Here is a 57,671-nt window from a genome sequence, read left to right on the forward strand (position 1 = left end):
GCTACGCCGTGCTGGCCGTCGTCCTGGACCGCCTCGGCTCACCGCAGTCACTGCCGGACTACCTCGCGTTCTGGCTGGTGCTGGCCGCGGTCCGGACGGTGGGGAGCACGGTGCGCGGGCGGCGGACGGAGGAGGCGGAGCGGCGGCGGCTGGCCGCCGAGGCGGCCACGGCCGCCGAGCGGGCGCGGATCGCCCGCGAGCTGCACGACGTGGTCACCCACCACGTGACGGCCATGGTGGTGCAGGCCGACGCGGCGCAGTTCCTGCTCACGTCCGCGCCGGACCGCGCCGGCGAGAGCCTGACGGCCGTCAGCGACACCGGCCGCCGTGCGCTGACGGAACTGCGGTACCTGCTCGGTGTGCTGGAGGCGACCGGCGAGTCGGCGTCCGCGGACCTGGCGCGTGCGGACCGGACGCCCGCCCCGGGGCGGGTGGGGGACCTGGTCGAGCAGGCGCGCAGATCGGGACAGCCGGTCGAGTTCGGCGAGGAGGGCGAGCGGCGGCCACGGGGCGTGGACGTGGAGCTGGCCGCGTACCGGGTGGTGCAGGAGGCGCTCACCAACGCCATGAAGTACGCGGCCGGAAGGCCGACGCGGGTGCTGCTCCGCCACGGCGACCGGCACATCGGGATACGGGTGACCACCGACGGGCCGGTCGCCGGGCCGGTCACGCGCACACCGGGCCCCGGGGGCGGACGGGGACTGGCGGGGCTGCGCGCACGGGTGCGGATGCTCGATGGTGAACTGGAGGCCGGTCCCCGGCCCGAGGGCGGGTTCGAGGTCCGCGCCACGATCCCGTCCGAGCCCGTTCAGGAGTGACCCCGTGACCGATGCGCCGCCACCGATCCGTGTGCTCGTCTGCGACGACCAGGCGCTGGTGCGGACCGGCTACGTCACCATCTTCTCCGCACAGCCCGACATGGAGGTCGTCGGGGAGGCGGAGAACGGCCACGAGGCGGTCCTGGCCGCACGGCGGCTGCGCCCCGACGTGGTCGTGATGGACGTGCGGATGCCCCTGCTCGACGGCATCGAGGCGACGCGGCGACTGGCCGGTCCCGACGCCGAGGACGCGCCGAAGGTCCTGGTCGTCACCACGTTCAACGTCGACGCCCACGTCTACGACGCGCTGCGCGCCGGGGCGAGCGGCTTCCTCCTCAAGGACGCGCCCCCCGCGGAGCTGGTCAACGGCATCCGGACCGTCGCCCGGGGCGAGACGCTGCTGGCGGCCGCCGTCACCCGCCGCCTCATCGGCCACTTCGCCCAGCACCTGCGGCCGGCCGACACCTCCGTGCCCGGCAGGCAGGACGTCGTGCGCGCGCTGACCCCCCGCGAGCTGGAGGTGTTCCGGCTGATCGCCGAGGGGCTCTCGAACGCGGAGATCGCCGCGGCGATGTTCATCACGCCGGAGACCGTCAAGACCTACGTGTCACGGATCCTGGCCAAGCTCGGCCTGCGCGACCGCGTCCAGGCCGTCGTCCTCGCCTACCGGGTCGGGCTGGCGTCCGGCACGCCGTGAACCGGCCGGCGCGCCGTGACACCGCACGGGCGTGGGTCCGGCCGCCGCCTGAGCGGTGCGGTGCGGGCCGTGCGGACACGCCGAAGGACGCCGGCGGGTGCCGGCGTCCTTCGGGAAAGCAGGTGCGGACCGCCCGGGCGGAGGCGAGCGGGCCCCGAGGTCAGGCCTTGGCGTCGGCCTTGGTCCGGATGTTGGAGCTCGTCGGGTCCTTCTTCTGGTGGGACTTGTCCAGGGCCATCACCAGACCGGCGATCACCACGAAGAGCGCGATCGGGGCCAGGACGTAGAGGCCCAGCGTCTCGATGACGCTCAGGCCCGGGCCGGGGTCGTCGCCGTCGTCGCGGGTGAGGGCGAGCGCGGGGGACGACATGAGCAGCATCATCAGCGTCGTACCGGCTGCCAGGGCGCCGGCGCGCAGGGCGTTCTTCTTGTCCACGGTCCCCAAAGTATCGAACCGGGTCGGGGGCCGCGCGCCCGGGGTGCCGTACGGGCGCGCGGGCCGGTCAGCCACCGGGCGCGGCGCCGGCGCGCAGCACGTCGGCCAGCGCCCGCAGCCGGGGGGACGCCGCCAGGTCCTCCAGCGTCACCGGGCGCCCCTCGGCGTCGGCGACGGGCAGCCGCCAGTTCGGGTACTCGTCCGAGGTGCCGGGCAGGTTCTGCGGGCGGCGGTCCCCGACGCCGTCCGGCAGCCACACCCCGACCATGCGGGCCGGGGTGCGCAGCAGGTAGCGGTGGACCGCCTGGACGCCGGCCTCCTCCCGGGAGGCGTCCGTGCCGCCGGCCGTCCTGCCATCCGGGCCACTGTCCGTCCTACCGGCCGTCCCACCGTCCGTGTCTCCGTCCGGGCCGGGCAGCAGGCCGAGCCGCTCCAGCAGCTCCAGCCACTCCTCCACGTCCGCCGCGGCCTCCGCCCGCTCCTCGGCGAGGGGCCGGGCGAGCAGGCCCAGGCGGTCGCGCAGTTCCACGTGCTCGCCGGTGAGACGGGCGGCGGTGGACGGGAGGTCGTGGGTGGTGGCCGTGGCCAGGCAGTCGGCGCGCCAGCTCTCCGGCGGCAGCGGCCGGCGGTCGCCCTCCCAGTCCCGCTCGAACCACAGCACCGACGTGCCGTACACCCCGCGGTCGCGCAGCGCCTCGCGCACCCCGGGCTCGACCGTCCCGAGGTCCTCGCCGATCACCGGCGCCCCGGCGCGGGACGCCTCCAGGACGAGCACGGCGAGCATGGCCTCGGCGTCGTAGCGGACGTACGTCCCCTCGGTGGGCGGGCGGCCCTCGGGCACCCACCAGAGCCGGAACAGGCCCATCACGTGGTCGATGCGCAGGGCGCCCGCGTACCGGAACAGGCCCCGCAGCAGGTCGCGGAAGGGGGCGTACCCGCTCTCGGCGAGGCGGTCGGGGCGCCAGGGCGGCAGCCCCCAGTCCTGGCCGCGCGCGTTGAACGCGTCCGGGGGCGCGCCGACCGACATGCCGGGCGCGAAGTGGTCCTGCTGCGCCCAGGCGTCCGCGCCGGTGGGATGCACGCCGACGGCCAGGTCGTGCACGATCCCCACCGGCATCCCGGCCTCCCGCGCGGTCCGCTGGGCGGCGGTGAGCTGGGCGTCGGTGAGCCAGACGAGCCAGGTGTGGAAGTCGACGCGGTCCCGCAGCTCCTCGCGGGCGCGGGCGGTCCCCGCCGAGCGGGGGTCGCGCAGCGGGGCGGGCCAGCGGCGCCAGTCGGGGCCGTGCGCCTCGGCGAGCGCGTACCAGGTGGCGTGGTCCTCCAGGGCCTGCCCCTGCTCGGCGCGGAAGGCGTGCAGGGCGGCGGCGCGGCCGGGGCCGAGCGGGACCTTCCGCACCAGTTCGAGGGCTTCCCGCTTGGCCTCCCAGACCGCGTCCCGGTCGATCAGCTCGCCCTTGGCGAGCACCGCCTCCCGCAGCCGGGCGCCCCGCTCCAGCAGGGCGTGCAGCCGCTCGCGGTCCTCGACGTGCGCGAACTCGGGCACGGCCTCGACCCGCAGGTGCACGGGGTCGGGGAAGCGGCGCGAGGAGGGGCGGTAGGGCGAGGGGTCGGTCGGGGGGCCGGGGACGGCCGCGTGCAGCGGGTTCACCTGCACGAATCCGGCGCCCAGCGCGCGTCCTGCCCACCCGGCGAGCTCCCCGAGGTCGGCGAGGTCGCCCATGCCCCAGGAGCGCCGGGAGAGCAGGGAGTAGAGCTGCACCAGCAGTCCGTACGAGCGTCCCCCGGGGGCGGGCAGCCGGGGCGGCGCGACGATCAGATGGGCGCGGGCGGTGCGGCCGTCGGGGGCGGTGGCGGTCAGCAGGTGCACGCCGGGCGGGAGACCCTCGGCGGACGGGTGCGTGCCGCCGTCCTCGGTGCGGATCTCCAGCCGGGTGCCCTCGGGCAGCGCGGCGAGCGCGCCGGGCGGGCGGTCGCCCCAGCCGACGACGGTGGGGGGCAGCAGCCGCCCGGCGGTCTCCCGCTCGCGCGCGGCCAGGGCGGCGCGGGCGGTCTCCTCGGTGGACGCGTCGACGCCGAGGGCGGCCAGCGCGAGCGTGACGGCGGTCGTCGAGGCCGGGACGGTGGTGTCGGGGGAGGGGCTGTAGGAGGTGGCGACGCCGTGCAGGGCGGCGAGCCGGGACAGCGCCTCGGTGGGGGTCCCGTCCGGCCGTGGCGCGGTCACCCTAGGGCTCCGGGCGGTACTGGGCCGGGAAGGAGTCGAGTCCCGCGGGGTCCGAGGGGTCGGAGAAGGCGTCGGACTCGCTGGTCAGCGGGGTGGCGTCGGCGAGCGGCGGCTCGCTGGTCAGGGGCTCCGCGTCGGGGAGCGGGGGTTCACTGGTCAGGGGGGCCTCGGCGCCGGTGCCCTCGGCGCCGACGACGCAGTCGTAAGGGTCGCGGGCGGAGTGCTCCGCCACGGGTTTGGACAGGACCGGGGGGAAGACGTATGCCGCTGTAGCCACCAAGGGCCTCCTCGTCGAGCCGGGCGTGCGGGTCATCTCGCAGCCCTACCCAGCGGACGCGAGCGCAGACGCACAAAGTCGTTCAACGTGAACCTGGTCACATTCTTCCCCTTCACCGCCACTCCACGGGGGGACAAACGCGTCACAACACCCCCTCTGATTGACACGTTCGCTCCGGGAGTGGTGGGGTCGGGGCGTCTCGGTAACGGAATGGACACGGCCGCCGGTCGTAGGCCGGCCGGTCCGGGGGATCAGGAGGGGCCTCGTGCAGCTGTGGCGTGGCAGAACGGCGACCGCGCGGAGGACCGCACTCGCACTCGCCGTACTCGCCGGATCCCTGGGCGCCGCCCCCGCCGCGACGGCCGTGCCCGCGCCCGGCCCGACCCGGTCGCCCGCCGCCGACCCGGCCGACGCCGGCGTCCCGCCGGTGTGGCCGCGCCCGCACTCCCTGCGCGCGAACGGCGCCCCGGTCCGGGTGACCGAGGAGGTCGCCCTGAGCGCGGAGCCGGGAGCGGACCCGTACGCCCTGGAGGCGCTGAAGGACGTCCTGCGGGAGGCCGGCGCACGCAGGTTCACCGACCCCGGCGCACCGGTGCCCGAGGGGGCGCTCGTGGTGCGCGCCGGCGGCGAACGCGCCTCCACCGACCCCCGTCACGCCCTCCCGGCGGGCGGCTACACCCTCACCGCGGGCGGCGGCTCCGTGACCCTGGCCGGGGCGGACGGCGACGGCCTCTTCCACGCCGTGCAGACCCTGCGCCGCCTGGTCCGCCCGGACGGCACGATCACCGCCGCCGCCGTGCGGGACTGGCCGGGCACCGCCGTGCGCGGGGTCACCGAGGGCTTCTACGGCACCCCGTGGACGCACCGGCAGCGCCTCGCCCAGCTCGACTTCATGGGCCGCGCCAAGCTGAACCGGTACCTGTACGCGCCCGGCGACGACCCGCACCGGCAGGCCCGCTGGCGCGAGCCGTACCCGGCCGAGCGGCGCGCGGAGTTCCGGGAGCTGGCCGAGCGGGCCGCCCGCAACCACGTCACCCTCGGCTGGGCCGTGGCGCCGGGGCAGGCGATGTGCTTGTCCTCGGACGACGACCTGCGGGCGCTGACCCGCAAGCTGGACGCGATGTGGGCGCTGGGCTTCCGCGCCTTCCAGGTGCAGTTCCAGGACGTCAGCTACAGCGAGTGGCACTGCGGGGCGGACGCCGAGCGGTTCGGCTCCGGCCCCGAGGCGGCCGCCCGCGCCCAGGCGCACGTGGCGAACGCGGTCGCCCGGCACCTGGACCGGCGGTACCCGGACGCACCGGCGCTGTCCCTGATGCCCACCGAGTACTACGAGGACGGCTCGACCGCGTACCGGCGGGAGCTGGCGCGGGAGCTGGACGACGGCGTCGAGGTGGCGTGGACCGGCGTCGGCGTGGTCCCCCGCACCATCACGGGCCGTCAACTGGCCGAGGCGCGCGAGGTGTTCGCGCACCCGCTGGTGACGATGGACAACTACCCGGTCAACGACTACGCCCCCGGGCGGCTCTTCCTCGGCCCCTACCAGGGCCGGGAGCCCGCCGTGGCCGCCGGTTCGGCCGCGCTGCTCGCCAACGCGATGGAACAGCCCGAGGCGTCGCGCATCCCCCTCTTCACGGCCGCCGACTTCGCCTGGAACCCGCGCGCGTACCGCCCCCGGGAATCCTGGCGGGCCGCGATCGCCGACCTGGCCGGCGGCGACGCCCGGCGCGAGAAGGCGCTGACCGCCCTCGCCCGCAACACCGCCTCCTCGGTGCTCGGCGGCACGGAGTCGGCGTATCTGCGGCCGCTGATCGAGGAGTTCTGGCGCACCCGGCCCACCGCGCGCGGCGCGGGTGACACGGCGGCGGCCGGGCGGCTGCGCGCCGCCTTCACCGACCTGCGCGAGCTGCCCGGCCGGCTGTCCGGCACCTCCCTCGGCGACGAGATCACCCCCTGGACCGGGCGCCTCGCCCGGTACGGCGAGGCAGGCACGGCGGCGCTGGACATGCTGCGCGCCCAGCAGGCCGGCGACGCGGGCGACGCCTGGGCCGCGTACCGGCGGCTGGAGAGCATCCGCGCGGAGCTGGAGCCGGCGCGGGTGACGGTCGCCGAGGGCGTGCTGGACCCGTTCCTGAACCGGGCGCGCACGGCGTACGAGAGCTGGGCGGGCATCGCGCACGCGCCGTCCGGGAGCGGCGGCGACGGCGGCGCGCTGCGGCTGGAGCGCGCCCGGACGCTGGACACGGTGACGGTGCTGACCGACCCGGGCGCCACGGGCTCCGTGGAGGTGCGGACGGCCGACGGGACCTGGCGGCGGATCGGCGCGCTGGCCGCGGAGGGCGCCACCGAACTGCGCGCCGGTGAGAAGCCGGTGGACGCGGTCCGGGTGGTGGACGCGGACCCGGAGCGGGTGCGGCACGTGGTGCCGTGGTTCGCCGACGTGCCGGACGCCGTGATGGAACTGCCCGGCGACCGCGCGGACGCCGACATCGGCCGCACCCGCACGGTGACCGTCACCCTCGGCTCGGCCCGCCCCGAGGACGTACGGGACCGGCTGACCGCGGACGCGCCGGAGGGCGTCGACGTGCGCGTGCCGGAGCGGCCGCTGTCCGTGCCGCGCGGCACGTCGCTGCGGGTGCCGGTCGAGGTGACCGTGGAGCCGGGCACGCCCACGCGGTCCTACGACGTCCGGCTCGGTTTCGGCGGCGCGGTACGCACGCTGACCGTGGACGCCGTGCCGCCCGTCGGGGGCCCCGACCTGGCCCGCACCGGCCGGGCGGAGTCCTCGGCCGACGAGACGCCCGACTTCCCGGCCTCCGCGGCCAACGACGGCGATCCCGGCACGCGGTGGTCGTCCCCGGCCGAGGACGACGCGTGGTGGCAGGTGGAGCTGGACCGTCCGGTGCGACTGGGGAAGGTCGACCTGCGCTGGCAGGACGCGCACGCCTCGGCGTACCGCGTCGAGGTGTCCGGGGACGGCCGGTCCTGGCGCACGGCGGCGGAGGTCCGCGACAGCCGCGGCGGCCACGAGACGGTCCGCATGGACGAGCCGGACGTCCGCCACATCCGCGTCCAGGGCGAACAGCGCGCCACCCGGTACGGGTACTCGCTGTGGTCGGTGGAGGCGTACGCGGTCGCGGAATGATCATTCAAAGGCGCACCGATCCGGAACGCCGCCCGACGAAGCGGGTCCTGGCCGGCGCCCTGGAGGGGCGCGCCGCCGAGGCGGCCCGCACGGCCCTGCTCCGCGGCGACGGCGTGACCCGCCTGCCCCGGGCGCCCGGGACCGCGTGGACGGCCCGGAGCCCCGCACGGGCCGCCGCCCTTACGCCGGGATCCCGTCGATCCGCGCCAACGCGTCCTCCGCCCCGTACGGCTGCAGGTAGGGCAGCCAGCGCGGGTCCCGGTGGCCCGTACCGATGATGCGCCAGGCCAGGCCCGTCGGCGGGGCCGGCTTGTGGCGCAGGCGCCAGCCCAGTTCGAACAGGTGGCGGTCGGCCTTCACGTGGTTGCAGCGGCGGCAGGACGCCACCACGTTGTCCCAGACGTGCTTGCCGCCGCGGCTGCGCGGGACGACGTGGTCGACGCTGGTGGCGACGCCGCCGCAGTACACGCACCGGCCCCCGTCACGGGCGAACAGCGCCCTGCGGGTGAGCGGAACGGGCCCCCGGTAGGGGACCCGCACGAAACGCTTGAGCCGGACCACGCTGGGTGCGGGGACGGTGACGGTCGCGCTGTGCAGATGGGCGCCGGTCTCCTCGAGGCAGACTGCCTTGTTCTCGAGGACGAGCACGAGCGCGCGGCGGAGCGGTACGACGCCGAGCGGCTCGTACGACGCGTTGAGGACCAGGGCATGCGGCACGGACGGCCTCCTTGTACGCCGGCGGCGCGTGGCTCGCGCCGGGACGATCCGTAGTCAGTCTCCCCTCATGCCTGGTGAACGCGCCACCATGTCCCGGTAACGGGCTGGAAGTGTTTTCGACCACATCCGGTGCCTCCCCGGGATCATGGCCTGTTCACGCGCGGGTGAGCGCGGTCTCTTCTTCACGCATTCCGCCGGTCCGCTGACAATGCCCCGTTAGTGTGGGGGTTCCGTCCCCACCGGTGACCTGTTCGTGATCTCCCAGACCTTGACGTCCGCACCGGGGACGGGTCGTGCACCTGGAGGTACCCGCCGTGTCCTTGTCCGCCGTCCTGTCGGCCGCCGACCCCTCGCCGATCCCCTCGGAGTCGGAGACGCCACGGGTCCCCTCGCTCAAGGACGCCCAGGAGAGCGCCACGAACGCGGCCGGCTGGGTCGAGGAGAACTGGTCGACGTGGCTCGCGATCGGGCTGCGGGTGCTGCTCATCGCGGTGATCGCGGTGGTCCTGCGGGTGCTCGTCCGACGGGCCATCACCCAGCTGGTGGACCGCATGTCCCGCAGCGGCCAGTCCCTGGAGGGCGGCGGCCTCGGGGGCCTGCTGGTCAACGCGGAGCGCCGCCGCCAGCGGTCGCAGGCGATCGGCTCGGTGCTGCGCTCGGTGGCCTCGTTCCTGATCATGGGCACGGCCGCGCTGATGGTGCTCGGCACCTTCCAGATCAACCTGGCGCCGCTGCTCGCGTCGGCCGGTGTGGCCGGTGTGGCGATCGGTTTCGGCGCCCGCAACCTGGTCACGGACTTCCTCTCCGGCGTCTTCATGATCCTGGAGGACCAGTACGGCGTCGGCGACACGGTCGACGCGGGCGTGGCCACCGGCGAGGTGATCGAGGTGGGGCTGCGGGTGACGAAGCTGCGCGGCGCCGACGGCGAGATCTGGTACGTCCGCAACGGCGAGGTCAAGCGCATCGGGAACCTGTCGCAGGGCTGGGCGACCGCCAACGTGGACGTCACGGTCCGCTCCGACGAGGACCTGGACCGGGTGAAGGCCGTCCTCAGCGAGGTCGCCGAGCGGACGAGCAAGGAGGAGCCCTGGAACGAGCTCCTGTGGAGCCCGGTCGAGGTGCTGGGCCTGGACTCGGTGCTGCTGGACTCGATGGTGGTCCGGGTCTCCGCGAAGACCATGCCGGGCAAGTCGCTGACCGTGGAGCGGGAGCTGCGCTGGCGCATCAAGCGCGCCTTCGACGCGAACGGCATCCGCATCGTCGGCGGCGCCACGGCCACGGAGGACGCCCCGGCCGCCGACCCGGCGGCCGGGATGGCCGCGCCGTCCGCGTACGCCAGCTCGGTGTCGCCGCAGTCGATGGCCGCGTCCCCGCTGCCGGGGCCGAACACCGCCAAGTAGCCGAAGACCGCCGTGGGGCGGCGCCCGGGACCTCCCGGGCGCCGCCCCTTCGCGTGTCCCGGGGCCTCCCGGGCGCCGCCCCTTGGCACGTCCGGGGGTCCGCTCTTGACGGCCGTTCCCCGGCAGGCTTACCTTCCTCCCCATCCGGAAGGAAGGTTTCCTGACAGTCGCCGGGAGGACGCCCCGGGACGGACGTCCCGGGCGGCCCGCTGAGAAGCCGCGCAGCCGACGAAGGGCAGGTGGCGCACCCCGTGGCAGGAACAGCCGGCACGCCGGGCACCCCCCGCGTCCTGCGCGCCATGAACGACCGCGCCGCCCTGGACCTCCTGCTGGAGCACGGCCCGCTCTCACGCACCCGGATGGGCCGGCTCACCGGCCTGTCCAAGCCGACCGCCTCCCAGCTCCTGGCCCGTCTGGAGGCCGCCGGACTGGTCCTCGCCACCGGCACCACCGAGGGCCGCCCGGGTCCGGGCGCCCAGCTCTACGCCGTGAACCCGGCCGCCGCGTACGCCGCCGGGCTGGACGTGAGCCCGCACCGGATCCGCGCGGCCGTCGCCGACATCACCGGCCGCACCGTCGGCCACCACGAACTGCCCACCCCCGGCCGCCGCCCCGCCGTGCCGGTCGTCCAGCAGGTCACGGACGTCCTGGACGGCGCGGTGAAGGCGGCCGGGCTGACCCGCGCGGACGTCCACCGCACGGTGATCGGCACACCCGGCGCGTTCGACCCGAACACCGGCCGCCTGCGCTACGCCTCCCACCTGCCCGGCTGGCACTCCCCCACGCTGCTGGAGGAGCTGGCGGCCGCCCTGCCCATGCCGCTCGCGTACGAGAACGACGTCAACCTCGTCGCCCTCGCCGAGCGGCGGCTGGGCGCGGCCCGCGGCCACGGCGACTTCGTCCTGCTGTGGAGCCAGGAGGGCCTGGGCGCCGCCCTGGTGCTGGGCGGCCGGCTGTACCGGGGCTTCACCGGCGGCGCCGGCGAGGTCGGCTTCCTGCCGGTGCCCGGCGTCCCGCCGGCCCGCCAGGTCACCCGGGCCGGCAGCGGTGGCTTCCAGGAGCTGGCCGGCGCCCAGGCGGTGCCCCGGCTCGCCCGCGAACTGGGCGTCGAGGACGTCCCGGAGGGTCCGTACCCCGAGGTGGCTGCGGCCCTGCTGGAGCGTGCCGCGTCCCGCCCCGACGAGGAACCGCACCGCGCGCTGCTGCGTGCCTACGCCACCCGGCTGGCGACCGGCCTGGCCTCCCTGGTCGCCGTCCTCGACCCCGGACTCGTCGTGCTGAGCGGCACCGCCCTCACCGCCGGCGGCGAGCCGCTGCGCGATCTGGTCCAGAGCGAGCTGGCGGAACTGGCCGCATCCCGGCCGCGACTCGCGACGGCCGGCGTCCGCGAACACCCCGTGCTGCGCGGCGCGCTGGAGAGCGCGCTCGCGGCCACCCGCGACGAGGTCTTCGACACCTCGCGCTGACCCCGCCCTGTCCGAGGGCGTCACCCGCACCGGAGGCAAGGGAGAGCACATGAAACTCACCGTGGTCGGCGGAGGCTCGACCTACACCCCCGAACTCGTCGACGGCTTCGCGCGGCTGAGGGACGTCCTGCCCGTCACCGAGCTGGTCCTGACCGACCCGGCGACGGACCGCCTCGACCTGATCGGCCCGCTGTCCCGCCGCATCTTCGCCCGCCTGGGCCACCCCGGCCGCATCACGACGACCGCCGACCTGGACGCGGCGGTGGACGGCGCCGACGCGGTCCTCCTCCAGCTCCGGGTGGGCGGCCAGGCGGCCCGCCTCCAGGACGAGACATGGCCCCTGGAGTGCGGCTGCGTCGGCCAGGAGACCACCGGCGCGGGCGGCCTGGCCAAGGCGCTGCGCACGGTCCCGGTCGTCCTGGACATCGCCGAACGGGTCCGCCGCACCGCCCCCGACGCGTGGATCATCGACTTCACCAACCCCGTCGGCATCGTCACCCGCGCCCTGCTCCAGGCCGGCCACAAGGCCCTGGGCCTGTGCAACGTGGCGATCGGCCTCCAGCGCAAGTTCGCCGCCCTCCTGGACGTCGCCCCCGCGGAGGTCCGCCTCGGCCACGTGGGCCTCAACCACCTCACCTGGGAAACGGCCGTCCACGTCGACGGCGAGAACGTCCTCCCCCGCCTGCTGGCCGACCACGGCGACACCATCGCCGCGGACCTCCGCCTCCCCCTCCCCCTCCTGAACGGCCTGGGCGTGATCCCCTCCTACTACCTCCGCTACTTCTACGCGCACGACGAGGTCGTGGGAGAGATGCGCGCCAAGCCCTCCCGGGCGGCCGAAGTGGCCCGCGTGGAAAGGGAACTGCTCGCCCTCTACGCGGACCCCGCCCTCGACGGGAAGCCAGCCCTGCTGGCCGAGCGGGGCGGCGCGTACTACTCGGAGGCGGCCGTCGACCTGGCGGCGGCCCTCCTGCGCGACGCGGGCCCGAAGCGCCAGGTCGTCAACACGGCCAACAACGGCGCCCTCCCCTTCCTCCCCGACGACGCGGTCGTGGAAGTCCCCGCGACGGTCACCACCAAGGGGGCGGAACCCCTCCCCGTGGCTCCGCTCGACCCCCTCTTCGCGGGCCTGGTGGCGAACGTCGCGGCCTACGAGGACCTCGCCCTGGAGGCGGCCCTGCACGGCGGCCGCGACCGGGTCCTCCGCGCCCTCCTCGCCCACCCCCTGATCGGCCAGTACGCGTACGCCGACCGCCTGACCGACGAGCTGATCGCGCACAACCGGGAGCACCTCACGTGGGCCTGACCGCGGCCGTCCTCGCCGTCGACGGGGGCAACAGCAAGACGGACGTGGCGGTGATCGCCCCCGACGGCACGGTGTTGTCCACGGCCCGGGGAGGGGGTTTCCGCCCACCCGCGGACGGCCTGGACGGGGCCATGACCGCCCTCTCCGCCACGGTCACCGAGGCCCTGGGGAGGGCGGGCGTCCCCCGAGCGGCCCACGTCTCGGCCTGTCTGGCCAACGCGGACCTCCCCGTCGAGGAGGAGGAACTCACCGAAGCCGTCGCATCCCGCGCCTGGTCGGACACGGTCGCGGTCCGCAACGACACCTTCGCCGTCCTGCGCGCGGGGGCCCCGGAGCCCCGGGGTGTGGCCGTGGTCTGCGGCGCGGGCATCAACTGCGCGGGGCTGCGCCCCGACGGCCGTACGGCGCGCTTCCCGGCGCTCGGCCGCATCTCGGGCGACTGGGGCGGCGGCTGGGCCCTGGCCGAGGAGGCCCTGTGGCACGCGGCCCGCGCGGACGACGGCAGAGGCGAGGCGACGGCCCTGACCACCGCTCTCCCCGCCCACTACGGCGTCCCCGGCATGCCCGCCCTGATCGAGGCCCTGCACCTCCACCGCATCCCGCCCCACCGCCGCCACGAGGCGGCCCCCGTCCTCTTCGCGACGGCGGCCCAGGGCGACCCCGTGTCCCGCGCCGTCGTCGACCGCCAGGCCGCCGAGATCGTCTCGATGGCGGCAGTGGTCCTGACCCGCCTGGACCTCCTGGACGAGGAGACCCCGGTCGTCCTGGGAGGCAGCGTCCTGGCGGCTCGACACCCCCTCCTCATGGAGGGCATCCGCACCCGACTGGCGACCGCGGCCCCCAAGGCCGTACCCCACGTGGTCACGGCGAGCCCCGTCCTGGGGGCGGCCCTCCTCGGCCTGGACGACGTAGCGGCTCCCCCGGATGCGCACGCACGTCTGCGGGCGCACTTCACGTAGCCGGGCCCGCCGCCGCGTGCGGCGGGAAGGGGACGGGCGGAGCGTCCCACCGGCGGCCGCGCCCTCCCGAAACCGAACGGATTTCCCGGGCGTCTTCCTGGGCAGGGTGGGGAGCGGCGGCCGGGACTTCCGGTCGTCACGCCGCATAGGGATCAAGATCGTGCCAAGGCCGGTGCGGATGTCGCGCCCGACGGCGATACTTGCCGCGGAGGATGACCCTGGGGGAGGTCAGATGACACACACACCGCACACGGGCGCACCACCGACGCTGCCCGCGGTCCCGTCGCAGCCGTCGGCCCCCGCGGCGCCCGCCGCCCCCGCCGCACCCGGCAGCACCACCCCGCCGGCGCCGCCCCCCGCCCGCCGCCGCACCGCCTTCGCCGAGGGCGTCGACCAGCTCCGCCACGCCGCCACCACGGAACCCGGCCGGCTCCGCGTCATCGGCGCGTTCCTGGCCTCCCTCGTCGTCGCGTTCGGCGCGGTCGCCGCCTGGCAGACCACGGACCGGGCCGCGGCCGCCGACGCCGTCCTCACCAGCAGCCAGCCCCTCACCTCGGACGCCGCGGACATCTACCGCTCCCTCGCGGACGCCAACACCGCGGCGAGCAGCGGCTTCCTCGCGGGAGGCCAGGAATCGGCCGCCACCCGCGACCGCTACGAACGCGACATCGCGACCGCCGCCGCGAAACTCGTCAACGCCGCGGCCAACGCGGCCCCCGGCTCCTCCTCCACGGAGACGATCACCGAGCTCAACCGCCTGCTCCCCGAGTACAAGGGCCTGGTCGAGCGCGCCCGCACCTACAACCGCCAGGGTTATCCCGTGGGCGGCGCCTACCTGCGCTACGCGAACGAGAAGATGCAGCAGGAGATGCTCCCGGCCGCGCAGGACCTGTACACCAAGGAGAACCAGCGCCTCCGCTCGGACTACGCGGACGCGACCCCCCGCCCCTGGCCGGCGATCGCCCTCGGCCTGGCCGCCCTCGCCGCCCTCGCCTGGGTCCAGCGCCGCACCTACCTCCGCACCCACCGCGTGCTCAACCCCGGCCTGGTGGCGGCGACGGCGGCAGCGGGCGTCGTCCTCCTCTGGCTGACCGCCGGTCACGCCCTCGCCCGCTCGCACCTCGACGCGTCGTACGACCACGGCGTCCGGTCCCTCGACGTCCTGCACGACGCCCGCATCGCCTCCCTCAAGGCCCGCGGCAACGAGAACCTCACCCTGGTGGCCCGCGGCGCGGAGACGAGGAAGGTCGGTGACGAGACCCTCGACGCCTACGACCACGACTTCACCCGTGACATGGACGCCCTCGCCGAGGGCCTGGCCCACGCCCGGCGTCTCGCGGACGACGGCACCGGCGCGCAGCCGGTGACCGCCGCGCTGGGCGGCATGACGGAGTGGCGGAAGCGTCACGCGGCGGCCCGCGAGCAGGACGAGAACGGCAACTACCAGCAGGCGCTGGACCTGGTGATCGGCGCGAAGGGCACGACGGGCGAATGCTTCGACGCCGTCGACACGAGCCTGGCGCGGGCGCTGGAGCACGAGGAGGCCGAGTTCGCGGCGGCGGCCGGCGCCGGCCGGGACGCGCTGACGGGTCTGCCGACGGGCGCGGCGGTCCTCGGCGTGCTGGGCGCGGCGGGCGCGGTGCTGGGCATCGGCCGCAGGCTGTCGGAGTACCGATGAGGGAGCGGCGGACGACGGAGCCGGAGGGGGCCCTGACCATGCACGTACGACACCTGCGGGCCCGGCTGAAGGGCTGGGGCGGAGTGGGTGCGATGGCGGCGGCCTGCGCCGTCGCGCTCGTCCTGGCGCTCGCCCTGACCTGCACGGGCTCGGTCGCCTCACAGGCGGACGCACCCCACCGGGCGGGCGAGCGCACCACCCGGGCGCTGACCGCCGACACCCGCGCGGCCGACGACTGCGAGGCCCCCGAGAAGCAGACCCTGTCCCCGTCCCGCGCCGACGGCCCCGCCATCGCGGCGATCAAGGCCCGCCCCGGCGAGAAGCGCAAGCTGGTCGTCGGCGTGGACCAGAACAGCTACCGCTGGGGCTACCGCGACCCGAACAGCGGCGAGAGCGGCCGCCTCGAGGGCTTCGACATCGACCTGGTGCACCGCATCGCCGAGGACGTCCTCGGCGACCCGGACGCCGTCCAGTTCAAGGCGATCCCCACGGACCAGCGCATCCCGGCGATCCAGGACGGCCGGGTGGACCTGGTCGTCCGCACGATGACGATCACCTGCTCGCGCCTGGAGGACGTGGCGTTCTCCGCCCCGTACTTCAAGACGGGCCAGCAGGTGCTGGCGCCCAAGTCCTCCCCGGTCGAGGGGTACGACGAGACGCTCGCGGACCGCAGGATCTGCACGGCGAAGGGCTCGACGGCCCACGCGAAGCTGGAGGAGGACAAGAGGAGCGGCGCCCTGCCGGCGTCCACGGACATCTCCACCACCGTGCCCAACCAACTGGACTGCCTGGTGCGGCTCCAGCTCGGCGAGGTGGACGCGGTCGTCAACGACGGCGCCCTCGCGGCGAGCCAGGCCGCGCAGGATCCGACGGTGGAGCTCAAGGGCGAGGCGTTCACGACCGAGTACTACGGCGTGGCGATGAAGAAGGACGCGGACGACCTGGTCCGCCGGGTCAACCAGATCCTGGTGGACTTCCGGCAGGACACCGCGGCCGGCTGGCAGGCCTCGTACACGAGGTGGCTCTCCGCCACGCTGGACGACGACCCGTCCGCGTCGAGGCCCCCGGCCCCGGAGTACCGGCGCCGCGGCTGACCGCGCCCGTCCACGACCCGCCCCCGTCCACGAGCCCCCGTCCACGAGACCCCGACCCCGACCCGACCCCCTTGAACTCCCCCTGAATTCCCCCGCAGCGAAAGGTGATCGATGGCCGACACGGATCCCGCCGGGCCGGTGCTGGACCGGGACGAGGTGGACCGTGCGCTGGCGCGGCTCGGCGCGGAGCACGAGGCGATCGAGACCTCGCTCCTCGCCCTGCAGGACCACGCGGGCCGACGACTGCTGGAGGGCGCCCGGCTCACCGGCGTCACCGCCGAGCGGTGGGCGTCCACGGAGGCGGCGATCACCCTGCTGTGGACCTACTTCGACGCGTACACGGACGTGTTGCGCACCGCACGGGACATCCGCGCCCGCCGCCGCTGGTCCAGCCGCGAGGACCTGGTGGAGCTGACGGAGCTGCTGCGCGGCGAGCCGGTGACGGTGGCCGGCAGCGCCGCGGTGACCGCCGGCCCGACGGCCCCGCAGGGCGGTCAGGCCGGTCCGGGCGTGCTCAGCGAGCGCTACTCCCTCGCCGCCCTCGTCGACCGCATGAACGAGCTGTACGCGTCCTCGCTGGACATGGTGGTCGCCGCGGACGCGGTGTGGTCGGCGCTGCCCGCCCGGATCGATCTGCTGTCGGCGGAGCTGCGGCGCACGAGCGGGCTGGCGCACTCGGTCGGGGTGCGTCCGGGCGAGCACCCGGCGGGCGACGACCTGGCGCGGATCACCCGCACGCTGACCAAGTTGCGCGAGCAGGTGGTGTCGGACCCGCTGGCGTTCTGGACGCCGGCGGAGGGCAGTTCGGCGCCGGGCGGCGGGAAGCCCGACACGACGGTGTACGACCGTGCGGCCCGCGCCCTGGAGGACGTGCGCCGCGAGATCGACGCGGTGCTGGCGGTCCGGCAGGACGCGGAGCAGCGCATCGTCCGGCTGCGGGACGTGCTGTCGCGCGCCGACCGCACGCTCGCCGAGGCGCGTACCGCGCGCGGCGAGGTGCTGGCGAAGATCGCGGCGACGGAGGTGCCGGTGGTCAGCGGCCCGCCGACGGCGCTGCAGGAGCAGGTGGCGATGGCGGCGGAGTACCGCAGGCACGCCCAGTGGCACCGGCTGTCCCCGCTGCTGGAGTCGCTGGAGCGGCAGGCGGAGGACGAACTGCTGCGCGCCCGCGAGTCGTTGACGGCGGTCACGGCGCCGCTCGCGGTGCGCGCGGAGCTGCGCGGCCGGCTGGACGCGTACCGGGCGAAGGTGTCCCGGCACGGACTGGCCGAGGACCCGCTGCTGGTGGAGCGGTACGAGAAGGCGCGCCGCATGCTGTGGAGCGCGCCGTGCGACCTGCGCGCGGCCGAACAGGCGGTGGTGCGCTACCAGCAGGCGGTGGCGGAGCTGCTGGGCGCCTCGCCCGGGGCGCCGGGGCAGGGGGCAGGTCCGGACGAGCGGAGGGGGCCGGGCGCGTGAGGGACGAGGGGGAGGCGGCCGGAGCATGAGCGAACCGGGGAACCAGGAGTCCGCGGCGTCCGCGGCGCCCCCGCGGGAGCGGTCCGCCTGTCAGCGCCCCGAGTGCGACGGCGCGTACGACGACGTCGGCGGGGGCGAACTGTACTGCGACACGTGCGGTCTTGCGCCCGTGGTGTCGCCGACGGGTCTGGTGGCGTCGCCCCCTACGGGCATCACGGCGGCCGGCCGCGACGCGCACGGCTCGGCCGGCGCACGCTCGGGGAGCGCGCGTTCGGGCAGCGCACGCGCGGGCAGCGACCGGAGCGGGCGCGGCGGCCGCAGTGCCCGTACGTCGTCCCGGTCGTCGAGGTCGCGCCGCTCGGTGTCCGGTCGCCTGTCCCGTTCGCCGTCGGGCCGGACGGCGGCGGGCCGTTCGGTGTCGGTGCGCAGCTCCGGCTCGAGCGCGGGCGGTTCGGGCCGGGGCCGGCTCGGCGCGGGGCTGGTGCAGGTGCCGCCGATCCCGCGGCCCGACCCGCGGCGGATGGTGCTGGACACCCCGGAGGTGCCGGAGCGGAAGCGGTTCTGCTCGCGGTCGGACTGCGGGGCGCCGGTGGGCCGGGCCCGCGGCGGCCGGCCGGGCCGCACGGAGGGCTTCTGCACCAAGTGCGGCCACCCGTACTCGTTCGTGCCGAAGCTGCGCCCCGGTGACGTGGTGCACGGCCAGTACGAGGTGGCCGGCTGTCTGGCGCACGGCGGGCTCGGCTGGATCTACCTGGCCGTGGACCGGGCCGTGTCCGACCGCTGGGTGGTCCTCAAGGGCCTGCTCGACACGGGCGACCAGGACGCGATGGCGGCGGCCATCTCGGAGCGCCGCTTCCTCGCGGAGATCGAGCACGCCAACATCGTGCGGATCTACAACTTCGTCGAGCACCTGGACCAGCGCACCGGCTCCCTCGACGGCTACATCGTCATGGAGTACGTCGGCGGCAAGTCGCTGAAGGAGATCGCCAACGCCCGCCGCACACCGGAGGGCCGGCGCGACCCGCTGCCGGTGGAGCAGGCGTGCGCGTACGGCATCGAGGCGCTGGAGGCGCTCGGGCATCTGCACAGCCGCAACCTGCTGTACTGCGACTTCAAGGTCGACAACGCGCTCCAGACCGAGGACCAGCTGAAGCTGATCGACATGGGCGCGGTGCGCCGCATGGACGACGACGAGTCGGCCATCTACGGCACGGTCGGCTACCAGGCGCCGGAGGTCGCCGAGGTGGGCCCGTCGGTGGCGTCCGACCTGTACACGGTCGCCCGCACGCTGGCCGTCCTCACCTTCGACTTCCAGGGCTGCACCAACGTCTACGCGGACTCCCTCCCGGACCCGGACACCATCGAGGTGTTCCGGCGGTACGAGTCCTTCTACCGGCTGCTGGTGCGTGCCACGGACCCGGACCCGGCGCGCCGGTTCGCCTCCGCGCAGGAGATGGCCGAGCAGCTGACGGGGGTGCTGCGGGAGGTCGTCTCGCTCCAGTCGGGGCAGGCGCGCCCGGCGCTGTCCACCCTGTTCGGGCCGGAACCGCGGGTGACGGACACGGAGTTGTTCCCTCGGCTGGACGGCGACGTGTCCCGGCTGGGCGCCCGGCGTCCCCGGACCCGCGTCCGCACCCGCACCCGTAGGGGCGCGCCCGCCCCGGCGTCCGGCGCGCAGGCCCCGGCGGTCCTCGCTCCCGCGCCCCACGCGCCCCACGTGTCCGGCGCGGGGCCCGGCGCCCCCGCCTCCCTCGTCCGGCCCGTGGACTGCCCCACGGCCGCCCTCGCGCTGCCCGTGCCGCACGTCCAGCCCACCGACCCCGACGCCGGTTTCCTCGCCGGTCTGCTGGCGTCCGCGCCCGCCGAGCTGATCCACGCGCTGGCCGCCGCGCCCGACCCGTCGACCGAGACGCGGCTGCGCGGGGTGCGGGCCCGGCTGGAGACGGGCGAGTGGGCGACCGCGCTGGAGGCGCTGGGCGCGCTGGAGGCCGAGGACCCCGACGACTGGCGGGTGGTCTGGTACCGGGGCGTGGCCTCGCTCGTCACCGGCGACCACGAGGGCGCGGCGCTCGCCTTCGACGCGGTCTACGACGCCTTCCCCGGCGAGATCGCGCCGAAGCTGGCGCTGGGCCTGTGCGCGGAGGTGCTGGGCCAGCTGGACAACGCGGCCGAGTACTACCGCCTGGTGTGGGCCACCGACCCGAGCCACGTCAGCGCCGCGTTCGGGCTGGCCCGGGTGCGGCTGGCGGCCGGCGACCGGCACGGTGCCGTACGGACGCTGGAGTCGGTGCCGGAGTCCTCCATCCACTACACCGCCGCCCGCGTGGCGGCGGTCCGGGCGCGGTTGCGGGGGCGCACGGCCACCGCCGCCGACGCGCCGTTCCTGGACGACCTGACCGCCGCCGCCGGACAGGTCGAGGCCCTGGAGTCGTACGGTCTGGATCCGGCGCGCCGCGAGCTGTTGGCGGCGGAGGTCCTCGGTTGCGGACTGGACTGGGTACTCTCCGGGGGCCAGGGTTCCGCTCCTCCCGCCGCCGGGGGGCGGACGCTGCTCGGCAGCGGCCTGGACGAGCGTGGCCTGCGCTTCGGCCTGGAGCGCTCGTACCGCACGCTGGCCCGGCTGGCGCGCAGCGGCGAGGAGAGGATCGACCTGGTGGAACGTGCCAATCGTTACCGCCCCCGGACGTGGGTGTAGTTGATGTCGCAGATGCCCCAGCAGGCCGCGTTGTCGAAATGTCCGAGCTGCGAGGAGCCCCTCGAGTCGGGTGATCGTTTCTGCGGCGCGTGCGGATACGACCTGTCGGCCGTTCCGGCGCGGCCGGTGGACGAACCGACGATCGCCGTGAACGGCGCGGTGCCGCCGCAGTCGGCGCGCCCCGTCCCGCCGCCCCCGCCCACGCCGCCCACCTGGCCCGCCCCCGCCCCGGGCACGGTCCCCCCGCCCCCCCGCCCACCCGAGGTCCGGGGCCCGGCGCCGGACGGCGGCGCCCCGCCGACGGACGCGCCCGCCCATCCGGACGCGCCCGCCCCTCGGGCGGCACCCGGCCCGCACCCGGCCCCGGTCACACCGACACCCGACGCGAACCCTGCGACACCCGGCCCGCACACCGCGCCCCCGGGGACCCCGACACCCGGCGCCCCGACGGCGGACGCGGCCGTGAACCCGGCGGCCGCCGGCCCGTACCCGGTGGGGCCCGGTCCGCACGCCGCACCCTCGAGCACCCCGGCGGCAGGCGATCCCGCGCACCCGGCGGCAGGCGATCCCGCGCACCCGACGGCACCCGGCCCGCACCCGACGGGGTCCGGTCACACCGCGCCCGCGGGCGACGCGTCAGCCGGCGGCCCGTCCGGCGACGTCGCCTGGCACCGGGCCGCGCCCGGCGCACACGCCGCGGTCCCGAGCGCGCCCGCAACCGGCGCTCCCCCGGCCGACGCTCCCGCACACCCGGCCGCGCCCGGACCCCAGTCCACGGCGCTCCATCCCCCCGCCGCGTCCGCGAGGAACGCCACGCCCGGCGCCCCGCCAGCCGACGCTCCCGCGCACCCGGCGGCTGCCGACCCGAGCCCGGCGGCACCCGGACCGTACCCGCCGGCCGCCGGCCCGCACCCCGCCGCGTCCGGCCTGTCCTCCCCCTTCCCGGGCGCGCCCGCGCAGTCCGCGCCCGCCCCGGCGTCCCCGACCACCGCTCAAGGGACGGACGGGACGGACGTCACGGCGCCCGCCCAGCAACCGGCCCAGCCGGACGAATACCCCCTGCAGGCGCCCGATCCGCGCGTGGCGGCCGAGGCGCTCGCCGTGTGTGTGGCGTGCCGGGCCGGCCGGGTGGACGACGACGGCTACTGCGAGAACTGCGGCCACGCACAGCCGCGCGAACGGGACCACATGGAACAGGAATGCGGCCCCGTGGCCGCGGTCAGCGACCGCGGCCTGCGGCACCACCGCAACGAGGACGCCTTCGCCGTCGGCACGACCACGCTGCCCGACGGCTCCCCGGTGTCCGTGGCGGTCGTCTGCGACGGCGTCTCCTCGGCGACGCGTCCCGACGAGGCGTCACTCGCCGCCTCCCGCGCGGCGAACGCGTCCCTGCTGGACGCCCTGCCGCGCGGCACGCACCCGCAGCAGGCGATGCACGACGCGATCCTCGCCGCCTCCGAGGCGGTCGACGCGCTGGCCGGTGAGCAGCCCGCGGAGGCCCGCGAGCACGCCCCGCAGCAGAACGCGCCCGCGTGCACGATCGTCGGCGCGGTGGTGACCGCGGGTCTGCTGGTCGTCGGCTGGGTCGGCGACAGCCGGGTGTACTGGGTCCCGGTGGACCGTTCCGGCCCGGCGGCGCGGCTGACCGAGGACGACTCGTGGGCCGCGCAGATGGTCGCCGCGGGGCTGATGGGCGAGGCCGAGGCGTACGCCGACCACCGCGCGCACGCGATCACCGGCTGGCTCGGCGCGGACGCGTACGAACTGGAGCCGCACACCGCGGCGTTCAAGCCGGACCGCCCCGGTGTGGTCGTGGTCTGCACGGACGGCCTGTGGAACTACGCCGAGTCCGCGGGCAAGATGGCCGAGGTGCTGCCCCCCGACGCCGCCGCACGCCCCCTGCACGCCGCCCGCGTCCTGGTCGGTCACGCCCTCGACGGCGGGGGCCACGACAACGTAACAGTGGCGCTGGTGCCGTTCCCGGCCGTCCCCCGGGGGGCAGGATCGGCCTGAGGCCGCGAACCGCGCGCCGAGCGCCCGCATCCGCCCGCCGCATGCGCGTGCCGCGTACGGGGAGCCTCGTACGGGGAGCCTCGTACGGGGAGGCTCGTACGGGGAGGCTTCAACGGACCGGAGGGGACCGGTCCGTGAAGACGTCGTCGCCCCGCGCCGTCGGGGCACCGGAGGGGGAGCGAACCGGGCATGGCCAGATTCTCGAAATCGAACGTGCCGCAGTTCTCGGTGGACGTGTACCAGAACGAGTACCTGCCGGAGGGGGGCCGCGAGGTCAACGCGGTGGTGACGGTCACCGCGACCGGCGGCGGCACCGTCGGCAGCGCGGTGACGGCGCCGCACCTGTACGCGCCGGGCGAGGGTCCGTCGGCGGCGGTGGTCCTGATGGTCGACTGCTCGGGCTCGATGGACCACCCGCCGACCAAGATGCGCAACGCGCGGGACGCCACGGCCGCGGCGATCGACGCCCTGCGCGACGGCGTGCGCTTCGCCGTAGTCGGCGGCACCCACCTGGCGCGCGAGGTGTACCCGGGCGGCGGCGGGCTCGCGGTGGCCGGGCCGGACACCCGGGAGCAGGCCAAGCAGGCGCTGCGGAAGCTGAGCGCGGGCGGCGGCACGGCGATCGGGACGTGGCTGCGGCGCGCCGACCGGCTGCTGGCGTCGGCGGACGTGGCGATCCGGCACGGCATCCTGCTCACCGACGGCCGCAACGAGCACGAGTCGCCCAAGGAGCTGAGGGCTGCCCTGGAGGCCTGCGCGGGCCGGTTCACCTGTGACGCCCGCGGCGTGGGCACCGACTGGGAAGTGAAAGAAGTCACAGGCATCGCCTCGGTCCTGCTCGGCACCGCCGACATCGTCGCCGACCCGGACGGTCTCGCCGCCGACTTCACGCGGATGATGGAGGCGGCGATGGGCAAGGAGGTCGCGGACGTCTGGCTGCGTCTGTGGACCCCGGCCGGCGCCACCGTGAGGTTCGTCAAGCAGGTCGCGCCGACGGTGGAGGAACTGACCGGGAGACGCACCGGGGCGGGCCCCCGCGCGGGCGACTACCCGCTCGGTTCCTGGGGCGACGAGTCCCGTGACTACCACCTCTGCGTGGAGGTGCCGCCCGCCGCCGTGGGCCAGGAGATGCTGGCGGCCCGCGTCTCGCTGGTGATCCCGCACCCTGGGGGCGCCTCCCGCTCGAGCGCGGCCGGGAGCGGGGGAGGCAGCGTGCAGGACCTCGGCGCGCAGGGCCTCGTGCGGGCGGTGTGGACGGACGACCTGGCCGCGTCGACGTCGATCAACCCTCAGGTCGCCCACTACACGGGCCAGGCCGAACTGGCGGAAGTCATCCAAGAGGGTCTGGATCTACGCAAAACGGGAGACAGGGACGGAGCAACGGCCAAACTGGGTCGTGCCGTTCAGCTCGCGAGTGCGTCCGGCAACGCGGATACTGCGAAACTGCTTTCGAAGGTGGTGGACGTCGTCGACGCCGCGACCGGTACTGTGCGACTGAAGACGAAGGTCGAGGAGGCCGACGAGATGACACTCGAGACACGGTCGACCAAGACTGTTCGTGTAAAGAAATGATCTGCAAGTAAACGAGCCCGACCCTCAGGGGTTGGAGAAACCCGGTCGGAAGCGACCGGAAAAGGAGAGGGGGAAGCGCCGACATGCCGACCTGCCCGAACGGACACCAGTCGGGTTCCGACGACTGGTGCGAGGTGTGCGGTCACCGCATGGCGGGTGCCGTGCCTCCACCTCCTCCCCCGCCGCCGGCGCCCGGTGGCGGCGGCTACGGCTTCCCACCTCCCGGCGGCCCCGGTGGTCCTGGCGGCCCGGGCGGCCCCGGAGGCGGCTACGGCGGCCCGGGCGGTCCCGGCGGCGGTTACGGAGGCCCAGGCGGTGGTCCGGGCGGCCCCGGCGGGCAGCCGGAGCTGTGCCCGCAGTGCCGCACGCCGCGTGAGGGCGGGGCGCCGTTCTGCGAGGAGTGCCGGTGGAACTTCCTCACCAACACGGCGACCTCGTACACCCCGGCCGCCCCTCGCCCGCCGGCCCCCGGCCCTGGCGGTCCGGGCGGTCACGGCCCCGGTGGTCACGCCGGTCCCGGCGGCCCTGGCGGTCCCGGCGGCCCTGGCGGTCCCGGCGGCCCCTACGGGCAGCAGCCGCCCGGTCCGTCGTACGGCGGCCGTGACGGGTTCGACTACCAGGGTTCACGTCCCTCGCAGGTGAACCGGCCCGCCGAGCCGATCCCGCCGGGCCCGCCCGGCTTCGGCGGCGAGCCCTCGCGCCCGGTCCCGCCCCCGCCCGGCCCCGGCGGCCACGGCGACCCGGGCGGCCACGGCAACCCGGGCGGCCACGGCAGCCCGGGCGGTCCCGGCGGCCACGGCGGCGGCCCTGGTGGTCCGCACGGCCCCGGCGCCCCGCAGGCGTTCCGCTCCGGTCCCCCGGCCCCTCCCGGCTTCCCGCAGGAGACCGGCCGTCCGCCGCAGGGCGGCGGCCCGTCGTACGGCGGCGGTGAGGACGACTGGGTGATCCCCCCGCCGACCGGCGGCCAGGGCGGGCACGGCGGTCCGCACGGTCCCGGCGGCCAGGGCGGGCACGGCGGTTACGGCTACCCGCAGCCCGGCGCCACCCAGGCCCCGCCCGGACCCGGCGGCTTCCCGCAGCAGCCGCGGCAGCAGCAGCAGGGCCCGGTCACCTGGACCGCCACCATCGGCCCGGACCGCGAGTACTTCATGGCGATGATGCAGCGCTCCGGCCCCGAGGCCGCGGGCCTGAACCTGCCCGCGTACTCGCCCGAGCAGCAGCGCACGCTCACCGGCAACCAGATCACCATCGGCCGCCGCCGGCACTCCACCGGCGACACCCCCGACATCGATCTGTCCACCCCGCCGGAGGACCCGGGCGTCTCGCACCAGCACGCGGTGCTGGTGCAGCAGCCGGACGGCAGCTGGGCGGTCGTCGACCAGAACTCGACGAACGGCACGACGGTCAACGGTTCCGAGGAGCCGATCCAGCCGTTCGTCCCGGTCCCGCTGCAGGACGGCGACCGGGTCCACGTGGGCGCCTGGACGACGATCACCATCCGCCGGGGCTGAGCGCCGGCAGCGGCCAGACGTACCTCCCGCCGGGGTCGTCCAGCCAGGCCCGGCCCCCCTCGGCGTCGACGGTCAGGCCGTAGCGGTCACGCTGCGGCCTGCCCTCGCGCTCCCACAGCCCGTACGCCTCGCGCGGGCCGAGCACTCCGGCGGTCAGCTCCAGCAGGAAACGGAACAGGTCGCTCCTGCGGGCCGCGGACGGCAGTCCCTCCGGGTCCGGCGGCTCCGGCGGGGGCGGGCCCGCGCCCCGCAGCGGCACGAAGTAGGCGGGCGTGCGCAGGAAGCCTCCCTCGGCATGGTCCGCGTCGCGCACGGTCAGGGCGATCAGCCCGGTGGCGTACGGGCCGAGGACCACCCCGCCGGGACGGCACTGGGCGAGCCAGGCGCGCGGCACGGACGGCAGCGCGCAGGTGGCGATGATCCGGTCGTAGGGCGCGCGTGCCGGAACCCCGCGCGCCCCGTCACCGGTGACGACGGCCGGACGGTGCCCGGCGGCCCGGAGGTGGCGGCGGGCCGCCTCGGTGATCTCCGGGTCCACGTCGACCGTGGTGACCAGGCCGTCGTCGCCGAGCCGGTGGCAGAGCAGGGCGGCGTTGTACCCGCTGCCGGTGCCGATCTCCAGCACCCGGTGGCCGTCCCCGACGCGCAGCCCGGCCAGCATCAGCGCCATGAGGGAGGGCTGGCTGCTGGAGGAGAGCAGGTCGCCGTCGCGCATCCGGATCGCCAGCGGGGCGTCCTCGTACGCGCCGCGCAGCCACCGCTCGCGCGCGGCCGGATCGGGGTCCTCGCACCAGCGGCGCTCGTACCCGCCGGCGACGCCCGCGTAGTAGTACGGCACGAACAGATGGCGCGGCACGGCGGCGAACGCCTCCCGCCACACCGGGTCCGCCTCGAAGGCGCCGCTCGCCCCGATCTCCCGCACCAGCGCCGCCCGCGCCGCGCGGGCGAGGTCCTCACCGCTCTCCGGGTGCCCGTCCACCCCTCCACCGTAGGCCGGTGGGCGGGTCCTAGGCCTTGAGTCCTATGCCGCGGTGTCTGAGACCATGGACGGCGTGACAGAGATTCGGCGCGGCACGCTTCAGGAGCAGACCTTTTACGAGCAGGTCGGCGGGGAGGAGACCTTCCGCCGGCTCGTCCACCGTTTCTACCAGGGAGTGGCGGAGGATCCGCTGCTGCGGCCCATGTATCCGGAGGAGGACCTGGGCCCGGCCGAGGAGCGGCTGGCGCTGTTCCTCATGCAGTACTGGGGCGGTCCGACCACCTACAGCGAGAACCGGGGCCATCCGCGGCTGCGGATGCGGCACGTCCCGTTCAAGGTCGACCGGGCGGCGCACGACGCGTGGCTGAAGCACATGCGGGACGCCGTGGACGAGCTGGGGCTCTCCGAGGAGCACGAGCAGACCCTGTGGAAGTACCTGACCTACGCGGCCGCCTCCATGGTCAACTCCCCGGACTGAGCGGGCCACGCCCCTCGGGCGGAGCCGCACCGCATCGCGGTCCGCCCGGACGACGGCGGGCGGGAGCGCAAGGGGTGCGGGGCGTCAGCGGACGCTGAGACCGAGGGCGCCCACGCCCGACCGCCGCACCGCGACCGACCCGTACGGCGTCCGCAGCCGCAGCCACGACCCGGACGAGAACAGCGCCTGGTCCTCGCCCCGCAGGAACCCGAGCGACTGCGCCGCGTGCACGGCGCGCACGGGCAGACCGGTGTCCGCGACCGTGCGCGACCATATCTCCCGCCCGATCCGGTCGAACTCGGCCCGGGTGCGCTGCTCGGGCGCCAGCCCCTCGGTACGGGAGCGGAACTCGGCGACCGACGCGGCGACGAGCCGGCGCAGCCGCGCGGGGTCCGGCAGACCGGGCTCGGCGCGCCAGCCGCCGCGCGGCGGGAGCACCCCGGCCCACGGCGGCCCGGTGACCGCGCCCGGCACGGCGGCGGTGGCAGCGGACTCGGCCACCGACTCCAGCAGCTCACCGGCGGAGACGGTCACGTCCAGCGTGACGTCGAGCCCGTTCTCGTACGGCTTGGCCAGCCGCGCGGCACGGATCGCCAGCACCTCGAACGAGGGGGGCCGGCCGAACACCGCGAGCGCCGTCCCGGCCGCCTGGAGGCGGACGGCGGCGCCGCGGTCGTAGTGCAGCAGCCGGGACAGGAAGGCCGCGAGATCCGCGGCCTCCCCCTCGTCGGCGAGGTGGAGCACCGTCATGCGGCGACGGCCTCCTCCTTGTCACCGGCGGTGGCGTCGTCCGTGTACTCCTCGAGGAACGCGCGCTCCTCCGCGGTGAGCCGCCGGGGACGCTGTGCCTCGAAGTCGAACGGCACGATCACCGTCGACGCGCGGACGTAGACCAGGTCGTCGTCCTTCACCTCGTAGGTGAGGGTGAAGGACGCCGCCCTGATCTCCGTGACCCACAGCTCGATGTCGACCGGGTGGTGCCGGTGCACGAGCTGCCGCTTGTAGTCGATCTCGTGGCGCGCCACCACGGACCCCTGCTGGAAGTCCTTCTCCGGGCGGAACAGGAAGTCGATGCGCGCCTCCTCCAGGTAGCGGAGGAACACCACGTTGTTGACGTGGCCGTACGCGTCCATGTCCGCCCAGCGCAGCGGGCAGCGGTAGATGTGCCGCAAGAGATCAGCCCCGGGTCAGCTTCTTGTAGGTGGCGCGGTGCGGACGCGCGGCGTCCGGGCCGAGCCGCTCGACCTTGTTCTTCTCGTACGACTCGAAGTTGCCCTCGAACCAGAACCACTTGGAGTCGCCCTCGTAGGCCAGGATGTGCGTGGCCACGCGGTCGAGGAACCACCGGTCGTGGGAGACGACCACGGCGCAGCCGGGGAACTCCAGCAGCGCGTTCTCCAGGGAGGAGAGGGTCTCGACGTCGAGGTCGTTGGTCGGCTCGTCGAGGAGCAGCAGGTTGCCGCCCTGCTTGAGGGTGAGCGCGAGGTTGAGGCGGTTGCGCTCACCGCCGGAGAGCACACCGGCCGGCTTCTGCTGGTCCGGGCCCTTGAAGCCGAACGCGGACACGTACGCCCGGCTCGGCATCTCGACCTGGCCGACGTTGATGTAGTCGAGGCCGTCGGAGACGACCTCCCACAGCGTCTTCTTCGCGTCGATGTTCTCGCGGCTCTGGTCGACGTACGAGATCTTGACCGTGTCGCCGACCTTGATGGTGCCGGAGTCGGGCTGCTCGATGCCCTGGATCATCTTGAACAGCGTGGTCTTGCCGGCGCCGTTCGGGCCGATGACGCCGACGATGCCGTTGCGCGGGAGGGTGAAGCTGAGGTCGTCGATGAGGAGCTTGTCGCCGAAGCCCTTGGTGAGGTTGCTGACCTCCACGACGACGTTGCCCAGCCGCGGGCCCGGCGGGATCTGGATCTCCTCGAAGTCCAGCTTCCGCATCTTGTCGGCCTCGGCGGCCATCTCCTCGTACCGCGCGAGACGGGCCTTGGACTTGGCCTGCCGCCCCTTGGCGTTGGAGCGGACCCACTCCAGCTCTTCCTTGAGGCGCTTCTGCCGCTTGGCGTCCTTCTGCCCCTCGACCTTGAGGCGGGCGGCCTTGGTCTCGAGGTACTTGGAGTAGTTGCCCTCGTAGCCGTGCAGCCGGCCGCGGTCGACCTCGCAGATCCACCCGGCGACGTTGTCGAGGAAGTACCGGTCGTGGGTGACGGCCACGACGGTGCCCTCGTACTTGGCGAGGTGCTGCTCCAGCCAGTTCACCGACTCGGCGTCGAGGTGGTTGGTGGGCTCGTCGAGCAGCAGCAGGTCGGGCTGCTCCAGCAGCAGCTTGCACAGCGCGACGCGGCGCTTCTCACCACCGGAGAGGTTGGTGACGGGCCAGTCGCCGGGCGGGCAGCCGAGGGCGTCCATGGCCTGCTCGAGCTGGGCGTCGAGGTCCCAGGCGTTCGCGTGGTCCAGCTCCTCCTGCAGCTTGCCCATCTCTTCGAGCAGCGCGTCGGAGTAGTCGGTGGCCATCTGCTCGGCGATCTCGTTGAACCGGTCGAGCTTGCCCTTGACCTCGGCGACGCCGTCCTGCACGTTCTCCAGGACGGTCTTCGACTCGTCCAGCGGCGGCTCCTGGAGCAGGATGCCGACGCTGTAGCCGGGCGTCAGGAACGCGTCACCGTTCGAGGGCTGCTCCAGCCCCGCCATGATCTTCAGAACGGTCGACTTACCGGCACCGTTCGGGCCGACGACACCGATCTTCGCCCCGGGGTAGAAGCTCAGGGTGACGTCGTCGAGGATCACCTTGTCGCCGTGCGCTTTGCGCGCCTTGCGCATGGTGTAAATGAACTCAGCCAAGAGAAACCGTCCGGCAACTTGAGATCTGGCAGTGGGCAGATACACCCCATCTTGCCCGACCGCCACCCCTGGGGGGAAACCCGTTCCGTCGGACCCCCCTGACCTGCGGTTTCACCCGACCGCCGCGTCAGGACACCGATACGCTCCGCAACCGCGGACGGACCTCGGCCCCGAGGCGCGTCGCACCACTTCGGCATGTCCGTCAGCGCCGGCGGGCGCACTCGGCGAGGATCACTCGCATGCTCCCGACGGCGGCGGGCATGACGGTCGACTGTGCGGACGCGTGCGAACTCGTCCGTTTCCGGAGTGAGGTGGCGGGTCGTGCCCGCCGGCCCGGAGGGCGACGCGTTCCGCGTCCTCCTGCCGGAGCCGGAGCGGGCCGCGCCGCCCCCGGTGACCGCCTGGCCGTCGGACGCACACGAGTGCCACGGCGGAGCGTCCCCTCCTCTTCCTCGACGCCGACGGGCCGCTGATCCCGTTCGGCTCGCCGCGGCCCCTCCCCGCGGCAGCCTCCGCCGACGACGGCAACCCGCTGCTCGCCCGGCTCGCCCCCGGCACCGGCGCCCGCCTCCTGGCCCTGGGCTGCACGCTCGTCTGGGCCACCACCTGGGGGAGGGGGCGAACGAGCTCGTCGCCCCGCGCCTCGGGCTGCCGCGGCTGCCGGTGCCGGAGTGGCCGGAGACCGGCGACGGGGGCGGCCTCCAGGGCCTGCACCGGAAGATCCGCCCCCTCGTCGAGTGGGCCGGCGGCCGGCCGTTCCTCCGGGCCGACGACGAGATCGGCCCCGTGGACCGTCAGTGGGGCGCCGCCGCCCATCCCGGACCGGCGCTCCCCCACCGCGTCGCCCCGGCCAGGGGCCTTGAGGACTCCGACTTCGGCGTCCTCGCCGACTGGCTCACCGCCATCGTGCGCGGTTGAGCCCGCGCCCGCCCGCGCCCGTCAGCCGTTGCGGCCGGAGGCCTCCTGCCGCTGGCGAGTGATGACCAGGCCCGCTCCGCCGAGGACGACCAGGGCTATGGCGGTACCGGCGATCCACGGAGTGGCGCTGGAGGCGCCGGTCGCGGCGAGGTTGGTCTCGGTGACCGGGGCGGCCGGCGGGGTCGGGGCCGGACCCGTGAGGGTCTGGGTCGTCGTGCCCACCTCGGCGGCCCGGGTGCGGCAGTCGAGCATCCCGGTGAAACGCTGCTGGAACCCGTCCGGACCCTCGACGGCGAAGTCGTACGGCTGGTCCTCGTTCAGCGGCACCGTCACCGTGTCGGAGGCACCGGCCGCGACGGTGTGCTCCGAGCCCGCCAGCTCGAACGTCAGCGGGGCGTCACCCCGGTTGGCGACGGTGACGTCCACACCGCCCTTGGCGCAGTTCTCGCGGGCCGAGACCGCCGGTATCGCGCCTTCCTCCGTCCAGCTCGCGCCGGCCGTCGCCGAGACGGTCGACTCGCTGGACCCGGCCAGGATCTGCGTCTGGCTGCGGCTCTCGGAGACGAAGGCGCGGCCCACCGGCACGCTCGTCGTCGCCTGCACGGTCAGCCGGGCGGTGCCCGCCTCCGCGTCCTCGGGGACCTCGACGAACAGCTTGCCGCCGTTGCGGGCGGTGGTGACCGGCTCACCGTCGGCGTCCACGATCCGTATGCCGGAGGTCGCGGCGTCGGCCGGCGGGGAGACCGTCACGCCGGCCGCGTCGGTGCGGACCGTGACCGGGCCGAGCCTCTCGCCCGGGCGGCCTGCGACGACCGGCGGGTCCAGGGTCAGCGACGCCCGGGGCTCCGCCACGTTCCGCGCCTTCTTCTCGAGGTAGTCGGCGAGCTGCTCGGCCTGCGGGTCGAGCGCCTCGACGGCCACGTCGTCGGAGTGGCGCCATATCGCCACCTGGGTGCCGGCCGCCGCGTCCTGCTCGGTGAGCTGACCCCGCACGCCCGCCTTCTTCGCGAGCGCCGCCAGGTCGTTCACCTGCGGGTAGGAGTGCTCGAGGATCCAGAGGATCCGGCCGGCGTCCTCGTTGGCGCCCAGGGAGGTGCCGCTCCAGGAGGTCTCGTGGTACTTGGCGTCCTGCTGGGTGGGGGTGTGGATGTCGACGCAGTAGGTGTGCAGCATGCCGCCGCCCTCGACGGACAGCTCGAACAGCCCCGCCGAGACCTGGGTGTCACCGGCGGGCCCGTGGATGACGGCGGCGCCGTACGTCTTGAGTCCGTCGATGGTGGCGGCCGCTCCGTTGTGCTGCGGCATCGTCCCGGTGTCACCTGCGGTGGCCGTCCCCGCACCGGCGAGCACGGTGGTGGCGACGAGCCCCGTCACCAGCGACCCCGCCGCGAGGCGGGCCGACCCACGTCCGCGCAGGCGCCGCGCGGAGAACGAAAAAGACACCGAATTCCCTTCCGAGCAGGACCCGTTGACGTGGGGGGACGGTCCCACCAGCAGAATCTCCGGCTCCGGGAACCCCCGGAGCCATGCCCGGCATCCTAAGGAGCCGTCGGACAGCGCTTGCCGGTGATCGCGCCGGAGCGATGATCCGAATCGGAATCGTTATCGCCGGAGCGACGCCGGACAGGGCTTATCGACAAATCCACACGGGATGGTTCGACACGCATCCACTGATAAGCCCCGGTTCGGACAGCGGCCGTACCGGGGGCCGCCCCTGATCTCACGTCATCACGGCGGCCCGCGAACCCGGTTGCGTCGCGTCGCTGCTTTCCGCGTCGGCTCCGGTCGTCCCGTCGGCCGGCGGTGACGGCGCCGGGTCCGTCTCCCAGGCGGGCTCGGGACGGTCCGGTACGGGGGTGGTCTCCGGGCGGGGTGCGCGGCGGAAGGCGGTGGTGCCGCGGGCGAGGTCGTGCCCGACGGACACCGCGTCGATGTCCGCCGACATCCAGCCGGGCTGCCCCTCCCGTGTCTCCGTACGCACCTTCAGCCGGCCCTGCACGATCACCGGTTCGCCCACCGACAGGGACGCCGCGGTGTTGGTGGCGAGCTGCCGGTTGGCCCACACCGTGAAGAAGTTGGTGTGTCCGTCGGCCCAGGCGTTCTTCTCCCGGTCCCAGTAGCGCGCGGTGACCGCGATCCTGAACCTCGCCGACGGCCCGGAGACCGTCTCCCGGTACACCGGCCGCGTCGCCACGTTGCCCACCACGCACACCATCGTCTCGTTCATCGCGTTTCCCTCCCTGGCCCGGCTCCCGCCGGTTCTCGCACCGGCGCCGGGCGGACACGCGTACGGGCCCGTCCCGTACGGCTGCCGTCTGGCGCGGTGGCCGCGGACCGCCTCGCGATCCGTGGTCACCGCGCCGTCAGACTGCCTCCGCCGGGCCGGGCCCCGCCGAGCGCTGTGGACCGTCCCCGCCCTGGGGAAAACTCCGCCACCCGAACGAGTGGCTTGCCTGTCCACAGCCGGACGTGCCGCCCCACGGCCGGACCTGCCGTCCCACGGTCAGACCCGCCGACCCACAGCCGGAACCGAAACGCGCCTCAGCGCCCTCCGCCGCCCACTCCCACCCCCACCACACGCCCGTACTGCTCCCGCACCTCCCGGTACCGCAGCAGCTCCGCCGCCACCGGGTCCAGCACCCGGGCCCTCCCGCAGCCCGCCGCCGCCTCCCGCAGCCGCCTCTCCGCCTCCAGCCCGTACCTCCGCGCCGGCCCCCGCGCGGCCATCCGGCAGCTCCACTCGACGAACGGTCCGCCCACGATCCCGATGACCATCAGCAGCACCGGCACGCCCAGGTTCGGCGCCATGACGCCGATGATCTGCCCGAGCAGCCACAGCCCGCCCACGAACTGCACGACCGTCATGGCCGCCTGGACGAGCACGGCCACCGGCCACCACCCCGGCCGCGGCGGACGCCCCGGCGGCAGACCCGCCCGTACGGCCAGCTCGTCGAGCGCCTCCGGCAGCCCCTGCGCCCCGCGCACCGCCGCCTCGCGCACCGCCTGGGCCCACGGCGCGGGCAGCCCGGCGGAGGCCCGGTCGGCGACCGTGCGCACCGCCTGCTCCACCCGCTGCCGCGCGGTGACCTCCTCGTCGGGCCGGCCGCCCAGCGGGACCTGGCCGGTGGCCGGCTCGCGCCGCGCCCGGCACCAGCGCCACAACCGCAGCCAGGGGGTGCCGCAGGCCCGGTTGGCGTTGCGCAGCCAGGCGCGTTCGGCCGCCTCGCCCGCCGCCGTGGCACCCACGGCGTGCGCGAGCCGGTCGGCGAACTCCTCCCGCGCCTCCTCGCTCAGCCCGGCGCGCCGGCGCGTGGCGTACGCGGGCCACAGGCGGGCGGCGGCGACGTCGACGTCGGCGGAGATCCGGCGGGCGGGGGCCCCGCGCTCGGCCACGAACCGGGCGAGCGCCTCGCGCAGGTCGCCCACCCCGTCCCCGGTGAGCGCCGACAGGGCGAGCACGGTCGTACCGGGTTCGCCGTACTCCCCCAGCACGATGCCGTCCTCGTCGAGGAGCCGCCGCAGGTCGTCCAGGACCTGCTCGGCGGCGTCGCCGGGCAGCCGGTCGATCTGGTTGAGGACGACGAACATGACCTCCGCGTGGGCCGCCATGGGGCGCAGATAGCGCTCGTGCAGCATGGCGTCGGCGTACTTCTCCGGGTCGACGACCCAGATCACCGCGTCGACCAGCCCCAGCATGCGGTCCACCTGCTCGCGGTGCTCCACCGCCGCCGAGTCGTGGTCGGGCAGGTCGACGAGGATGAGTCCGCGCAGCCGCTCGTCGGCGTCCGTCATGGCCTGCAAGGGGCGGCGGCGCAGCCGGGGCGGGATGCCGAGGCGCTCGATGAGGCTCGCCGCGCCGTCGCTCCAGCTGCACGCGATGGGGGCGGCGGTGGTGGGCCGTCGTACACCGGTCTCGGAGATCGGCACCCCGGCCAGCGTGTTGAACAGCTGCGACTTGCCGCTGCCGGTCGCGCCCGCGATGGCGACGACGGTGTGCCGGCCGGAGAGCCGGCGCCGCGCGGCGGCCTCGTCGAGCACGCGTCCCGCCTCGGCGAGGGTGCGGTTGTCGAGGCGGGCGCGGGAGAGTCCGACCAGTTCGCGCAGCGCGTCCAGCCGCGAGGCGAGCCGCGGGTCGTACGACAGCGGGGGCACCTTCCGCGGTGCCGAGGCGCGGGGTTCCGTCACGGAGGGCTGCTCCTTCGCCGCGCCGCCGTTCATCCGGCGCGCGATCAGTCCGTCGTCCCAGGCGCCGGGGGTGTCACCACGCCCGGAGCGCCCGGAGTGCCTGGAGTCCTCCGGACGCTCGCCGTGCTCGGGGTGCTCAGGGTGCTCGGTGTGGTCCTGGTCAGTGACGGCGGTCACCGGTCACCTCTCCTTCTGCAGTACGGACAACGCGGCGATGAGTTCCGGCTGGGGCTCCGCGTGCACCTCGAGCGTGTCGATCGGGGCGAGCCGGCGTTCGCGTTCGGCGTGCATGATCCGGTCGACGTGGGCGACGAGGAGCCGTCCGCCGCGGTCCCGCAGGCGCAGCGCGCCGTGGGCGCCGATCCGCTCGGCGAGCGTCTCCCCGGCGGTCCGGGCGCGGCGGCCGCCCAGCAGGACCGTGGCGACGAGGGCGGTGACCGTCTCGGGCTCGGGTGCGACGGCGCGCTCCAGCTCGCGCACCTCCTCCTCGGCGAGCTCCTCCAGTTCGCGCCGCCAGCGCCGTACGGCGAGGCCGATGCGGTGCTCGACGTTCTCCAGGGCGCTGTCGGGGGCGGCCAGTTCGGGGGCGCCGGCGGCGGGCTCGCGCCGCCAGGCCTCGTCGACGCGTTCGTCGGCGGCGGCGACGGCGCACAGCAGGAGCGCGCCGAGGCTCTCCACGAGCGTGTCGAGCAGCTCGCCCGGGGTGCAGTCGAGGGGGAAGGCGCGCCACCGCTTGAGCGCGTCCCCGGCGAGCACGGCTCCGGCCTGCAGCCGTCCCCGCACCCGCGCGTGCTCGCTGTCGTACGCGGTCTCCACGGTGGAGGTGAGGCGCAGGGCGGCGGCGTACTGGGCGGCGGCGGCGCCGGCCAGTTCGGGCAGCCGGAAGTTGAGGGAGTCGAGGACGCCGTACGCGGTACGGGCCATGACGTGCTGCCGGGCGGCCGGGTCGAGCGTCTGGTGGACGAGCCAGGTGCGCAGCGCGGCCACGGCGGTGCCGGGCAGCAGCCCGCCGCCCCAGGCGGACTCGGGCAGCTCGGGCACGGTGAAGCGGGGCACGTCGCCGAGCCCGGCCTTGGTGAGGAGGGCGCCGTACTGCCGGGACACCTCGGAGACCACCTGGTGCGGCACCCGGTCCAGCACCGTGACCAGGCTGACGTCGTACTCCTTGGCGGTGCGCAGCATGTGCCAGGGGACGGCGTCGGCGTAACGGGCGGCGGTGGTGACCATGATCCAGATGTCGGCGGCGTTGATCAGCTCTGCGGCGAGGACCCGGTTGTCGCAGACCAGGGAGTCGATGTCGGGCGCGTCGAGGAGGGCGAGGCCGGGGGGCAGGGTGTCGGCGGTCTCGACGCGCAGGACGCGCGCGGGGTCCTCGCCGGGCAGCAGCAGGTCGTCGGCCGGGTCCTGGTGGTGGGGCACCCAGACGCGGGTGAGGTCGGGCAGCACCCGCATCCCACTGAACCAGTGGTGGTCCTCCGGATGACAGACGAGCACCGGTGTCCGGGTCGTCGGCCGCAGCACCCCCGCCTCGCTGACGCGCCGCCCCACGAGCGAGTTCACCAGCGTGGACTTCCCGGCTCCGGTGGAACCCCCGACGACGGCCAGCAGGGGCGCCCCGGGGTCTTTCAGCCGCGGCACCAGGTAGTCGTCCAGCTGGGCGAGCAGTTCGTCGCGGTCGGCACGCGCGCGGGCGGCCCCCGCGAGAGGCAGCGGGAAGCGTGCGGCGGCGACACGGTCGCGCAGGGCGGAGAGTGCGTCGAGCAGCTGAGGCCGTACGTCCAAGGTCACCACATGCGAAGAATGCCCAATTTAAGGGTAATTCTGAAGCATATGGCCACGTCTGCGCGCCGACAGGACACAACCGGATGGAAGGGGCGTCTGCGGCGCGGGCACAGCCGAGGCATAACGAGTGCACAACACCCGATGCGCCAGAGGCCAAAACGAGTGCACGATTCGTACCTGCCTGCGATTATCAGGACCGCTTCACCGAACCTCCACATCGAGCCACGGAGGCGAGGCGACAGGGACAAGGATGCGGGAGCCCTATCCTTGTCTCCGGCGACGTCACGGACAGGCCCCACCGGGGCACCACGACGCCAGGCCACCACACCCGGCCCCCGTAGCTCAGTGGATAGAGCAGGCGCCTTCTAAGCGCTTGGTCGCTGGTTCGAGTCCAGCCGGGGGCGCTTAGTCGCCTGAGCTGCACCGATACAGCCCCATACCGCTGTGACGCTCCAGTCCAGCGGAGCTAGGCGAGAAGACTACGGAGATCGATCTTGCCTAGCTCCCTCCCACAGGAGGGTCACAGAGCGTGCCAGCAACACCACAACGCGAGCCGGGCAAGACGACCAAGCGGAGCCCTCTGCGCACTGCTAGGCGCACGTCTGCGCGCACGACAGACACTCAGTCACAGACGCTCACGCCCGGAGCCGTACGCGTGCTCAGGAGCGCTGAGGACGTGCGTAGCGCGATGCTCGATGAGCTAGAGCTTCACCTCAGCACGACCACCAACCGACTCGGTCGCCCCTACCAGCAGGGCACCATCCGCGCATACATGACGGGCGCTCGGACGCTGCACCGATGGATGACCGAGGCTGGTGTGGAACGAGACTTCACCGGGGTGGACACCGCGCTGCTCAACCAGTTCTTCCGCCACCACTACGAGACCCACGACGTCCCGAAGTCGCAAGACGGCAAAGGCGGATACACAGGCGGGACCTGCACACTCCAGCGAAACGTGCGCGTGCTGTTCGCATGGCTGGAGGAGGAGTACGACGTACCCAACCCGTGGCGAGACAAGAAGCTGCACCGCTACTCCGCTCCACCCACGGGCAAGCCCAAGACGCTCTCGGCCGAGTTCGTGACCGACTGCCTCAAGGCCACGGGCAACGGCAACCCACGCATCCGAGACTTCGAGACGACGCGGGACCACGCCATCCTGCGTGTGCTCACGGAGGGCCTGCGGGCCGAGGAGCTACTGAACCTCCGGGTGCAAGACCTGGACCTGCACGGACACACGCTGGTCGTCGTCCCGCTCAAGGGTGACCGCAACTCGGTGGACGGGCGCACCATCCCGATCCAGCCCAAGACGGTGAAGGCTCTCCAGCGCTACCTACGAGCGAGGGAAGAACACAGCCTGGCTCACGGTCCGTGGCTCTGGCTGGGCACGAGGAACCGTGACCGACTGCGGTACAGCGGCCTGTACCGACTCGTGAAGCGGGTGGCCGAGCAGGCCGGATACGACGCGGCCGAGGTCTCGCCGCACTCGTTCTGTCATACGTGGGCCGATGACCTGCTGTCGGCTGGCGTGTCCGGAGAGAACGTCATGGCCGTGCGCGGGTGGAAGAGCCCGGCCATGTTGAAGCGGTACGCGGCCGACCGAGCGAGCCAGCGCGCGGTGGACGCGGTGCACAAGCTGGGCGACAGGTACTAGCCCTCTGACCAGCGGCTAAGCACAGGCCGGCGAGCACACGAGTAGGCGGGTGTGGGACAGCTCAGGACTGTTCCACACCCGCCGTCGTCATTCCTCGCCGCGCACGAAGGACCCCATGCCAGGGGTGGTCATGAGTAGGCCCTCTGCGCGGAGAGCGGCCACAGCCTTGCGGGCGGTCATCTTGGCCACGCCCCACTCACCCATGATCCGCGACTCACTGATCAGGGTGTCGGGCGGATAGGTGCCGTCCGCGATCCTCGCGCGGATGGTGTCGGCGATCTGCTGCCACCTCGGCCGCTTCGGGTCCCACTGCACCTCTGCCATACCTCGGACGCTACGTACGTGTACGCGGGCAGGCATGTGCAGGTGAGGCTATAGGCAGGCATAGACAGGCATAGACTGCGGTAGCTAGTGTGACGCGGACAACACCACGAAAGAGACCCCCGCGACAGGGCGAACTGTCCGGGGGCGTGGCCGATCACCCAAGGAGTGACCGACATGCGAACCCTACTTGCAGCCTTACTCTCCTGGCTCCTCCCAGGACGAGGGAAGCGACGGGCCGACGAGACGACCGCTGAGGCAGTACCCACGGAGCAGCCTCCCGCGGATTACCCGACGCGACGGCTGATCATCACCAGCTCAGCGCTGGGTGTGGAACGTCCCTCGCTCCCCCGCCGGACACCTCGCCCGCCGGTGCATCTACGCGGCGAGGACATCCCGCTTGTCCGCCCGTACGTCATCGCATGGGAGCGGGAGCAGGAGCAACGACGACAGAGGGACAGGCGAACCGCCGCCGCCCTCGCAACCCTCGGCATCGACTTCCACGGAGTGACGGCATGACCCACGAGGCCAACTCATCGCACCTGCGTCTGCTGCCGTGGACCGAGGAGGGCAAGCCTGCCTACCTCCACACCAACAACACGGAGACGTACCTGTCCCGCATGGCCGACAGGGTCGAGGCTCAGCAGATGGAGACGGCGGCCATCGTGCTGAACCTGGCCAAGCCGATGGTCGAGCCGGACTCACGTCTGTCGGCTGCCGAGTTCCGATGGATCTGCGGCCGTCTCATCGAGAGCCTGACCGACCTACTCACCATCGCGGAGTCGAGGGGCCAGCGCATCCCGCCCTACGACGAGCCCGACGAGCCGGACCCACGCAACGCGTAGCCGTCCGCCCCTAGTCGAGAGCCCCGAGGCCCCACCCCTCACGCCGATGGGTCTCGGGGCTCTCTCAGGCCATCAGAGGCCATCACTGGCCATCGCTTGATAACGACTCTCCACGGAGTCCAGCCGTAGCCCTTCGGACGGCTCGCGCTCTCTTGGGAGTCTCGACCTGCCAGCACGACAACGACCCGAGAAGGAGCACGACATGACCCGCGAGCGTTTCGACCACAGCCAGTGCGAGCACGAGCGTACGAAGGCCGGGCGCGCTGCCTGCCGTAAGGAGATGCGCGCCGCTGCCACGGCTGAGAGCGCCGCCGCGAAGCCTGCCGACGCCAAGCCGGGCACCACCAAGACCCCGGCCAAGAAGGCTGCGGCCGCCAAGCCCGCTGCTCCGCGCAAGAGCCCGACTCGCGCGACGGCCGCGAAGAAGAGCCCGACCAAGCCCGAGAGCAAGTGACCCCCATGCGAATCATCGTTCTGTCCCGCGAGTGCACGGGGCCCAACCCCCAGTGCGAGCGCGACGCCCGCGACGGGCGCACTGTCCACGTGATTCCCCAGCTCGACAGTGGGTCTCTCGTCATGCCCACGTATCACTACGCGAGCGAAGCCGAAGGGCGCGAAGCCATCGAGCGCGCCCACGAGACAGCCCCCGTCATCACGACGGACGCCGAGCTGTACGACGCTCGCGCCCGGGGCATCCCGCACAAGCTCAGCGCGGGATGGGTTGACCCGTCGATGCGCTGAGTCCCACACCCACCGAGCAGAGAGCCCCGGAGACTCACCCTCTCCGGGGCTTTCGCATGGGCTGACCAGCCAGAACGTAAGCGCCGGCTGTGCTCGGAAGCTCTCAGGCGCTCTGAGACGAGATCGGTTGTCGTGCTGAGTGTCTGACACTCACTCGCACTCTCAGAGCCCGAGAGACGCGATTCTGTGCGCTCTGGAGACATGCACGCGCGAGAGCGTGAGTGCAGAGCGCGACGAGACGACGCGTCAGGCTGGTGTGGTACGTCCATGCTGGTTGCGCCCTCGACCCTTGGCCATCATGTCGGCGACGTTGTCTGCCTGGGTGCCGACTCGAAGGTGCCGCCTGTTGAGGCAGTCCCGCCGGTCACAGAGGTGCATGACCACTTCATCCCGCGTGAGTTCTTCGCCACGTAGGTAGCCCATGAGCCAGCGGGTGGCTTTGAACTTGCGCTGGCGCCCGTCTTCCGTCACGTCGAATTCGCCATACCCCGTGCGGTCGATATAGCGCATCCAGGGGTGGCACGCGTCGGGGCCGCCTGACGTATCGACGTAGGACATGAACCGGTCGTAGTCGCTCACGCCACGGGTGTAAGACTGCTTTGCCCCGTTGGCCTGTCGGCACAGGTAGCGGGCGCGCTTTGTTCTCTCGTGGTCGCATTCATCGTGAGCGCCGCGCCGCGCTTTCCACCGCTTGGAATTGGCATTCATGTCGGAATTCATGAATCCAAGCTACAGCCTTCTTTGCGGCATCAACCCGCGTTCCACCCCGCGCCCCTTGCCTTGCCTCACGACTAATGATATGCGAAACTCGATTCACTGAATAGCCAACTATTCAGCAATGGATCTGCATTGGACGAGAGGAGGTAATTACGTGGCTTCCAATGACGAGACGCTGGACCGCGAGGCCGAGCGCGCTTATCGCCTCTGGAAGAAGGGCGTACACCGTCGGGCCATCTCGCGCCGACTGGGCCTCACTCCCGACCAGGTGGATCGACGACTGGCGAGGGCACGAAAGAACCTCGGTGGAGATGGGCTGGACGACCTCCGGACGGACCGGGAATCCAGCCTCATGGACATGATCACCGAGGCGCACAGGAACTTGGCCAAGGCCGAGACGGTGGCCGAGCGGAACGCCTGTATCCGCACGGTGGCCGACCTCAACATGAAGTTGGCCAAGCTGCTGGGTCTTGAGATGCCGTCCAGGGTCACGCTGGAGCTGGAGAAGATCTACAACGGCGAGGGCCTGTGGCAAGGGGAGCTGGAGTAAATGCCACTCCGTTCTATCTCCGAGGCCCGACGACGAGCACTCGCGGGTGTGGAACAGTGCGAGACTCACGGCCCCGGCTGCCGTAAGCACCGTTATCCGCACCCGGATATCTGGGGCCAGAGGCTCAGTAATGGGAAGTGGTTCATCACTCCCGACAAGGCCCTAGACATCGAACTCAATGCCGTGGCGGACCAACTGGAGATCCTCCGGGGAATGCCACGCAGTGAGTTCCTGGCTCTGCCCTGCAAGGTCGTTCACATCCCCGCCGCCGACTATCGGAAGACGGTCGGCACATTCACGGACGTGGATCCGGGGCTCGATGAGCGCATCCGAGAAGGCCGCGCACAGCAGGCGCTAGAGCGCCACACCACCGACGTACGCGAGGGCTACGGCGACGCCGTGCCGGAATTCGAGGAGGATTAGTCATGGCCGACACGGTCAGTCAGCGGCAAATGGCCCAGCTCCAGGCGGGGCAGCGTCAGGCCCCCTTCCAGGAGCGTCAGCCGAAGCCCACGGGAGCGCTGGCGGAAGTCTCCAAGCGCCTCCAGGCGCACGAGGCCGGTTCGGTTCCCATCACTGAGCCGCAGGAGTTCACGGCGCGAGTAAACGCCCTGGCCAAGAAGCTCCGCACCGAGGGTGTGCGCTTCCCCGAGGACACCGCCCGGAAGCGACTCCTCGCCGAGGCCGAGAAGCGCAGGGAGGAGGAGGAACGCCGCCGCATCCATGAGGACATGCCTCAGGAGGACGCGAAGCGTTGGAAGCGTGATGCGGAGAAGGCCATCGAGGCCGCCTCACAGCCCCGCGTCCAGTACGGACCTGATGGCAAGCCGGTCCGAGGCACGACCATCAACGACCTGATCCAGGACGAGGGCCGAGACCGAACGACCGAGAAGCTGCGTGCAATGGCCCTCGGCGGTCCTGCCGCTCTCCGGGAGATCCAGAAGGCCGAGGAGCGAGAGCGCGGTCTGTCCCCGTTCGAGGCCGCGATCCTGGCCATGCTCCGAGGCGAGGCCGGCTGACCTCAGCACCACACCCACCAGCCAGCAAACCAAACCGCCTAAGGAGGCAAAGCAATGGCTGCCATCGCACTTGAGACCACCGAGCTGGAAGTCGTCGTGGAGACGGCCATCAGGAACCGTCGCGTGGGCCTGGAGCTCCTGAACATGCTCCGTGTGGCCAACGGCAAGCCCGAGTTCCCGGACCGCTCGTACTGCACCGACCACGCGTCCGACGTCTACGGCCCCGCCCTCTCGGGCATCCAGGCCGACCTGAACGCGTAGGGGGCGTCCTAATGGCCACCAAGACCGCGACTCCGTCCAAGGCGAGGAAGGCCGCGAGCCGGGAGACCGTGCTCCGCGCTCTCCAGGAGAAGCCGGAGGGTCTGACCAGTGCCGAGCTGCACGACCGGTTCCCGAGGACCGGCTACGACGACATGAGCAAGATCCTCATGGGTCTCTACGACGGGGGCCGCGTGGGTCTCGACGTCGTGTCCGAGCCGGGCCAAGCGCGCTGGGTCGCACAGGAGGCGTCGTGACTGCCAAGGAAGAGCTACGGGCCCAGATCCTCGCCTTCCTGCTCGACAAGGCGAACGGCGCACTGACGTGGGAGTTCATGGGCCACGTCCCCGGCGTGATCGAAGTCGAGCCCGAGGAGCTGGAAGCGCTCCTGGCCGAGATGGTCGAAGAGGGCGTCATCCGACCGGCGGGCTACGAGGTCACCGACCGCACGCGGCACGCCGCCGAGTGCTGCTCCTGCGTCGCCTGACGCACACAGACTGGGCGGGTGTGGGACACCCTGACGAGAGATTGTTTCCCACACCCACCCTTCAACTCCCGGTCTTTGGATGGGGCCGGGACTCAGAGGCCGGGCGGTGTACCCCCTCACCGCTCGGCCTCTTCCATGTCGATTCCGCGGGGAGGTACCCAGTGCGCAGGGAAAGCACTCGGCAGGTAGCAGGGAGCCATGACGAATGCTCCCACGGGGACACCCCGGCTGAGCTTGGGCGGTGTAGTCGAGAACGGGCACGGCGGAAGGCCGAATACCGGGCCGACGTTGCCGCCAAGATCGAGGATCTCAAGGAACGCATCCTTGCGTTCATGCGGGCGCACAAGGAAGAGCAGCCGTTCAGTCTTGAGCGCATCCTCTCTGCCTTCCCCGAGGAGCGTCCCGAGGACGTAAAGGGATGCCTCCGGCAACTGCGAACCTCAACCCGGATCAAGCAAACCGGTGTAATCCCCGGCCTTTATCGGTGACCCGCGATGGCCAAGAAGAAGAACAGGTCCCGTAGGCGTCTCGTGGCCTCGCGTAAGCCGACAGAGCAGCGGGTGAAGGATCAGCAGCCATACGCGGACACGATATGGCACGCATTCATGAGGGCGGTGGTCACCGATAGCCAGCGTTGATACCGCCCCGGCCGTTCCGGCATAGGCATTTCAAGTTCCTTCGGGGCGCGGTTATCGCGCGTGAAACACTGCCAGACAAGAAAGCCCCCGGGTTCAATATCCGTCATCTAGACTCACCGATTGCGGGTTTGTCAAGCCATCCGGGGGCTTTCTGCTGGACTCGCCGGCTGTCTGTCGAGACGCTGAGAGCGCGTCTCGGGCTCTGTTTCGTCTCGCGTGATGAACAGACACTCACTCACGCGTGTGAGACGCCGAGACGCGCTCTCAGGACGTCCTAACAATGCGTCGCGCAACACGACAGTAAGCGCGCGTCACGCGTCGCCGTCGATGACGTCCCGCAGCATCTTTCGCCACCTACGACACTTGGCCCTCGCGGCCTTGTTGCACGGGTGATCACAGCTCTCGTGGCTCTCGTACTTCTTGGCCATCACTCGCCCTCGCCCGTCATCAGATCGGCCATCAGGTCCAGGTGAGCCATGTAGGCGTTACAGGCCCAGGTGTGACGCTCAACGGCCTTCTCCTCGTTGGCCTCCTGGGCGTCCTGGCAGTCGGCGCAGAGGCCGGTCAGCCGCCACTCACTGACGTACTGCTCCGGGTTGTCGTCGGGCATGGCGTGGCGCAGGCTGCCGTCCGCGTTGAAGACGGGCGCACCACACCCAACGGGTGCGAGCAGGCAGCGGCCGTCCCGCACGGCGTCGGCCACGGCGTCACCCGTGAGCGCGGTCATAAATTCGTCCAGCGTGGTCACGTCTTCTCCTTGGTGGGTGTGGTGCATTCACTGACACCAATGACTCTGACGAGCCGAACCAACACCAGACAATGCCGTCTCGCGGGAGGCGGGCAAAAAGTCACTCTTGAGAATGAGCCCGAAAGGCAAGGCGGGAATCAGCGGAAAGCCCGCCTCTCGTGATCCGCATAATGGGTGGGTCGGTGAACCCACCAGAAAGCCCCGAGACTGCGTAGCTCGGGGCTCTGGCGCTACCTACTCAAGTGGCGGTCTAGCTTCTGTTCCATGCGCCGCAGGATCTCGGCGGGGTCCTGCTCCATCACTTCTTCCAGTCGTCGGGGTGGACGCCGACACGAGCCGAATACGTCGGGCGGCCGTAATGGACCTTCGATGCGATCTGCCCGTTGCGCTTCCTACACGGCTCGCCACGCTCGGCGCGGCAGTGACGTACGGGGCACTTGGACTTCATGTGCTCGGGGTTCTGCATGACTCACCTCTCTTGATTCGAGGTGAGCCCTCACTCTCTCCACACCCAGCCTGTCTAGGTGTTAGTCGTTAAGCCGGTACTTCGTTGTACGGGCCGTTTCCTCAGCAACCACGATCACGTCCTGGTTCACGAGGTGGTGCCAGAAGTGCTGATAGAACAGCGCGGCTCCCCCGCTGCCCCGGTACTGAGCCGGGAGGGTGTTCCGGACCTTCTTGTAAAGCTCGGCCTGGCTGAACGTGTCGAGAGCCCGAAGCGGCGATTCCTGGGCCATCACGAATTCGATGACCTTGGCGGTGAGGTTGGCCTCCTCGTGCGGCGTGGGCGGCGCGGCGTACTTGGTGTCCTGGTGGGCCAACAAGTAAGCGGCGGTTATGCGGGCCTGCTCGGCGTAGTAGCGGCCGATCTCGATGGCGGCCTCCATGGTCTTGAGGCTGATCCGCTTCTCACCCATGAACACGGTCAGGTTGGCCGCGATCCGAAGGGTGTTACCCGCCAGCTTGTTAAGGGCACCCTTGGCGTGGCTGTAATCGGGATCGCGCCTCATCCGCTTCACTTCGCCGTCCCACACCTCGAAGGCGTGCACGGTCTTCTCATCGGCCGTTCGGATCGCCCGACGGGTCCCACGAGACTTGACCCTCTCCGCCTCCTGGAGCACGGCCATGATGGACTTCTCCCACCACGCCTGGAGCTCCTTCGGCACCTTGTGGCGGCTGTGTGGGTTGTAGTCATCGCGCTCGTCCATGCTGGGCGGCATGGCGATGAGGAACCGCCACAGGAAGCCAGACGCCACCATGTCTGACTGAGACCTGGAGAAGATGCCCGCGCACGTCTCGGGCTGGGTCGCAATGAACGTCGGGAGGAACGCGTACCTCACTCGGTGGGATGCGCCTTGCCCCCGGCGTCGCACGGGGAAGCTGCCTTCCTCATACGACTTGTTGATGGGGCCGGTCTCGGCACCACCGTTGGCGTATCGGCCTCCCACGTTGCGGAAGTAGGTGCTCTCGTCGTCCTTGACGGCCAGGACGCCGTTGTTCTCCGCCAGGTCCGAGGTCACCGTTTCGGGTGTGGTGTTGGCACAGAAAACCAGCGGCTCAGACTTCTTGGCCGCGTTCTCCACTTCCCGAAGGCTTTCGACCCACAGGTAATCCTCGTCGGACCACTCCGTCACGTCTTCCGGCAGCTTCCGGCTGGTGGACTTCCCCTCCAGCGCTGCCTTGAGAGTGTGGGCGGCCTTCTTGGCTGCGATGGACCGAGCCTCCAGGTTGTCCCGCCACTCGTCCTGGAGTCGCTCCTCCCACTTGGTCAGCGGCCTACTGATCAGGTTGACCACGGGCGTCTTGCGCTCCCCGGAGTCGAGGAGCACCAGCGTCCAGATGGCCAACGACTCGTGCCAGTCGTCCTCACCCATCGGCACGTTGAACTTGTAGGCCCGGTATGCCCGACGAGTGGCCACGGAGATGTTGAACAGTGCGGCGGCGAAGGCGAGATCCGGCGTCTGCTGGTACGCCTTGGCTACCGCCTCCACGTAGGCGCGGAGCTGTCCGGGCAGAGCGTGGATGGGGAACTCGGGCGCCCGGTGGAACGTCGGCGGGACAGGCTTGTCGGCCTCGACCACGGCGGGCTCATCGTCGGCCGTCACGGGTGCCTCAGCGACGGTGGTGACGTCGTTGTCCGGGTCCTCGTCGGCCGGGCTCCAGCCCTCCGGCCGTTCGTCGTCGCTCGGCCGCATGGATCGCGACGGGCTCGCCGGCTCACTCGGTGCGGTGTGGGACAGGGCCTCTCGGACGGCCACGATCTCCGGGTTGTTCCACACCCGACGTACCTGCCGAGTGACGGACGCCGACCGCCCCTCTTCCTCCGCCTTCTCGTAGGCCGCGACACAGCCGGTGTCCTTGATGGCCTCGCCGTCGTCGTCACCCGAGTCACCGGTGGTCTTGCACTTGCCCGCCACCCACAGGGTCTCTTCCAGCGTGAGGCCGATACGGGCGAGGTCCTTGACGAGACCGAACACCGCGCGGTGCCGCTTCTCCCCGAACTCTCCGCGTCGGTAGAGGCTGTTGTTGGTGCGGAGCGCCTTCTTGGCTCGGCCGAGCTGCTGCCAGTCCTTCGGCTGAACGGCCCTGACGGCTCCTGTGGACGCCTCAGTCTGAGCGCGCGTGTCTGTGTCAGGCAGCGTCGTGCCAAGCTCCGAGGCGAGCCCCGAGGCGTTCCAAACGCGCGAGTGCGCACGCTCGAACACGACACGCGCGCTCACTCGTCACCGTCCCCGAACGAGTGGCCGCCGGTGCAGCCCATCGGGCACTCGTCGCGGTGCTTCCGGTTGATCGTGCCGGGCACCCGGAGGATGGACGCGCGGTGGCACTTGCCCATGTCCGTGCCAGTGAAGCCGTTCAGGTGGTCGATCTTCTTGGCCAGAGCCAGGTTCAGCGCCTCGATGTGGTGCACGGGCGTGAGGCGGTCCAGGCGCAGGTACACGTGGTACCGGGGGAGGCCGTTTTCAGCGATGCCGCCCGAGCGCACCAGCGCGGCCCCCATGTCGTCGCCGAGCCAGGCGCGCGTCTCGTCGGTGAGGCCGCCGTCTGCGTCGCACCACACCAGGCGGCCACGAGGCGCGGCGTCCGAGCTGCGAGGCATGGCCTTGACCGGCTCCCGCTTCATCGACATGGGCGCGAAGAACACCTCATGGTCGTCGGGCAGGTGGTCCCAAGTCCGCTTGTCCAGCTCGGCCGCGGTGACCAGCTCGTTGGACAGGGGGATGAAAGCCCCGTTCTTCTTCTGCCTCGTCTTGGGCCCGCGCCTGGCGGTGACGACGAGGAGCTGAGTTTTGGCGGGGTACAGTGCCGCAAAGAACTTGCTACGATTCACGGCATAACCTTCCTGATATGAATCCGATGTGGTTCGTGAGAAAGCCCCCGTATTCCCGGCGGGGGCTTTCTCATTGGGCGAGGGCGTTGACGAGATCGTCCACGGACACCTCGGCGAGCTTCTTCCGGCGAATGGCGCAGGCCCTTACCGCAGCGGGGTTGTCTCCGTGGTCACAGTCGGCGTGCAGGCGGAGGTTCCGGCACTTCCTCCTGGCCCACTTCGTGTTCTCGTGCTCACAGTCCTTGTGCACGGACCTGCGCCCGTTTCCCTCTTCGGCCATTGCCTTCCCCTAACCCATCGATTGGTTCGCTTTCGATGATCATTGCAGCGTCAAAACCCTCTACCGAAATGCTGCGTGGGACGACTTGATAATGGCGGCTACGGCTGTCGGCATATCGTTACAATCACACCCCCAGGAATACGGAAAGCCCCACACCAGAGCGTGATGTGGGGCCTCTCCATATGTGGCTGTGCGTCGTCGTGATCGACGTGCGCGCGTGCGCGCTCTCGATGTGCGTTAGGAGCGTCTGAGTGCGTCTCAGGAGCGCCAGCAGTGCGAGAGCGTCAGTCTGTGTGCGCGCTCTCTGACGACGCCCGAGAGGAGCAGTCAGGCCGCCGCAGTCTCCAGGGATTCACGGAACCGGAAGAACACAACCTGTCCGCCCCAGACGATCAGATCCACGCCCAGGCTCGCCGTCTTGGCCTGACGCCACACTTCCTCGGCGAAGTCGCCCGGGTCTGTGAAGTCCTCCTCGATATAGGCCGCCCACGACTGCCCCGGCTTCTTCCACTCCTCCCACGGCAACCCCGAGTAGTCCCCGGTGACCGGCTCACTCCCCAGCCCCCAGGACTCCCCGTTGACCCCGCTCAGGATCTCGTCCGGCCAGCGCTCCCACGGCTCGTTGTCGATCTTCTGCGCCACGGTTCCCCGCTCCTCTCGTCTCGCCCCCGGCCCTCTGCCGGTGGCTGGTCGTGGGACAAGTTGTACGAATCGACCGAGTGGTGCGCGTGGCCACGGAGGGTGACAGCCGGCGGTGATGGGATTGCAGCGGGAACAGATGAGGTGCAATTTCCGGCGCGGGGAGAAAGTGGGACATCGCACCGGGGTAGCACGAACTGTGCTAGTAGCTGTGCTAGTAACTGTGCTACCGCTAAAACACGCCTTGAGCTGCACAAACGCTAAGTGTGCTACCTGTGCTACCTGTGCTACCTGAGCGAGAGATTCACGAGAGCGTGCTAGCAGTGCATATATATAGAGGGGGTAATTTCTTATACTCTCTCTATTTATATGCACCGTTGTCTGTTTCGAGGCTCACTTTAGGTAATCACGACACGGGAGTCTTCTCGTCGTTGATGCGAATGTCGGTAGCACAGGTAGCACAGCTAGCACAGTTGCAAGTTTCCGCAGGAGCAGGGGCGAATAGAGCTGTGCTCAGCAGGTAGCACACTTCGGTAGCACAGTTAGCGACTAGCACAGTTGCCGGGTGTGGAGAGTCCGCGTGATGTCGTGCACAGCGGCTACCTAGCGTGAGGCGAGCGCGGGAGCAGCATCGGGACGTGGCCTAGTCGGTGTGAGACGTGGCGACGTGGAGAGCGGGCGATGGGTGAGCAGCCGTGGGTGTGGGGCAGAGGCCTGGTTCCTGGAACCCTCGTGTCCCCCCAGGGAGGTCGATATGGCCGAGAGGCCGCAGGTCTGCGCTCTCTGCTCCCTGTGATCTATGGCCGGTTTCAGTGGTCCATATGGCTCAGTTGGGCACGAAGATAGGCCGGGTGGGTGAAGTTTGACCCAGCTCATCTGTGCTGCGTAACGTGGTGATGTCACAGTGAATATGGGGCAGTTGGGCAATAAGGCTTCTAAGCGCTTGGCCGCAGGTTCGAGTCCTGCCGGGGGCGCCCAGTACACGGCTGTCGGCTTCAGCCCGCGATGAGCGGGTGATGGGCCCGAGCCGTCCCGCGCGGCCAGCCCCGCGAACTCACTTTCTTGCTTCCCGGCACCCCTGGCTGACACCCCCTGGCTCGCGGCGTCACGGGCCACGTCGCAGCGTCGAACGCACCACGACGGTCTGCGATCGAACGCCCGGCTGACTCGCCGCCGTGCTTCTCGCTACCGCTCTGCCTCGTACTGCCGATGCGGTCGTGACGCCCTTCGCCGTGCGCAAGACCGGCGGCTCCTGTCTCCCCGCCGACTCGCCGCGACCGTCGCGACGATCCTCGATGGCCCTCGTCCCGATCTGCTCGTCACGGCCTCGGGGTCGGACGTCCCAGGGCACGGTGCCCACCCTGCTGCTCGACGCGACGGACTGGGCGGCCGGCGACCCGAGTCCTGCCGGGCACCCGCGGGACGGCCGGTCCACCGCGTACGTCATTCACGCCTCCGGATTCACCGGCCGCCCCACGGGCGTGACGCCGGAGCGGGCCGCCATGGACAAATTCCGCGACCACCGTCGAAGGCAGTGATCAACGCCCTGGCCTCAGGCCTCGCCTTGACCGCGACGACCATGCCGCACGCGGCGCCGAGTTGCGTCGAGGCGAGTGACGCCCGCAGACGGGGCGCGGCGAAATCTCGGCGTGCGTGGAGAACGGGGCGAGCTGCTGACCATACACACGCGTACCCGGCTCGTCGCCGTGCACAAGGACGTGCACTCCGACGAGCCAGTGACGCAAACCGCACAGAACACGGAAGCTTAGGAAAATCGCCCATAATCGGGTGGTTGCACCCGAATGGTGCGTTCACTGGTAAGGATGGAACGGTTCACCTTCGTTCCGCCCTTCCCGGAGCCGCTCATGCGCACTGCCGTCATCGCCTCCCAGAACCCGCCCGCCGTCGGGCGCCCCGGGCCCGTTCCTCCGGTGCCGGTGCAGCTGGAGGAACGGAAACTCGTCTTTGACGGCTTCGCGTACGAGTGCCGTATCGTCCACCAGCCCGCGCCACTGACCGAGCCGCTCGTGCTGCTCGGAGGCTCGTCCCAGAACAGGTACTCATGGCAGGGGCACGAGAAGTACCTGTCGCCGCTCGCCACTCTGGTCACCGTGGACCTTCCCGGTTACGGCACCGCGGACTTCCTGCCCGCCCGGTACGGCATCGACTTCCTCGCCGCCGCGATCAGGCACATGCTGATCGAGCTCGGGATGCCGCGCGTGAACCTCTTCGGCGGCTGCTTCGGTGAGGTCATCGGGTTGCGCTTCGCACAGCTCCACCCCGGATTCGTCACCCGCATCGTGTTCTGCGGCGCGGCCAAGCGGTTCCCCGAGCTCTACACCCACGCCGTCCCCCGCCTGACCCGTGCCCTCGAACGCGGCGACATCGAAGAGGCCGCCGAGGGACTGGTGCGGATGTTCATGTCGAACCCGGGCGCCGGCCGGGTCCGCCGGCACGCTGCTGTGACCCGTCTGCTCCGCCAGCAGTTCCTGAACCAGACACCGGACGAGCTGGAGAAGGTGGTCGAGCACAACACGAGGCTGCTGACACACGGTTGTTACGAACCCCTGCCCGTCCCCGACGTACCCACTCTGGTGTTCAACGGGGAGTACGACACCCTGTGCACCCCGCAGATGGGCCGGGAGCTCGCCGCGGCGATGCCCTCGGCACGGTTCACCACCCTCAAGGAAACGGACCACCTGGTCACCGTCGAACGCCGGGAGGAGTCCTCGGACCTGATCGGCCGGTTCTTCACCGACCGCCCGATCGACGGCCTGCCGTACTGCAACGCCGTGGAAGCCGTGGGGTTCGCGGCCGGGTGAGGCTGCTGCCGTCCGAAAGTCGCATGGACGGTCGCCGCCGGTGACGAGGCGGCGGCTCACCCGTGCCGCCGGCTCACCTCACGCGTACCGGTGGATCCGGCTGACGTCCTCGGCCCGGCCGGTGTCACATCCCACGGCGGCAACTGTTCCTGACGCGTCAGGATCCGGCCGTGCTGCGCGTCACCGGAACCCGGCGGTGCCGCGTGCAGGCAGCGGACCCGCGGCGCCGGCGCTGCCAGTGGTGCCGCTGCAGGCCAACGAAGCGCGGTGCGGTCGGAGGACGGGATCGTAGACGGAAGCACTGGTGAGTCACCGCGCCGCTGACACGGCGGTGCAGCCGGTTATGACTGTGCCACGAGGCGCTGCGCCGGCCCGCGCCCCAGCCCTCCAGCCGGGTGCGGAGACCCCGGGCGACCGAGCCCTCGGGGCCACGTCGTAGTCGAGCTCCTCCGGCTCCCGCTCCAGGTCGCTCCTGACGGGAAGTTCGATCAAGGTGCTTTCCGCGACCGAAGCCCTGGTCAGCTCCCTTCGCTGACGCTCACCTTGATGTCCGGTTGACCTCGTGGCGGGCGAACGTCCGGTCCACCCGGTGGTCGGAACGGCCCCCGTTGCCACCGAAGGGAGAATCCGCCGTTCACTGGGTGGAGGTGGTCGCGCGATCGCGGGTCCCCTCCTTGGTACGGAAGGCTCACCGAGGAGTCGACCCGGCGCAGGGCGCTCCCCAGGTCAGGTCGGAAACCGGCGATGCCAGGACAGGAAGGGGGATGCCATGTGCGCGGTGCGCAGTCCGCGCTCACCCTCGGACGCGTAGTGGGCGATGTGTATCCGTACGAACTCGTCGTACTCGCCGCGCCGTTTGCAGGAAGCAGCGCGTTGACTAACCGGCGCTCCCCGTCGGCCATGACTGTGCGGGCGTCCTTACGCACGTACGCCATGACGGTTCCCTCCGGACGAGCGTCACGTGCCGTCGTCCGGGCCCGCGCGCAGCCCCTGGCCGCGGGGAAGGGCGTCGACGGCCGCGCGGGCGGCCTCGAGTGGTGTCCGGTACGAGCAGTAGTGGTCGCACCTCGCTGAGCCAGGTGCCGCCGACACGGCGCAACAGAGGGAGGGGTCGGTTGTCGACGGCGGTGTACCACCGGCCGTCCCCGACCGCATTGCGTGCAGGAAGCCGCAACCCCCGGACACGGCGGCCCCGGCGGCCCCGGCGGGCACGGTCGGAGGCAGTGCCGACCGTGACGCCTCGGCACGCACACTCGTCCGGGCGGCGGCGAGCACGGCGCAAGGGCGGCTGTGCGGCACAGGCACGCGACCACGCACCACCTCCCCTCCGGTGCCGCCTACCGGTGCAAGCCGTGCCGCTTCCGGTGCTTCGTCCGTGATGTCCACCGGTACCCCGGCGCGGGCGGTGCGGCCCTCGCCGCTCGTCGTCCGCTCCGCCGCGCGACCGCGCACTCCGGCTACGCCGGCTCACCGACCACGACCGGCGCGGGAATCACAGGCGCACGACAGCGGACACCGCGAGTCCTCGTCGCTGCTTCGCCTCGTCGAGTCAGGCCGTGGAACGGAGCCGAAGCACAGCACCCGCCCGTGTGGGCGAAGCCGGGCGTGCGGAAGAGCAGAGAATTCGACATGAATAGCGCTCCAGAGCGCCATTGGACTGATTCGATCACTCATTCAGCGGCGTGACCCGTGAAGTTCGCCGTCGTTACCCCGATGCTGATACCCGTGCCGGGCCACGAATGAGTCCGGCACCACATCGTCCGCTCGTATCAAATGTACGAGCCAACAGCGGAGGTCCATCTTGCGCCGGAAAGTAGCCGTTCTCTCTCTGTCGGCCGCCGCCCTCGCGTTGGCGGGAGGAGGGGTCGCCCACGCCGAGGAAGGGCCCAAGTTCCAGAACGACAACAAGATCTTCTCCTGCACGGTCCTGGAGCTGATCGACATCCCGATCCTGTCGTCCGCCAACAACAACATCGACTGCTCGACCAATTACAGCGTCGAGCAGAACGGGTACGTGACGCCCGAGGACGACCGCCAGAACTGACCCGGATGGAGCAAAACCTCCCAGTGAGCCCCCTCGTTCACTGGTTGGTAACGCCGGAGGGCATCGCGGAGCACTCGGCTAAAAGATGTAAATTAGCGGACATCTGCGGAGCCGGCGTTAGAACTGGGAGAAGTGTGCTACAAATCCCAGTCACAGAGACTTTCCGCTCTGCCAGTCACGGAAAGACGAAGAAAAAGATCCCTCCACGAGGAGAAGAAGTGAAGCTCAGCAAGGCCCTCATCACCACCGCCGCCACCGCCATGGCCATTGTCGGTGCCGGAGCCGGAGTCGCTCAGGCCGCGAACGACGGCGACACGCTCTCCGAGAGCTGCAAGGTGACCGAGATCATCGACATCCCGATCCTGTCGTCCGCCAACAACAACATCGACTGCTCGAAGACTGTCGAGCAGAAGTCGTCGCTGCACGTCGAGGACGAGGACAGCGCGCAGTCGGCCGTTCTCCTCCCCGTCTACGAGGACGACGAGGACGGCAAGCACTGACCTTCACAGCCCGCCGAGAACAGCATGTAGCTGGGCGAGCCGAGAAGGCACCGTGCCGCTCCGGCATGGCCGGAGCGGCACCATAAGCACGGAGAAGCCCCCATCACCCTGGGGGCTTCTTTGCGTATCCGGCCGACCGGGGCTTTCTTATCGCAATCCGGTACCCCGCAGAAGCGTTCTCCCCTGGCACAGAAGACACCGCCCGAATTGTCACGGAGGGACCCTTCCCACACGTCGACTGCCTCATGACAGGGCCGGTCCGCGATGTCACCGAAACGACTCGGGCCGCTGCGGTGTAATTCACATGCCGAGCGGTACCCCCGAGGCGTCCCCACGCGCGAGCGGTTCGAGTTCACGCCGGTTCGGGCGATGGGCGGATAGTGGCCTGAAAGTCGTCCGGCACACTCGGGGACTGAATACGGCATTCACCCATACGCCATTCACCTGTTCGGCGGATTCATTACCGCACGGATCCGTAACCCACCGACCCCTTCGTGGGCCGCGTAAAGGGCGACGAGCCGGCTCCACCCCACTCGGAGCAATGTCCGCCCGGTAACCCCGCTGTCATCAGGCGCGGGCACGTGCAGGCCGGCTCCTCACGAAAACCGAACTCCGGCGGGTGAGGACCATTATGAGTCCAGACGGGTGCTCGGCCGCATACCGCAATCGGAGCACCGGCATGGAAATCATTGGAAGGCAGGGAAAAGCCACGACGTCCGGGAACGTCCTCACCTGACCTCCACTGCTCCGACAAAAGCCCCGCGCGGTCGGCGCCGGCCCGGTCCGGTCCCCCGTGCGGCGCGTGCCATCTCCGTCGACAGCCCCGCCGAGCAGTGCGGGCACGATCCCGGTGATCATGCGGGGACCGCACCCACCGTCCGCCTCGAGCACGACTTCCAGCAGGTCGACGCCCGGGCCGAGGCCGACCGCACCGGCGGTACGGCCGGTGAGCCCGAGGGGGGAAGCGGCACGACACGCGTCGAGCGCGATGCGCCGAGACCGGCGGAGCGCTCACGGAGAGTGGGTTCGCGGGGTTGCGACTCTTGGACCCACCGTCGAAGCCCCAGCGGCGCCTCTCGATCGGTCGTACGCCTTTCAATCGGGCCGCCGTTGCTGCGTGTTCCTGCAGGTGATCCGGTGCGCGTGGACACGGATACGGCACACCCGATTTCACGATTCCAACACACTTGCCACCCTTAGGTGGATTTCAAGATGTTTGCTCGTTTCATGGCTAGAGTTGCGTTGCTTCGACGCACCTTCATGGGGCGGACGCATCGCGGTTTTCACACCTGCCCTGCTGCCGCCACCCTTCGCGAAAGGCTCCGAACGGTTATGCGCCAAACTCTGGGTCAGCTGTTTCGCCGTGCGACAGTGGGCGTCCTCGCCCTGACCGCGATCTGGGCGCCCTGCAGCCCCACCGCTGTCGCCGCGCCCGCCGCGCCCGCCGCGCCGGCTCCGGAGGCGGAGACACTCCCCTTCGGCGAGCGCTACCGGGCCCTTCAGCACGGCAACATCGTGCGCGCGGCCAACTCGTCCGCCACCTGCCGCGCCTCGGCGTCCTCCTGCCGTGCGGTGCAGAAAGGCACACGGCCCGGCGTCAACGGCGACTTCGACATGCACTACATCGACGTCGACGACGACCCCAACACGTACAACTCCTCCCAGGGGGAGGTGCGGCTGCCCAAGGGGTCGCGGGTGACGTACGCGCGGCTGTACTGGGGCGGCAACCTGCTGGTCGGCGAGCAGAAGCCGGCCGAGGACAACGAGCGCGTGCTGATCGCCGAGCCCGGCGGCAACTACAAGGAGCTGCTCGCCGACACCGTCGTCGGGCACCGCGTGGCGGGCGGCATGGACGCCTTCCAGGCCTCCGCCGACGTGACGCGGCTGGTGCGGGACAGCGGGTCCGGGCTCTACACGATCGCGCAGATCAACGTGGCCGGCGGACGGTCCACGGCCGGCGCCTGGGGCGGCTGGACACTGGTGGTGGCGTACGAGAACGCCGCCGAGCCGCTGCGGCACCTGTCCGTGTGGGACGGCTTCGCCCCGCTGGCCGGTGACTCCGGCGCGACCTTCGCGCTGCGGAACCTGCCGTACCCGGCGACCGCCGGGGGCCGGGCGGGCATGGTGGCCTACAACGGCGACCGCGGCACCTCCGGCGACTCCCTCGTCCTGACCGCGGGCGACACCGCCACCGCGCTCGGCAACGGCGCCAACCCGGCCGACGACGTGCTGAACTCGACCATCTCCGACCCGGCGAGCGCGCCCTCCTCGCGCGTGCCCGCGTACGCCAACACCCTCGGCTACGACTCCGACGTGTTCGACCTCGGCGGGCTCCTCACGCGCGCCGGCGACCAGGCGTCCTTCCGCCTCACCTCCCAGCGGGACGCCGCGTGGGCCGGCGTGCTCTTCGCCGCCGTCGACGCCCGGCCGTGACCCCGCCGCCCCGCCTTCCGACCACCTGCGTCAGCGAGGAAGCCGTGCCCACGGACCTGACACCGCCCGGCCGCCGGCCGCGGGTCGTGCACCTCACCCAGCCCGTGGACGGAGGCGTCGCCCGCGTCGTGACCGACCTGGTGCGCGCCCAGCTGGCGGACGGCATGGACGTCGCCGCCGTCTGCCCGGACAGCCCGCTCGCCGCCAGGCTGCGTTCCCTCGGCGCGCACGTCCGCACCTGGGAGGCAACCCGCTCACCGGGACCCTCGCTGGTGCGGGAGGTGCGGCAACTCGCCGACGTCCTGGGTCACTTGCGGCCGGACCTGGTGCACGCGCACAGCGCGAAGGCAGGGCTGGCCGGGCGGCTCGCCGTGCGCGGGCGCATCCCGACCGTGTTCCAGCCGCACGCCTGGTCGTTCGAGGCGGTCGGCGGGAGCACGGCCGCGCTCGCCCTGCGCTGGGAGCGGTGGGCCGCACGCTGGGCCTCCCGGGTGATCTGCGTGAGCGAGGCGGAGCGGGACACCGGGGTGCACGCCGGGATCCGCGGCCGGTGGACCGTCGTGCCCAACGGCATCGACCCCGAGCGTTTCCGGCCCGCGGACGACACGGGCCCGGTCAGGGCCCAACTGGCCGAACGGCACGGCATGGACGCGGACGCGCCGCTCGTCGTGTGCGTGGGGCGGCTGTGCCGGCAGAAGGGGCAGGACGTCCTGCTGCGCGCCTGGGACGCCGTACGGCAGCGGGTGCCCGGGGCGCGGCTCGTGCTGGTCGGCGACGGCCCCGACGGCCAGCGGCTGCGGGCCGCCGCGCCGCCCTCCGTGGTGCTCGCCGGGGCCGTGGCAGACGCGGCGGCCTGGTACCAGGCCGCCGACCTCGTCGTGCTGCCGTCCCGCTGGGAGGGGATGGCGCTGGCCCCGCTGGAGGCGATGGCCTGCGCGCGGCCCGTGGTGGTCACGGACGTCGACGGGGCCCGCGAGAGCCTTCCGCCGTCGTTGGCCGACCGC

At 72.1% G+C, this 57,671-nt stretch carries 50 protein-coding genes, 1 tRNA gene and 1 pseudogene (2 of these 52 cut by a window edge); 33 read left to right on the top strand and 19 right to left on the bottom strand.

The features are described from left to right. Positions 1–818, top strand: partial view of a sensor histidine kinase gene (locus ACWH4W_RS01015; RefSeq protein ID WP_473073966.1) — the 3' portion only. Its footprint begins 403 nt before the window's first position; the window shows 818 of its 1,221 coding nt (coding positions 404–1,221); its start codon lies beyond the left edge, outside the window; it ends in the stop codon at positions 816–818. Between the two features lie 4 nt (positions 819–822). After that, a complete protein-coding gene (locus tag ACWH4W_RS01020) occupies positions 823–1,515 on the top strand; it encodes a response regulator (RefSeq protein ID WP_391663845.1) in 693 nt (230 codons plus the stop codon). A 160-nt stretch (positions 1,516–1,675) separates the two neighbouring features. Here ACWH4W_RS01020 and ACWH4W_RS01025 read toward each other — a convergent pair whose 3' ends face one another. The 3 genes from ACWH4W_RS01025 to ACWH4W_RS01035 form a co-directional block, all read right to left on the bottom strand. Next, positions 1,676–1,951, bottom strand: coding sequence for a hypothetical protein (locus tag ACWH4W_RS01025; RefSeq protein ID WP_473073967.1), 276 nt, complete (start codon positions 1,949–1,951; stop codon positions 1,676–1,678). A 67-nt stretch (positions 1,952–2,018) separates the two neighbouring features. Beyond that, entirely contained in the window at positions 2,019–4,172 is a 2,154-nt protein-coding gene (malQ, locus tag ACWH4W_RS01030; RefSeq protein WP_473073968.1) for a 4-alpha-glucanotransferase, read from the bottom strand. Position 4,173: 1 nt separating this feature from the next. Beyond that, a complete protein-coding gene (locus ACWH4W_RS01035) occupies positions 4,174–4,449 on the bottom strand; it encodes a hypothetical protein (protein WP_473073969.1) in 276 nt (91 codons plus the stop codon). A 265-nt stretch (positions 4,450–4,714) separates the two neighbouring features. On the opposite strand from ACWH4W_RS01035, the gene ACWH4W_RS01040 reads away from it, so the two are divergent. Next, complete coding sequence (locus ACWH4W_RS01040) at positions 4,715–7,591, top strand: beta-N-acetylglucosaminidase domain-containing protein (protein ID WP_473073970.1); 2,877 nt, start codon at positions 4,715–4,717, stop codon at positions 7,589–7,591. 180 nt (positions 7,592–7,771) lie between these two features. Here ACWH4W_RS01040 and ACWH4W_RS01045 read toward each other — a convergent pair whose 3' ends face one another. Beyond that, positions 7,772–8,308 carry an HNH endonuclease gene (locus tag ACWH4W_RS01045; protein ID WP_473073971.1) on the bottom strand — a complete coding sequence of 179 codons (537 nt, stop codon included), beginning with the start codon at positions 8,306–8,308 and terminating at the stop codon, positions 7,772–7,774. A gap of 314 nt (positions 8,309–8,622) precedes the next feature. Between ACWH4W_RS01045 and ACWH4W_RS01050 the strand changes: the two genes are divergently transcribed. The 11 genes from ACWH4W_RS01050 to ACWH4W_RS01100 all read left to right on the top strand — a co-directional run bounded on the left by ACWH4W_RS01050 (position 8,623) and on the right by ACWH4W_RS01100 (position 25,460). Next, positions 8,623–9,708: a mechanosensitive ion channel family protein gene (locus ACWH4W_RS01050; RefSeq protein WP_473073972.1), complete on the top strand. Its 1,086-nt coding sequence runs from the start codon at positions 8,623–8,625 to the stop codon at positions 9,706–9,708. 251 nt (positions 9,709–9,959) lie between these two features. Beyond that, positions 9,960–11,174: an ROK family transcriptional regulator gene (locus tag ACWH4W_RS01055; protein WP_473073973.1), complete on the top strand. Its 1,215-nt coding sequence runs from the start codon at positions 9,960–9,962 to the stop codon at positions 11,172–11,174. 49 nt (positions 11,175–11,223) lie between these two features. Further along, positions 11,224–12,480, top strand: coding sequence for a 6-phospho-beta-glucosidase (locus ACWH4W_RS01060; protein WP_473073974.1), 1,257 nt, complete (start codon positions 11,224–11,226; stop codon positions 12,478–12,480). Then, positions 12,471–13,439: an N-acetylglucosamine kinase gene (locus tag ACWH4W_RS01065; protein ID WP_473073975.1), complete on the top strand. Its 969-nt coding sequence runs from the start codon at positions 12,471–12,473 to the stop codon at positions 13,437–13,439. The genes ACWH4W_RS01060 and ACWH4W_RS01065 overlap by 10 nt, the downstream gene beginning before the upstream one ends. Before the next feature lie 232 nt (positions 13,440–13,671). Next, positions 13,672–15,117 (top strand): hypothetical protein, encoded by a 1,446-nt coding sequence (locus ACWH4W_RS01070; RefSeq protein ID WP_473073976.1) that lies wholly within the window; start codon positions 13,672–13,674, stop codon positions 15,115–15,117. 38 nt (positions 15,118–15,155) lie between these two features. Continuing rightward, positions 15,156–16,211 carry a glutamate ABC transporter substrate-binding protein gene (locus ACWH4W_RS01075; RefSeq protein WP_473073977.1) on the top strand — a complete coding sequence of 352 codons (1,056 nt, stop codon included), beginning with the start codon at positions 15,156–15,158 and terminating at the stop codon, positions 16,209–16,211. A gap of 111 nt (positions 16,212–16,322) precedes the next feature. Next, complete coding sequence (locus tag ACWH4W_RS01080; protein ID WP_473073978.1) at positions 16,323–17,669, top strand: coiled-coil domain-containing protein; 1,347 nt, start codon at positions 16,323–16,325, stop codon at positions 17,667–17,669. Between the two features lie 25 nt (positions 17,670–17,694). Next, positions 17,695–20,364: a serine/threonine-protein kinase gene (locus ACWH4W_RS01085; protein WP_473073979.1), complete on the top strand. Its 2,670-nt coding sequence runs from the start codon at positions 17,695–17,697 to the stop codon at positions 20,362–20,364. Positions 20,365–20,826: 462 nt separating this feature from the next. Further along, the gene (locus ACWH4W_RS01090) at positions 20,827–22,377 is read left to right on the top strand and encodes a PP2C family protein-serine/threonine phosphatase (RefSeq protein WP_473073980.1); all 1,551 of its coding nucleotides are present in this window, start codon (positions 20,827–20,829) and stop codon (positions 22,375–22,377) included. Between the two features lie 189 nt (positions 22,378–22,566). Further along, positions 22,567–23,949, top strand: coding sequence for a vWA domain-containing protein (locus tag ACWH4W_RS01095; protein WP_473073981.1), 1,383 nt, complete (start codon positions 22,567–22,569; stop codon positions 23,947–23,949). A gap of 83 nt (positions 23,950–24,032) precedes the next feature. Continuing rightward, the gene (locus tag ACWH4W_RS01100; protein ID WP_473073982.1) at positions 24,033–25,460 is read left to right on the top strand and encodes an FHA domain-containing protein; all 1,428 of its coding nucleotides are present in this window, start codon (positions 24,033–24,035) and stop codon (positions 25,458–25,460) included. Here the strand turns inward: ACWH4W_RS01100 and ACWH4W_RS01105 are convergent. Continuing rightward, the gene (locus ACWH4W_RS01105; RefSeq protein WP_473073983.1) at positions 25,441–26,439 is read right to left on the bottom strand and encodes a methyltransferase domain-containing protein; all 999 of its coding nucleotides are present in this window, start codon (positions 26,437–26,439) and stop codon (positions 25,441–25,443) included. The two genes, ACWH4W_RS01100 and ACWH4W_RS01105, sit on opposite strands and share 20 nt — an antisense overlap. A 64-nt stretch (positions 26,440–26,503) precedes the next feature. Here ACWH4W_RS01105 and ACWH4W_RS01110 point away from each other — a divergent pair, with 64 nt between their 5' ends. Continuing rightward, positions 26,504–26,917 carry a globin gene (locus ACWH4W_RS01110; RefSeq protein WP_365416101.1) on the top strand — a complete coding sequence of 138 codons (414 nt, stop codon included), beginning with the start codon at positions 26,504–26,506 and terminating at the stop codon, positions 26,915–26,917. Between the two features lie 84 nt (positions 26,918–27,001). Here ACWH4W_RS01110 and ACWH4W_RS01115 read toward each other — a convergent pair whose 3' ends face one another. Genes ACWH4W_RS01115 through ettA form a run of 3 tightly spaced genes read right to left on the bottom strand, consistent with a single transcriptional unit; the run spans position 27,002 to position 29,758 of the window. Then, entirely contained in the window at positions 27,002–27,667 is a 666-nt protein-coding gene (locus ACWH4W_RS01115; protein ID WP_473073984.1) for a DUF8185 domain-containing protein, read from the bottom strand. After that, a complete protein-coding gene (locus tag ACWH4W_RS01120) occupies positions 27,664–28,089 on the bottom strand; it encodes an acyl-CoA thioesterase (RefSeq protein WP_106414182.1) in 426 nt (141 codons plus the stop codon). Before ACWH4W_RS01120 ends, ACWH4W_RS01115 begins: the two co-directional genes overlap by 4 nt. 4 nt (positions 28,090–28,093) lie before the next feature. Next, the gene (gene ettA / locus ACWH4W_RS01125) at positions 28,094–29,758 is read right to left on the bottom strand and encodes an energy-dependent translational throttle protein EttA (protein ID WP_106414181.1); all 1,665 of its coding nucleotides are present in this window, start codon (positions 29,756–29,758) and stop codon (positions 28,094–28,096) included. 469 nt (positions 29,759–30,227) lie between these two features. Here ettA and ACWH4W_RS01130 point away from each other — a divergent pair. Then, a pseudogene (locus ACWH4W_RS01130) lies at positions 30,228–30,676 on the top strand (HAD domain-containing protein). A gap of 21 nt (positions 30,677–30,697) precedes the next feature. Here ACWH4W_RS01130 and ACWH4W_RS01135 read toward each other — a convergent pair. The 4 genes from ACWH4W_RS01135 to ACWH4W_RS01150 form a co-directional block, all read right to left on the bottom strand. Further along, positions 30,698–32,119: a Cys-Gln thioester bond-forming surface protein gene (locus tag ACWH4W_RS01135; RefSeq protein ID WP_473073985.1), complete on the bottom strand. Its 1,422-nt coding sequence runs from the start codon at positions 32,117–32,119 to the stop codon at positions 30,698–30,700. Positions 32,120–32,396: 277 nt separating this feature from the next. Then, positions 32,397–32,903 (bottom strand): single-stranded DNA-binding protein, encoded by a 507-nt coding sequence (locus ACWH4W_RS01140; protein WP_473073986.1) that lies wholly within the window; start codon positions 32,901–32,903, stop codon positions 32,397–32,399. Positions 32,904–33,217: 314 nt separating this feature from the next. Next, on the bottom strand, positions 33,218–35,038 hold the full coding sequence (locus tag ACWH4W_RS01145; protein ID WP_473073987.1) for a YfjP family GTPase: 1,821 nt from the start codon (positions 35,036–35,038) through the stop codon (positions 33,218–33,220). 3 nt (positions 35,039–35,041) lie between these two features. Further along, positions 35,042–36,652: a dynamin family protein gene (locus ACWH4W_RS01150; RefSeq protein ID WP_473073988.1), complete on the bottom strand. Its 1,611-nt coding sequence runs from the start codon at positions 36,650–36,652 to the stop codon at positions 35,042–35,044. Positions 36,653–36,974: 322 nt separating this feature from the next. On the opposite strand from ACWH4W_RS01150, the gene ACWH4W_RS01155 reads away from it, so the two are divergent. Both ACWH4W_RS01155 and ACWH4W_RS01160 read left to right on the top strand, forming a co-directional pair. Beyond that, a tRNA-Arg gene (locus ACWH4W_RS01155) sits at positions 36,975–37,047 on the top strand. Between the two features lie 251 nt (positions 37,048–37,298). Next, positions 37,299–38,294 carry a tyrosine-type recombinase/integrase gene (locus tag ACWH4W_RS01160; RefSeq protein ID WP_473073989.1) on the top strand — a complete coding sequence of 332 codons (996 nt, stop codon included), beginning with the start codon at positions 37,299–37,301 and terminating at the stop codon, positions 38,292–38,294. An 87-nt stretch (positions 38,295–38,381) separates the two neighbouring features. On the opposite strand, the gene ACWH4W_RS01165 is transcribed toward ACWH4W_RS01160, so the two are convergent. After that, a complete protein-coding gene (locus ACWH4W_RS01165; RefSeq protein ID WP_473073990.1) occupies positions 38,382–38,618 on the bottom strand; it encodes a GntR family transcriptional regulator in 237 nt (78 codons plus the stop codon). Positions 38,619–39,130: 512 nt separating this feature from the next. Between ACWH4W_RS01165 and ACWH4W_RS01170 the strand changes: the two genes are divergently transcribed. The 3 genes from ACWH4W_RS01170 (at position 39,131) to ACWH4W_RS01180 (ending at position 40,201) form a co-directional block, all read left to right on the top strand. After that, positions 39,131–39,460: a hypothetical protein gene (locus tag ACWH4W_RS01170; RefSeq protein WP_473073991.1), complete on the top strand. Its 330-nt coding sequence runs from the start codon at positions 39,131–39,133 to the stop codon at positions 39,458–39,460. A 202-nt stretch (positions 39,461–39,662) separates the two neighbouring features. Next, positions 39,663–39,914 (top strand): hypothetical protein, encoded by a 252-nt coding sequence (locus ACWH4W_RS01175; protein ID WP_473073992.1) that lies wholly within the window; start codon positions 39,663–39,665, stop codon positions 39,912–39,914. A gap of 122 nt (positions 39,915–40,036) precedes the next feature. Beyond that, entirely contained in the window at positions 40,037–40,201 is a 165-nt protein-coding gene (locus tag ACWH4W_RS01180) for a hypothetical protein (RefSeq protein WP_473073993.1), read from the top strand. A 246-nt stretch (positions 40,202–40,447) separates the two neighbouring features. Here ACWH4W_RS01180 and ACWH4W_RS01185 read toward each other — a convergent pair whose 3' ends face one another. After that, a complete protein-coding gene (locus tag ACWH4W_RS01185) occupies positions 40,448–40,921 on the bottom strand; it encodes a hypothetical protein (RefSeq protein ID WP_473073994.1) in 474 nt (157 codons plus the stop codon). 151 nt (positions 40,922–41,072) lie between these two features. Between ACWH4W_RS01185 and ACWH4W_RS01190 the strand changes: the two genes are divergently transcribed. From ACWH4W_RS01190 to ACWH4W_RS01215, 6 genes are read left to right on the top strand one after another with little or no spacing between them, the layout of a single operon-like run. After that, positions 41,073–41,468: a hypothetical protein gene (locus ACWH4W_RS01190; RefSeq protein ID WP_473073995.1), complete on the top strand. Its 396-nt coding sequence runs from the start codon at positions 41,073–41,075 to the stop codon at positions 41,466–41,468. A gap of 48 nt (positions 41,469–41,516) precedes the next feature. Further along, positions 41,517–41,891, top strand: a complete 375-nt coding sequence (locus ACWH4W_RS01195; protein WP_473073996.1) for a hypothetical protein — start codon at positions 41,517–41,519, stop codon at positions 41,889–41,891. Between the two features lie 2 nt (positions 41,892–41,893). Continuing rightward, complete coding sequence (locus ACWH4W_RS01200) at positions 41,894–42,487, top strand: hypothetical protein (protein ID WP_473073997.1); 594 nt, start codon at positions 41,894–41,896, stop codon at positions 42,485–42,487. A gap of 54 nt (positions 42,488–42,541) precedes the next feature. Beyond that, a complete protein-coding gene (locus tag ACWH4W_RS01205) occupies positions 42,542–42,748 on the top strand; it encodes a hypothetical protein (RefSeq protein WP_473073998.1) in 207 nt (68 codons plus the stop codon). Positions 42,749–42,759: 11 nt separating this feature from the next. Continuing rightward, entirely contained in the window at positions 42,760–43,002 is a 243-nt protein-coding gene (locus tag ACWH4W_RS01210; RefSeq protein WP_473073999.1) for a hypothetical protein, read from the top strand. Continuing rightward, the gene (locus ACWH4W_RS01215) at positions 42,999–43,232 is read left to right on the top strand and encodes a hypothetical protein (RefSeq protein ID WP_473074000.1); all 234 of its coding nucleotides are present in this window, start codon (positions 42,999–43,001) and stop codon (positions 43,230–43,232) included. Before ACWH4W_RS01210 ends, ACWH4W_RS01215 begins: the two co-directional genes overlap by 4 nt. 1,065 nt (positions 43,233–44,297) lie before the next feature. On the opposite strand, the gene ACWH4W_RS01220 is transcribed toward ACWH4W_RS01215, so the two are convergent. The 4 genes from ACWH4W_RS01220 to ACWH4W_RS01235 all read right to left on the bottom strand — a co-directional run bounded on the left by ACWH4W_RS01220 (position 44,298) and on the right by ACWH4W_RS01235 (position 48,871). After that, positions 44,298–44,618: a hypothetical protein gene (locus ACWH4W_RS01220; RefSeq protein ID WP_473074001.1), complete on the bottom strand. Its 321-nt coding sequence runs from the start codon at positions 44,616–44,618 to the stop codon at positions 44,298–44,300. 527 nt (positions 44,619–45,145) lie between these two features. Then, entirely contained in the window at positions 45,146–47,323 is a 2,178-nt protein-coding gene (locus ACWH4W_RS01225) for a DUF3987 domain-containing protein (protein ID WP_473074002.1), read from the bottom strand. Positions 47,324–47,334: 11 nt separating this feature from the next. Continuing rightward, entirely contained in the window at positions 47,335–47,949 is a 615-nt protein-coding gene (locus ACWH4W_RS01230) for a hypothetical protein (RefSeq protein WP_473074003.1), read from the bottom strand. 607 nt (positions 47,950–48,556) lie between these two features. After that, a complete protein-coding gene (locus ACWH4W_RS01235) occupies positions 48,557–48,871 on the bottom strand; it encodes a hypothetical protein (protein WP_473074004.1) in 315 nt (104 codons plus the stop codon). Between the two features lie 1,349 nt (positions 48,872–50,220). Between ACWH4W_RS01235 and ACWH4W_RS01240 the strand changes: the two genes are divergently transcribed. Continuing rightward, a complete protein-coding gene (locus ACWH4W_RS01240) occupies positions 50,221–50,406 on the top strand; it encodes a hypothetical protein (protein WP_473074005.1) in 186 nt (61 codons plus the stop codon). Positions 50,407–50,733: 327 nt separating this feature from the next. Continuing rightward, positions 50,734–51,690 carry an alpha/beta fold hydrolase gene (locus tag ACWH4W_RS01245; protein WP_473074006.1) on the top strand — a complete coding sequence of 319 codons (957 nt, stop codon included), beginning with the start codon at positions 50,734–50,736 and terminating at the stop codon, positions 51,688–51,690. Positions 51,691–52,416: 726 nt separating this feature from the next. Here the strand turns inward: ACWH4W_RS01245 and ACWH4W_RS01250 are convergent. Beyond that, on the bottom strand, positions 52,417–52,515 hold the full coding sequence (locus ACWH4W_RS01250) for a hypothetical protein (RefSeq protein ID WP_473077382.1): 99 nt from the start codon (positions 52,513–52,515) through the stop codon (positions 52,417–52,419). A 976-nt stretch (positions 52,516–53,491) separates the two neighbouring features. Here ACWH4W_RS01250 and ACWH4W_RS01255 point away from each other — a divergent pair. The 4 genes from ACWH4W_RS01255 to ACWH4W_RS01270 form a co-directional block, all read left to right on the top strand. Then, positions 53,492–53,734 carry a hypothetical protein gene (locus tag ACWH4W_RS01255; protein ID WP_473074007.1) on the top strand — a complete coding sequence of 81 codons (243 nt, stop codon included), beginning with the start codon at positions 53,492–53,494 and terminating at the stop codon, positions 53,732–53,734. 218 nt (positions 53,735–53,952) lie between these two features. Then, positions 53,953–54,234: a hypothetical protein gene (locus ACWH4W_RS01260; protein ID WP_473074008.1), complete on the top strand. Its 282-nt coding sequence runs from the start codon at positions 53,953–53,955 to the stop codon at positions 54,232–54,234. A 1,332-nt stretch (positions 54,235–55,566) separates the two neighbouring features. Next, the gene (locus ACWH4W_RS01265; RefSeq protein ID WP_473074009.1) at positions 55,567–56,667 is read left to right on the top strand and encodes a DUF3344 domain-containing protein; all 1,101 of its coding nucleotides are present in this window, start codon (positions 55,567–55,569) and stop codon (positions 56,665–56,667) included. 44 nt (positions 56,668–56,711) lie between these two features. After that, on the top strand, positions 56,712–57,671 hold the 5' portion of the coding sequence (locus ACWH4W_RS01270) for a glycosyltransferase (RefSeq protein WP_473074010.1). 291 nt of this gene lie beyond the right edge of the window; the window shows 960 of its 1,251 coding nt (coding positions 1–960); the start codon lies at positions 56,712–56,714; the stop codon falls past the right edge of the window.

Source organism: Streptomyces sp. DSM 120436 (assembly GCF_055778765.1).

What these genes read in the sequence shown, in the direction of transcription:
- ACWH4W_RS01140 (WP_473073986.1), bottom strand. Translation starts at nt 32,903, where the DNA reads ATGAACGAGACGATGGTGTGCGTGGTGGGCAACGTGGCGACGCGGCCG.
- ACWH4W_RS01075 (WP_473073977.1), top strand. Translation starts at nt 15,156, where the DNA reads ATGCACGTACGACACCTGCGGGCCCGGCTGAAGGGCTGGGGCGGAGTG.
- ACWH4W_RS01110 (WP_365416101.1), top strand. Translation starts at nt 26,504, where the DNA reads ATGGACGGCGTGACAGAGATTCGGCGCGGCACGCTTCAGGAGCAGACC.
- ACWH4W_RS01170 (WP_473073991.1), top strand. Translation starts at nt 39,131, where the DNA reads ATGACCCACGAGGCCAACTCATCGCACCTGCGTCTGCTGCCGTGGACC.
- ACWH4W_RS01070 (WP_473073976.1), top strand. Translation starts at nt 13,672, where the DNA reads ATGACACACACACCGCACACGGGCGCACCACCGACGCTGCCCGCGGTC.
- ACWH4W_RS01265 (WP_473074009.1), top strand. Translation starts at nt 55,567, where the DNA reads ATGCGCCAAACTCTGGGTCAGCTGTTTCGCCGTGCGACAGTGGGCGTC.
- ACWH4W_RS01210 (WP_473073999.1), top strand. Translation starts at nt 42,760, where the DNA reads ATGGCCACCAAGACCGCGACTCCGTCCAAGGCGAGGAAGGCCGCGAGC.
- ACWH4W_RS01205 (WP_473073998.1), top strand. Translation starts at nt 42,542, where the DNA reads ATGGCTGCCATCGCACTTGAGACCACCGAGCTGGAAGTCGTCGTGGAG.
- ACWH4W_RS01180 (WP_473073993.1), top strand. Translation starts at nt 40,037, where the DNA reads ATGCCCACGTATCACTACGCGAGCGAAGCCGAAGGGCGCGAAGCCATC.
- ACWH4W_RS01100 (WP_473073982.1), top strand. Translation starts at nt 24,033, where the DNA reads ATGCCGACCTGCCCGAACGGACACCAGTCGGGTTCCGACGACTGGTGC.
- ACWH4W_RS01095 (WP_473073981.1), top strand. Translation starts at nt 22,567, where the DNA reads ATGGCCAGATTCTCGAAATCGAACGTGCCGCAGTTCTCGGTGGACGTG.
- ACWH4W_RS01200 (WP_473073997.1), top strand. Translation starts at nt 41,894, where the DNA reads ATGGCCGACACGGTCAGTCAGCGGCAAATGGCCCAGCTCCAGGCGGGG.
- ACWH4W_RS01085 (WP_473073979.1), top strand. Translation starts at nt 17,695, where the DNA reads ATGAGCGAACCGGGGAACCAGGAGTCCGCGGCGTCCGCGGCGCCCCCG.
- ACWH4W_RS01175 (WP_473073992.1), top strand. Translation starts at nt 39,663, where the DNA reads ATGACCCGCGAGCGTTTCGACCACAGCCAGTGCGAGCACGAGCGTACG.
- ACWH4W_RS01245 (WP_473074006.1), top strand. Translation starts at nt 50,734, where the DNA reads ATGCGCACTGCCGTCATCGCCTCCCAGAACCCGCCCGCCGTCGGGCGC.
- ACWH4W_RS01060 (WP_473073974.1), top strand. Translation starts at nt 11,224, where the DNA reads ATGAAACTCACCGTGGTCGGCGGAGGCTCGACCTACACCCCCGAACTC.
- ACWH4W_RS01185 (WP_473073994.1), bottom strand. Translation starts at nt 40,921, where the DNA reads ATGAATTCCGACATGAATGCCAATTCCAAGCGGTGGAAAGCGCGGCGC.
- ACWH4W_RS01115 (WP_473073984.1), bottom strand. Translation starts at nt 27,667, where the DNA reads ATGACGGTGCTCCACCTCGCCGACGAGGGGGAGGCCGCGGATCTCGCG.
- ACWH4W_RS01080 (WP_473073978.1), top strand. Translation starts at nt 16,323, where the DNA reads ATGGCCGACACGGATCCCGCCGGGCCGGTGCTGGACCGGGACGAGGTG.
- ACWH4W_RS01165 (WP_473073990.1), bottom strand. Translation starts at nt 38,618, where the DNA reads ATGGCAGAGGTGCAGTGGGACCCGAAGCGGCCGAGGTGGCAGCAGATC.